Source organism: Thermoanaerobacterium sp. PSU-2, assembly GCF_002102475.1.
In the GTDB taxonomy this organism is placed as follows: Bacteria; Bacillota; Thermoanaerobacteria; order Thermoanaerobacterales; family Thermoanaerobacteraceae; genus Thermoanaerobacterium.
On the sequence record NZ_MSQD01000003.1, the window covers coordinates 57,672 to 115,342 of the forward strand.

At 34.9% G+C, this 57,671-nt stretch carries 60 protein-coding genes, 1 tRNA gene and 1 riboswitch (2 of these 62 cut by a window edge); of the genes, 11 read left to right on the forward strand and 50 right to left on the reverse strand.

Translation table 11 applies throughout. The features are described from left to right. The 4 genes from BVF91_RS03410 to amrA form a co-directional block, all read right to left on the reverse strand. On the reverse strand, positions 1–299 hold the 5' end (the start) of the coding sequence (locus tag BVF91_RS03410) for an ABC transporter permease (RefSeq protein WP_085112100.1). Its footprint begins 706 nt before the window's first position; the window shows 299 of its 1,005 coding nt (coding positions 1–299); the start codon lies at positions 297–299; its stop codon lies off the left edge, out of view. Between the two features lie 20 nt (positions 300–319). Continuing rightward, on the reverse strand, positions 320–2,125 hold the full coding sequence (locus BVF91_RS03415; protein ID WP_085112101.1) for an ABC transporter substrate-binding protein: 1,806 nt from the start codon (positions 2,123–2,125) through the stop codon (positions 320–322). Positions 2,126–2,690: 565 nt separating this feature from the next. Continuing rightward, a complete protein-coding gene (gene amrS, locus BVF91_RS03420) occupies positions 2,691–3,671 on the reverse strand; it encodes an AmmeMemoRadiSam system radical SAM enzyme (protein ID WP_085112102.1) in 981 nt (326 codons plus the stop codon). After that, positions 3,668–5,074 (reverse strand): AmmeMemoRadiSam system protein A, encoded by a 1,407-nt coding sequence (gene amrA / locus BVF91_RS03425; RefSeq protein WP_085112103.1) that lies wholly within the window; start codon positions 5,072–5,074, stop codon positions 3,668–3,670. Before amrA ends, amrS begins: the two co-directional genes overlap by 4 nt. Positions 5,075–5,233: 159 nt before the next feature. On the opposite strand from amrA, the gene BVF91_RS03430 reads away from it, so the two are divergent. Both BVF91_RS03430 and BVF91_RS03435 read left to right on the forward strand, forming a co-directional pair. Then, positions 5,234–5,656: a MerR family transcriptional regulator gene (locus BVF91_RS03430; protein ID WP_085112104.1), complete on the forward strand. Its 423-nt coding sequence runs from the start codon at positions 5,234–5,236 to the stop codon at positions 5,654–5,656. Then, the gene (locus BVF91_RS03435; protein WP_085112105.1) at positions 5,653–7,107 is read left to right on the forward strand and encodes an MFS transporter; all 1,455 of its coding nucleotides are present in this window, start codon (positions 5,653–5,655) and stop codon (positions 7,105–7,107) included. The genes BVF91_RS03430 and BVF91_RS03435 overlap by 4 nt, the downstream gene beginning before the upstream one ends. 31 nt (positions 7,108–7,138) lie before the next feature. On the opposite strand, the gene BVF91_RS03440 is transcribed toward BVF91_RS03435, so the two are convergent. Beyond that, the gene (locus BVF91_RS03440; protein WP_085112106.1) at positions 7,139–10,906 is read right to left on the reverse strand and encodes a phosphoribosylformylglycinamidine synthase; all 3,768 of its coding nucleotides are present in this window, start codon (positions 10,904–10,906) and stop codon (positions 7,139–7,141) included. 346 nt (positions 10,907–11,252) lie between these two features. On the opposite strand from BVF91_RS03440, the gene BVF91_RS03445 reads away from it, so the two are divergent. After that, the gene (locus BVF91_RS03445; RefSeq protein ID WP_085112107.1) at positions 11,253–12,740 is read left to right on the forward strand and encodes an aminotransferase class I/II-fold pyridoxal phosphate-dependent enzyme; all 1,488 of its coding nucleotides are present in this window, start codon (positions 11,253–11,255) and stop codon (positions 12,738–12,740) included. 35 nt (positions 12,741–12,775) lie between these two features. On the opposite strand, the gene BVF91_RS03450 is transcribed toward BVF91_RS03445, so the two are convergent. The 8 genes from BVF91_RS03450 to BVF91_RS03485 all read right to left on the reverse strand — a co-directional run bounded on the left by BVF91_RS03450 (position 12,776) and on the right by BVF91_RS03485 (position 18,915). Beyond that, the gene (locus tag BVF91_RS03450; protein WP_013787905.1) at positions 12,776–13,018 is read right to left on the reverse strand and encodes an SHOCT domain-containing protein; all 243 of its coding nucleotides are present in this window, start codon (positions 13,016–13,018) and stop codon (positions 12,776–12,778) included. Between the two features lie 56 nt (positions 13,019–13,074). After that, positions 13,075–14,424 carry a sensor histidine kinase gene (locus BVF91_RS03455; protein WP_240495803.1) on the reverse strand — a complete coding sequence of 450 codons (1,350 nt, stop codon included), beginning with the start codon at positions 14,422–14,424 and terminating at the stop codon, positions 13,075–13,077. Then, positions 14,417–15,106: a response regulator transcription factor gene (locus BVF91_RS03460; RefSeq protein WP_085112109.1), complete on the reverse strand. Its 690-nt coding sequence runs from the start codon at positions 15,104–15,106 to the stop codon at positions 14,417–14,419. The genes BVF91_RS03455 and BVF91_RS03460 overlap by 8 nt, the downstream gene beginning before the upstream one ends. Positions 15,107–15,211: 105 nt before the next feature. Further along, entirely contained in the window at positions 15,212–15,544 is a 333-nt protein-coding gene (trxA, locus tag BVF91_RS03465) for a thioredoxin (protein WP_085112110.1), read from the reverse strand. Between the two features lie 84 nt (positions 15,545–15,628). After that, complete coding sequence (locus BVF91_RS03470; RefSeq protein WP_143588966.1) at positions 15,629–16,177, reverse strand: peroxiredoxin family protein; 549 nt, start codon at positions 16,175–16,177, stop codon at positions 15,629–15,631. Positions 16,178–16,229: 52 nt separating this feature from the next. After that, a complete protein-coding gene (locus BVF91_RS03475; RefSeq protein ID WP_085112112.1) occupies positions 16,230–16,886 on the reverse strand; it encodes a cytochrome c biogenesis CcdA family protein in 657 nt (218 codons plus the stop codon). 90 nt (positions 16,887–16,976) lie between these two features. After that, the gene (gene nagB, locus BVF91_RS03480; protein ID WP_085112113.1) at positions 16,977–17,747 is read right to left on the reverse strand and encodes a glucosamine-6-phosphate deaminase; all 771 of its coding nucleotides are present in this window, start codon (positions 17,745–17,747) and stop codon (positions 16,977–16,979) included. Between the two features lie 19 nt (positions 17,748–17,766). Then, positions 17,767–18,915: an ROK family transcriptional regulator gene (locus BVF91_RS03485; RefSeq protein WP_085112114.1), complete on the reverse strand. Its 1,149-nt coding sequence runs from the start codon at positions 18,913–18,915 to the stop codon at positions 17,767–17,769. Positions 18,916–19,140: 225 nt separating this feature from the next. Here BVF91_RS03485 and BVF91_RS03490 point away from each other — a divergent pair, with 225 nt between their 5' ends. From BVF91_RS03490 to BVF91_RS03510, 5 genes are all read left to right on the forward strand, one after another. After that, entirely contained in the window at positions 19,141–19,521 is a 381-nt protein-coding gene (locus tag BVF91_RS03490; RefSeq protein ID WP_085112115.1) for a hypothetical protein, read from the forward strand. 16 nt (positions 19,522–19,537) lie between these two features. After that, positions 19,538–20,038, forward strand: coding sequence for a hypothetical protein (locus BVF91_RS03495; protein WP_168170179.1), 501 nt, complete (start codon positions 19,538–19,540; stop codon positions 20,036–20,038). A gap of 56 nt (positions 20,039–20,094) precedes the next feature. Next, positions 20,095–20,760, forward strand: a complete 666-nt coding sequence (locus BVF91_RS03500) for a hypothetical protein (RefSeq protein WP_085112117.1) — start codon at positions 20,095–20,097, stop codon at positions 20,758–20,760. 68 nt (positions 20,761–20,828) lie between these two features. Beyond that, entirely contained in the window at positions 20,829–21,146 is a 318-nt protein-coding gene (locus tag BVF91_RS03505) for a hypothetical protein (RefSeq protein WP_085112118.1), read from the forward strand. A gap of 237 nt (positions 21,147–21,383) precedes the next feature. Next, complete coding sequence (locus BVF91_RS03510; protein ID WP_085112119.1) at positions 21,384–21,947, forward strand: TMEM165/GDT1 family protein; 564 nt, start codon at positions 21,384–21,386, stop codon at positions 21,945–21,947. A gap of 64 nt (positions 21,948–22,011) precedes the next feature. Here BVF91_RS03510 and BVF91_RS03515 read toward each other — a convergent pair whose 3' ends face one another. The 17 genes from BVF91_RS03515 to BVF91_RS03590 form a co-directional block, all read right to left on the reverse strand. Next, positions 22,012–22,836, reverse strand: a complete 825-nt coding sequence (locus BVF91_RS03515; protein ID WP_085112120.1) for a cell wall hydrolase — start codon at positions 22,834–22,836, stop codon at positions 22,012–22,014. Beyond that, a riboswitch (cyclic di-AMP (ydaO/yuaA leader) is annotated at positions 22,836–22,964 on the reverse strand. (Overlaps the previous gene by 1 nt.) A gap of 57 nt (positions 22,965–23,021) precedes the next feature. Then, entirely contained in the window at positions 23,022–23,165 is a 144-nt protein-coding gene (locus tag BVF91_RS13260; RefSeq protein ID WP_168170180.1) for a hypothetical protein, read from the reverse strand. Between the two features lie 90 nt (positions 23,166–23,255). Further along, positions 23,256–24,626, reverse strand: coding sequence for a sensor histidine kinase (locus BVF91_RS03520; protein ID WP_085112121.1), 1,371 nt, complete (start codon positions 24,624–24,626; stop codon positions 23,256–23,258). Beyond that, positions 24,616–25,302, reverse strand: a complete 687-nt coding sequence (locus BVF91_RS03525; protein ID WP_085112122.1) for a response regulator transcription factor — start codon at positions 25,300–25,302, stop codon at positions 24,616–24,618. The genes BVF91_RS03520 and BVF91_RS03525 overlap by 11 nt, the downstream gene beginning before the upstream one ends. An 18-nt stretch (positions 25,303–25,320) precedes the next feature. Continuing rightward, positions 25,321–26,592, reverse strand: coding sequence for a 3-phosphoshikimate 1-carboxyvinyltransferase (gene aroA / locus BVF91_RS03530; RefSeq protein ID WP_085112123.1), 1,272 nt, complete (start codon positions 26,590–26,592; stop codon positions 25,321–25,323). Between the two features lie 23 nt (positions 26,593–26,615). Continuing rightward, a complete protein-coding gene (locus tag BVF91_RS03535) occupies positions 26,616–27,461 on the reverse strand; it encodes a prephenate dehydrogenase (RefSeq protein ID WP_085112124.1) in 846 nt (281 codons plus the stop codon). Next, positions 27,458–28,474: a 3-deoxy-7-phosphoheptulonate synthase gene (aroF, locus tag BVF91_RS03540; RefSeq protein ID WP_085112125.1), complete on the reverse strand. Its 1,017-nt coding sequence runs from the start codon at positions 28,472–28,474 to the stop codon at positions 27,458–27,460. The genes BVF91_RS03535 and aroF overlap by 4 nt, the downstream gene beginning before the upstream one ends. Positions 28,475–28,498: 24 nt before the next feature. After that, positions 28,499–29,323, reverse strand: a complete 825-nt coding sequence (gene pheA, locus BVF91_RS03545) for a prephenate dehydratase (RefSeq protein ID WP_085112126.1) — start codon at positions 29,321–29,323, stop codon at positions 28,499–28,501. A gap of 72 nt (positions 29,324–29,395) precedes the next feature. After that, on the reverse strand, positions 29,396–30,466 hold the full coding sequence (gene aroB / locus BVF91_RS03550; RefSeq protein WP_085112127.1) for a 3-dehydroquinate synthase: 1,071 nt from the start codon (positions 30,464–30,466) through the stop codon (positions 29,396–29,398). Between the two features lie 159 nt (positions 30,467–30,625). Beyond that, the gene (gene sdaAA, locus BVF91_RS03555) at positions 30,626–31,501 is read right to left on the reverse strand and encodes an L-serine ammonia-lyase, iron-sulfur-dependent, subunit alpha (protein ID WP_085112128.1); all 876 of its coding nucleotides are present in this window, start codon (positions 31,499–31,501) and stop codon (positions 30,626–30,628) included. A 20-nt stretch (positions 31,502–31,521) separates the two neighbouring features. Further along, the gene (gene sdaAB / locus BVF91_RS03560; protein WP_085112129.1) at positions 31,522–32,208 is read right to left on the reverse strand and encodes an L-serine ammonia-lyase, iron-sulfur-dependent subunit beta; all 687 of its coding nucleotides are present in this window, start codon (positions 32,206–32,208) and stop codon (positions 31,522–31,524) included. Continuing rightward, a complete protein-coding gene (gene pepF, locus BVF91_RS03565) occupies positions 32,208–34,007 on the reverse strand; it encodes an oligoendopeptidase F (RefSeq protein WP_085112130.1) in 1,800 nt (599 codons plus the stop codon). The genes sdaAB and pepF overlap by 1 nt, the downstream gene beginning before the upstream one ends. Before the next feature lie 13 nt (positions 34,008–34,020). Then, on the reverse strand, positions 34,021–34,248 hold the full coding sequence (locus BVF91_RS03570) for a hypothetical protein (RefSeq protein WP_085112131.1): 228 nt from the start codon (positions 34,246–34,248) through the stop codon (positions 34,021–34,023). After that, entirely contained in the window at positions 34,245–34,874 is a 630-nt protein-coding gene (locus tag BVF91_RS03575) for a cyclase family protein (protein ID WP_085112132.1), read from the reverse strand. The genes BVF91_RS03570 and BVF91_RS03575 overlap by 4 nt, the downstream gene beginning before the upstream one ends. Next, complete coding sequence (zwf, locus tag BVF91_RS03580; RefSeq protein WP_085112133.1) at positions 34,861–36,339, reverse strand: glucose-6-phosphate dehydrogenase; 1,479 nt, start codon at positions 36,337–36,339, stop codon at positions 34,861–34,863. The genes BVF91_RS03575 and zwf overlap by 14 nt, the downstream gene beginning before the upstream one ends. 228 nt (positions 36,340–36,567) lie before the next feature. After that, positions 36,568–36,879, reverse strand: coding sequence for a hypothetical protein (locus BVF91_RS03585; protein ID WP_085112134.1), 312 nt, complete (start codon positions 36,877–36,879; stop codon positions 36,568–36,570). A gap of 63 nt (positions 36,880–36,942) precedes the next feature. Beyond that, complete coding sequence (locus tag BVF91_RS03590) at positions 36,943–38,121, reverse strand: FprA family A-type flavoprotein (RefSeq protein WP_085112135.1); 1,179 nt, start codon at positions 38,119–38,121, stop codon at positions 36,943–36,945. 113 nt (positions 38,122–38,234) lie between these two features. Between BVF91_RS03590 and BVF91_RS03595 the strand changes: the two genes are divergently transcribed. Next, positions 38,235–39,590, forward strand: a complete 1,356-nt coding sequence (locus tag BVF91_RS03595) for a hypothetical protein (RefSeq protein ID WP_085112136.1) — start codon at positions 38,235–38,237, stop codon at positions 39,588–39,590. Positions 39,591–39,617: 27 nt separating this feature from the next. Here BVF91_RS03595 and sspI read toward each other — a convergent pair whose 3' ends face one another. Further along, positions 39,618–39,818, reverse strand: a complete 201-nt coding sequence (gene sspI / locus BVF91_RS03600; protein ID WP_085112137.1) for a small acid-soluble spore protein SspI — start codon at positions 39,816–39,818, stop codon at positions 39,618–39,620. 75 nt (positions 39,819–39,893) lie between these two features. Continuing rightward, positions 39,894–40,166 carry a pro-sigmaK processing inhibitor BofA family protein gene (locus BVF91_RS03605; RefSeq protein ID WP_085112138.1) on the reverse strand — a complete coding sequence of 91 codons (273 nt, stop codon included), beginning with the start codon at positions 40,164–40,166 and terminating at the stop codon, positions 39,894–39,896. Positions 40,167–40,309: 143 nt separating this feature from the next. On the opposite strand from BVF91_RS03605, the gene BVF91_RS03610 reads away from it, so the two are divergent. After that, positions 40,310–41,116, forward strand: coding sequence for an undecaprenyl-diphosphate phosphatase (locus tag BVF91_RS03610; RefSeq protein WP_085112139.1), 807 nt, complete (start codon positions 40,310–40,312; stop codon positions 41,114–41,116). Between the two features lie 38 nt (positions 41,117–41,154). Here BVF91_RS03610 and BVF91_RS03615 read toward each other — a convergent pair whose 3' ends face one another. From BVF91_RS03615 to BVF91_RS03630, 4 genes are all read right to left on the reverse strand, one after another. Beyond that, positions 41,155–41,676: an O-acetyl-ADP-ribose deacetylase gene (locus BVF91_RS03615; protein ID WP_085112140.1), complete on the reverse strand. Its 522-nt coding sequence runs from the start codon at positions 41,674–41,676 to the stop codon at positions 41,155–41,157. Positions 41,677–41,742: 66 nt separating this feature from the next. Further along, positions 41,743–42,393 (reverse strand): ABC transporter substrate-binding protein, encoded by a 651-nt coding sequence (locus tag BVF91_RS03620; RefSeq protein ID WP_085112141.1) that lies wholly within the window; start codon positions 42,391–42,393, stop codon positions 41,743–41,745. Between the two features lie 19 nt (positions 42,394–42,412). After that, positions 42,413–43,147: a glycerophosphodiester phosphodiesterase gene (locus BVF91_RS03625; protein ID WP_085112142.1), complete on the reverse strand. Its 735-nt coding sequence runs from the start codon at positions 43,145–43,147 to the stop codon at positions 42,413–42,415. Between the two features lie 11 nt (positions 43,148–43,158). Continuing rightward, positions 43,159–44,835 (reverse strand): B12-binding domain-containing radical SAM protein, encoded by a 1,677-nt coding sequence (locus tag BVF91_RS03630; protein WP_085112143.1) that lies wholly within the window; start codon positions 44,833–44,835, stop codon positions 43,159–43,161. Between the two features lie 135 nt (positions 44,836–44,970). Here BVF91_RS03630 and BVF91_RS03635 point away from each other — a divergent pair, with 135 nt between their 5' ends. Next, a complete protein-coding gene (locus tag BVF91_RS03635) occupies positions 44,971–46,197 on the forward strand; it encodes a M48 family metallopeptidase (protein WP_085112144.1) in 1,227 nt (408 codons plus the stop codon). A gap of 143 nt (positions 46,198–46,340) precedes the next feature. Here the strand turns inward: BVF91_RS03635 and BVF91_RS03640 are convergent. From BVF91_RS03640 to pstC, 14 genes are all read right to left on the reverse strand, one after another. After that, a tRNA-Pro gene (locus BVF91_RS03640) sits at positions 46,341–46,416 on the reverse strand. A gap of 47 nt (positions 46,417–46,463) precedes the next feature. Then, positions 46,464–47,942, reverse strand: a complete 1,479-nt coding sequence (spoIVA, locus tag BVF91_RS03645; protein WP_085112145.1) for a stage IV sporulation protein A — start codon at positions 47,940–47,942, stop codon at positions 46,464–46,466. Positions 47,943–48,043: 101 nt separating this feature from the next. After that, positions 48,044–49,036, reverse strand: coding sequence for an NAD(P)H-dependent glycerol-3-phosphate dehydrogenase (locus BVF91_RS03650; RefSeq protein WP_085112146.1), 993 nt, complete (start codon positions 49,034–49,036; stop codon positions 48,044–48,046). 14 nt (positions 49,037–49,050) lie between these two features. Further along, complete coding sequence (gene plsY / locus BVF91_RS03655) at positions 49,051–49,647, reverse strand: glycerol-3-phosphate 1-O-acyltransferase PlsY (RefSeq protein WP_085112147.1); 597 nt, start codon at positions 49,645–49,647, stop codon at positions 49,051–49,053. Positions 49,648–49,663: 16 nt separating this feature from the next. Beyond that, positions 49,664–50,983, reverse strand: a complete 1,320-nt coding sequence (der, locus tag BVF91_RS03660; RefSeq protein ID WP_085112148.1) for a ribosome biogenesis GTPase Der — start codon at positions 50,981–50,983, stop codon at positions 49,664–49,666. 4 nt (positions 50,984–50,987) lie between these two features. Continuing rightward, complete coding sequence (locus BVF91_RS03665) at positions 50,988–52,289, reverse strand: DUF512 domain-containing protein (protein WP_085112149.1); 1,302 nt, start codon at positions 52,287–52,289, stop codon at positions 50,988–50,990. 51 nt (positions 52,290–52,340) lie between these two features. Then, entirely contained in the window at positions 52,341–52,805 is a 465-nt protein-coding gene (locus BVF91_RS03670) for a DUF3189 family protein (protein ID WP_085112150.1), read from the reverse strand. Next, on the reverse strand, positions 52,802–53,263 hold the full coding sequence (locus BVF91_RS03675; protein WP_240495796.1) for a DUF3189 family protein: 462 nt from the start codon (positions 53,261–53,263) through the stop codon (positions 52,802–52,804). Before BVF91_RS03675 ends, BVF91_RS03670 begins: the two co-directional genes overlap by 4 nt. A 37-nt stretch (positions 53,264–53,300) precedes the next feature. After that, positions 53,301–54,434 carry a stage II sporulation protein P gene (gene spoIIP / locus BVF91_RS03680; RefSeq protein WP_464850152.1) on the reverse strand — a complete coding sequence of 378 codons (1,134 nt, stop codon included), beginning with the start codon at positions 54,432–54,434 and terminating at the stop codon, positions 53,301–53,303. Beyond that, positions 54,415–55,131 carry a DUF1614 domain-containing protein gene (locus tag BVF91_RS03685; RefSeq protein WP_085112151.1) on the reverse strand — a complete coding sequence of 239 codons (717 nt, stop codon included), beginning with the start codon at positions 55,129–55,131 and terminating at the stop codon, positions 54,415–54,417. Before BVF91_RS03685 ends, spoIIP begins: the two co-directional genes overlap by 20 nt. 81 nt (positions 55,132–55,212) lie before the next feature. Next, positions 55,213–55,869: a phosphate signaling complex protein PhoU gene (phoU, locus tag BVF91_RS03690; protein ID WP_085112152.1), complete on the reverse strand. Its 657-nt coding sequence runs from the start codon at positions 55,867–55,869 to the stop codon at positions 55,213–55,215. Between the two features lie 13 nt (positions 55,870–55,882). Then, complete coding sequence (pstB, locus tag BVF91_RS03695; protein ID WP_013787856.1) at positions 55,883–56,632, reverse strand: phosphate ABC transporter ATP-binding protein PstB; 750 nt, start codon at positions 56,630–56,632, stop codon at positions 55,883–55,885. A 37-nt stretch (positions 56,633–56,669) separates the two neighbouring features. Next, positions 56,670–57,557, reverse strand: a complete 888-nt coding sequence (pstA, locus tag BVF91_RS03700) for a phosphate ABC transporter permease PstA (protein ID WP_085112153.1) — start codon at positions 57,555–57,557, stop codon at positions 56,670–56,672. Then, on the reverse strand, positions 57,554–57,671 hold the 3' portion of the coding sequence (gene pstC / locus BVF91_RS03705; protein ID WP_085112154.1) for a phosphate ABC transporter permease subunit PstC. Its footprint extends 788 nt past the window's final position; 118 of the gene's 906 nt are visible here — the last part of the coding sequence; its start codon lies beyond the right edge, outside the window; it ends in the stop codon at positions 57,554–57,556. The genes pstA and pstC overlap by 4 nt, the downstream gene beginning before the upstream one ends.

Genomic DNA, 57,671 nt, shown 5'->3' on the forward strand with positions numbered 1-57,671 from the left:
GTAACTTTCCTCGGATACTGGCCAAAAGAAGTACCCATGTTGCCATGAAACAAGTTTGATACATATATCATAAATTGCTCCCAAATAGGTTTATTTAGTCCAAACTCTTTTTCAAATGTTTCATAAACCCGTTTAATTGAATTTGTGTCTGCCATACCGCTTGTAATTTTTGAGACAATGGTTGATACCGGATTACCCGGTATCAACCTTGGCAATAGAAAGTTCAGAAATACGGCTACTACAAAAGTTAGGACATACCACGCAATTTTGCTTGTCATATATTTTCTATAACTTTTCACCTTAAACTCTCCTCTATTTTTTATTTAGAAGAATGAATTTTGTAAAGAGCCGCTATTCCATAACCATCCATGCAGATATTTGGAGGAATATTCGTCCCATCCCCTTCAACAGGGAATCCACTCCATACAGAAGTATTAACGGTGTAGAAATCAGCCGGCCTGTACATTAAGCCAATCATCGGAACTTCTTTTAAGTAGATCTCATTAAGCTTTGTCCATGCATCCTTCAATTGATTTTCATCTGTTATAGTTGGAATCTGATTAAGCAATGTATCGACTTCGCTGTTTTTATACCGTCCATAGTTAAAATAAGCTGTCTGACCTATAGGAACATAACCATTTGAACTCATTGCTTGATATGCACGAGCCCATGGTGAAGATATGCCAATGCCTTGATATGAGTACATTCCCATATCAAAATTGCCAGTCTGCATATCATTGTTCCAGACAGATTGTTGTGGGAAATACGTCTGAACATCAATGCCGATCTCTTTGCAACTTTCTGCTACGATTTCCAATGCAGCATTCCAGTCAGACCATCCAGTCGGACATTCAACCTTAAAAGATAGTTTCTGACCATTTAACACCCTTATTCCATCAGGTCCTTTCTTTGCACCAATCGAATCAAGGAGTGCATTGGCTCCTGCGATATCATTTGATTTCCACTGCAAAGGTGCCAACTGGTTTTGATCTATAAGCTTCTGCTCTGAATCAAGTGGCAGCATCAGTGATGGCGACATCGTTCCTGAATAGCCACTCATGGCGTTCTTGGCAATTTTATCGTAATCAATGGCCATTGCTATTGCGCGCCGCACATTTGCATTGTCAAGTCCCGGTTTTGTAACATTGATTACAAGCCACGGGATCACTCCAGGCATATAGTATGGTGGTTTCGATAAGTATGTCTTTATATTTGGGCCAAATGTCTGTATGTTAGGCGTAAATTGCTGTGAAACGTCTACTTGATTTTGTCTTAAAGCAGTGTCTCCTGCTGCGTTGTCCTTAAATATATTGTGTACTATATATTTTGGTGCAGGCAATTTACCCCACATAGATGGTGATTTACCCCAGTAGTTGTCATCTCTTATCAAGACAACTTTAGAATTGTCATAATAGTAAACCTTGTATGGACCTGATGCTACAGGATTTTCGTTTACTTCACTTGATATTTTACTAAAATCATTATTGTCTTTTTCTTCTATCTTTGTCCAAACATGTTTAGGAAGAATGTAAACTGATTCTAATGCTTCTTCAACCATTAATGGATTTTTATTATCGCTTTTCAGCTTAAACTCTACTGTCGTTTCATCTTTTGCAGTTACACTGTCAAGGTAATTCCAGTTACTGGACCACGAAACGGGATATTTTTTGCCTAACTCAAAAGTATATGCGACATCGTCAGCCGTAACTTTCTCGCCGTCATTCCATTTTGCATCAGGATTTAAAGTTACAGTACAAACCGTATTATCTGGCGAAAACTGATATGTCTTTCCCAGAAGCGGATACATCTTCCCGTCAAGCTGATTGTACATAAACAATGTTTCATAAGTAAGCTCCCTTGCTATGCTGGTTGCAGATAGCGGAAGTGAAGTCTGACTGGGGCTTAAAGGATTAAACGTCGTAGGCGGTCCCCACTGTAAACCACTTATATACAATGTCTCATTTCGAGGCGTAGCCTCTCCGGGTTTTACAGCATTCTCACTTGTAGTGGTGGTCTTGTTATTTTCAGATGCCTTGTTAGAATTTGAATTACTACCGCATCCGACTATAAGCAATGATACCATTAAAAATACCAGTATCATGCTTATAAGTTTCCTGAATTTCATAAGATCCCCCTCTTTCTTTTTTTACCTTAGAGCCTGATCATAAATCTCATTCATGTGAAAAGGCCCCATGTTTCAACAGAATACAAAGACGGCACCTCCCTTTTAAAAATTTTTAATTAAATTATGAAAGCGATAAAACAATAATTTTTTTGTGCGGGCCGCTCTTTTGTAACTGTGATATTTTATATATTTTAAAACTTCTTTTGTAAATATGCGCATTAGGAAATATTGCTTAAAAGTCTTGATAAAACATTTACTACAATCATTAAAAAACGAAAGTTAAACATTTGTGTGTTGTTGCATTGTTATGATGATTACAAAGAATTAAACACTAGAAAATTTGTGTTTAAAAAATCATTATTTAACCTAAATATGTAACTAAAATCTTTGTTTAAACTTATTATATTTTATACAAAACATAAAGTCAATATTTATATTAAATTTTTATTTTAAATTTGTTTTTACGTTATTAATTCATTTTAATATCAAAAATAGGTTACAATTTGTTGTCTTTTTCGACAAAATAATGTAACCTATTTTTGATCTCTATCTAATTTTTGTATTTTTATGTCACACCATAAAACTTCATGCCACATCTTTCACATTCTTTATCATTGAGTCCAACAACATGAACATAACCTTTTCTTTTAATCAAGAGATGTCCGCAATTAGGACAATAAGTATTGTTGTCGAATCCAGATACATTGCCTAAATACACATAATTCAGATGCTTTTTTGCAATGGCATAAATATCTTCAAGCACATTTATTGGTGTTTCTGGATTTTTCATCTTATATCGAGGAAAATACTTAGAAAAATGTACAGGGATATCTTTGTTTATACTTGATATCCATTTGCAGAGTTCTTCAATTTCAGTATAATCGTCATTTTCTCGTGTCACCACTAATGTTGTTATCTCTACATGGCAGTATAATACAGCTTCTTCAACAACTTTCAAGACGCTTTTCAAATCTCCACGACATATTTTTTTATAATACTCATCAGAAAAAGCCTTTACGTCTATATTAACTGCATCAATATATTTCAAAAGCTCTCTTAAGGGATCGATATTTATATACCCGTTTGTCACAAGCACGTTTTTAAGGCCTTCTTTATGTGAAATTTTTGCGGAATCTAACACATATTCATACCAGATCGATGGTTCATTATAAGTGTACGCAATTCCTACATTACCTTGCTGTTTCTTTGCGATTTCTACCAATTTACTTGGCGATAGGTATTCCCCTTCCAGCCTTTGTTGAGATATCTCCCAATTTTGGCAAAACAGACATCTTAGGTTACAACCGTATGTTCCAACAGAAAGTATGTAGCTGCCAGGCATGAAATGATATAAAGGCTTTTTTTCTATTGGGTCCATAGCTATAGATGCAATTTTCCCATAATTTTCGGAGTATAACACTCCACCTTCATTTTTTCTAGCGCGACAAAAACCATATTTCCCATCGTTTATTATACAATTTTGCGGACACAATAAGCAGTGTACACTATCGTTATCTATCTTCTCATAATAGAGTGCTTCTTTCATTTATGCCTCACAACCTCAAATCTTTCGATAGTATACTTTTCATCCGTTGCAATGCCAGCTTTTCTAAGTGCGATAGATATCTGCTGATCAACTGTATCAACCCCATCAAGATCTGGCAATAAGAGCCCACTTTTATAACCGCTTCTTACGATTACGCCGTACTTTTTTGCATCCAGATCATCTTTTGATTTTACAACCTCAGGTTTTGTCAAAACATCAACTGAATACACTATGTCGTCAAGTTCATCTATCTCAACAGGATAGAACCTCGGATCTTCTGTACCAGCGCTAACTGCATTTCTTATGATTTCTTCTGCGATATTATTCTTTGAAGGATATATGGTGCCTATACACCCTCTTAATTCTCCATCTTTATGCAATGATACAAATACTCCTGCTTTATTTTTTGTCATTTCATCTGGCAGATTATCCGGTACATCCATTATACTGTTGTTTTTCAAATAATACTCAAGGCTTTCTCTTGCTAATTTCACATAAGCATCTTCTGATTTCCTTATATTATCTATTCTCTCTTTTTTTATTTTATACAGTTCTTCTAATAATCCCATTCCTGTGTAACTTTCGGGGATGAATTCGGCAACACCGTATCCAACGCCAAAAGGACCTTCATAAGATAAAATGTTAGACTTTACCTTGTAGCCATCCAATACACCCAACATGACGCAAACGGATCTAAACCCACATTCCGCAGCATCACTTATAAGTTCTTTATCCATATTGATTACTTCTTTCACTTTAAAATCTCTTAGCAAGTTCAACAATTTCTCATCAAAAACTTTTCCATTTGGTGTATATCCATTAGGACTGTCAGGTGTCAACTTATGAGACAAATCACCACTTGCAATAAATACAACATTTCTATCGCCTTCCCTTATGGACTTCCCTATTTGGACTCCAAAGTCGTATAACTTTTCAAATGGCAAAAAACCATATGACATTCTTATGAGATTAAAAGATTCGAAATGCTTTTTCACAAAATATAATGGAACGATGCATCCATGGTCAAGTTTTTTTGAAAGCTTAAATCTGCTTATCATTTTGTCATCTATTTTTGCTATAGGTATTTTTTTATTTTCTGTATTTTTTACTATGTCATTGGCTAATGATAAATCAGTCTTAAACTCCATTTTCACATTATAAGCGCCAAATTGTCCCAAATCACCTTCTATCGTTTGTCTCAAATCAATCGAAACAGCATCGCTGAAGACATACGCATGTGGTGAAATTATAATTATAGTATCTGGTCTCTGATTTTTTATATTTAGAGATGCTTTTTCAAAGGAATCTATCGTCTTTTGAATTTTATGTTCTTCCCCTCGTCCCACCTCATGAACAATTATAGGCGGGTGCGGCATTAGATATGCTGACATTAATTTACCCATAATCCTACCTCCACATTGGTTATAATTACCTTTCAAGTATATATTATACCTCAAATAACGTATTATAAAGTTTTTTCTTATGAAAATTATCAAATTATTTTACATTAACCTTGACGTTAATGTTAACTAGTAGTAAAATTATTCGTTGGAGGGTTTATGATGGAAAAAAAATATTACAAAATAGAAGATGTTTCAATAAAAACAGGTTTGACAAAAAGGGCCATTAGGTATTATGAAGATTTAAACCTTATTTCGCCTAAAAGGACAGATTCAGGATACAGGTTGTACACCGATGAAGACATAGAAAAAATTCAAAAGATAATATCTCTGAAAGATTCACTTGGCTTCAGCTTATCTGAAATCAAGGCAGCATTAGAACTTGACAAAAACGTCAAAAACATATTATCTGGTGAAACTGCAGATGCAGAAACAATCGATAATTACGCTAAATTAATTGAAAAGCAAATAGAATTGATTGAAGAAAAGAATAAAAAACTATTGATGGCAAAACAAAGATTTGAGGAGCTATTACTAAATTTGTCTAAGTTAAAGCAAAAATCAAAGGAGGCAAACACAATATGAAAAATATCAGTTACAAGTGGATAGCATTATCCTGTACCACTCTTGGAGCCCTTTTTTCCGTATTAAATGGCAGTATGCTTTTAATATCACTTCCTGACATTATGAAGGGATTAAACACCAACATGGGTATAATCATGTGGATCGTAATGGGATATATGCTTTCATTGACAATATTAGTACCAGCAATCGGTAGAATAGCCGATATGTTTGGAAGGAAAAAATTATACGTATCAGGTTTTGCCATATTTACTATTGGTTCGTTGCTATGTGGTATTTCAAATAGTGGAATGCAACTGCTTATATACAGAATAGTGCAGTCAGTTGGCGGTTCTTTAATGGTTGCAAATAGCACAGCAATTGTAGCAGATGCTTTCCCAAAAAACGAATTAGGAAAAGCTCTTGGCATAAACAGCATGGTAGTCAGTATAGCGTCAGTAATAGGTCCAATATTAGGAGGCTTTTTGACGAGTTTAGGATGGAGGTATATCTTCTATATAAATGTGCCATTTGGAATTATAGGTACTCTATGGGCATTGATTCAGCTAAAAGAGCTTGACAAAATACCTGAAGGCCAAAAATTTGATTTAAAAGGCACACTTCTTTTCACAGTTGGATTATTGCTGTTTTTAATCGCATTGTCTTTCGGTGGATTTGTAGGGTGGTACAACAAGTCAATCATAACTCTATTCATAATATCAATAGCATTGATTTTGGCATTTGTTTATGTTGAAAATACTACTGAACAGCCTATGCTGGATTTAAGATTGTTTAAATCGAGAATCTTGGCATTTGCTTTTGGAAGCACACTGCTTAACGGTATTGCAAGAGGCGCAGTAACATTTTTGCTCATATTCTATCTTCAAGGAATAAAAGCAATGGACCCATTAAAGGCAGGAATATTCTTAGCACCCTTTGCACTATCTATGATGATCGTATCGCCAATAAGTGGATATTTATCTGATAAATACGGTGCAAGAGCATTAAGTTCTATAGGTCTTTTTATTTCAGCTATCGGCTTATTGGGATTTGTGAGAATATCGCCTAAAACATCACTTACAGAGCTTATCGTTTGGATGCTTATTATGGGATTTGGGTCCGGCATGTTCTTCTCACCTAATACAAGCGAAATAATGGGCTCTGTCCCATCTGACAGAAGGGGTATTGCTGCCGGTACGAGAACAATGATGAACAACGCTGGACAAGTAATAAGCATAGCATTATCAATGGCAATCGTGTCATCAAGCATAACTCCTGAAGCGATGCAAGCTCTTTTCGTCGGCACGCAAGTCGGCTCAAAAGGCATTGCCATAGCACAATTTATATCTGGGCTAAGAGAAGCGTTTTTGATATCAATGATATTTAGCTTAATAGCATCGTTTATATCATACTTAAGAGGTCCAAAACCAGACTGGAACCAAAGCTCTCACAAGATAAAAACAGAAGAAACATAAAAGGTTACAGAATCGTAACCTTTTATGTTTCTTATTTAAAATATTCGACGCCAGCTTCAAATATCTTTTGATCTTTGTTGCCGTATATATTTTTAGCCACGTTCTTGCCAATTCTCTCAGAATGTCCCATCTTACCAAGTATCCTGCCATCAGGGCTTGTGATGCCTTCTATGGCCCAATAAGAACCATTAGGATTGTAAGGCATCTCCATTGTTGGATTTCCATTCACGTCTACATATTGTGTGGCAATTTGCCCATTCTTTTTTAACATATCTAAAACATCATCATTTGCAATAAATCTTCCTTCTCCATGTGATACAGGTATTACATGAATGTCGCCACATTTGACATTGTTAAACCATGGTGAAAGATTCGACGTTATCTTTGTCCTGACATAGCATGATACATGTCTACCGATCGTATTAAATGTCAGCGTCGGATCACTCGTATCAATATCGCGAATCTCTCCATAAGGAAGTAATCCAAGTTTTATAAGTGCTTGGAATCCGTTGCATATACCCAGCATCAAGCCATCACGATATTTCAAAAATTCCATAACAGCATCTTTGACTTTTGGATTTCTAAATACTGTTGCAATGAATTTTCCAGAACCATCTGGTTCATCACCAGCGCTGAATCCACCTGGCAACATGATTATCTGGGAATTCTCTATAAGTTTAACAAGCTCATCGATAGACTCATTTATATCAGCTCCCGTTAAATTCTTAAAAACAGGCATTTCAACCAAAGCACCGGCCTTTTCAAAAGCTTTTTTGCTATCATATTCGCAATTGGTACCAGGAAAAACTGGTATTAAAACTCTTGGTTTTGCTACTTTAAGGTTCGCCTTAAAGGAATTATTTTTATTGTACATAATATTCGGTATTTGTCTAATGTTTTCTTCCACAACCGTAGGAAAAATTTTTTCAAGTGGTTTCTCCCAGTGTTTTTTCGCTTCATCAAGATGGATTTTCGCATCTTCTAAAATTATATACGGCTCATCAATCGTCCTGCCTAAAATTTTATAATCAATTCCTTTTAAATATTTATCATCATCAAAATCACCATCTACTTCTATTATTAAAGAACCGTATTCAGAAACGAAAAAGTCCACATCCCTTATCTTCGCTTTCAATTGGAAACCTATCATATTCCCAAAAGCCATCTCAGTGATGCATTCAGCAATTCCACCGTATTTTACCGAAGATGCTGCTAATATTAAATCTTCATTTAATAGTTCATTGACCTTATCAAAATTTCTTTTTAGTTTTTCGAAATTTGGTAAATCTTGCTGATCTCTTTCCGCCTTAATAATTATTACTTTATCACCGCTTTTCTTAAATTCCGAAGATATCACTTTATTTGCATCAGCAGTTGCAACAGCAAATGCTACCAATGTAGGAGGCACGTCCATATCCATAAAAGTACCTGACATACTATCTTTACCGCCAATTGCAGGTATGCCTAAAGCTTTCTGTGCGTATAAAGCACCTAACAATGAGCTAAATGGTTTTCCCCACCTTTTAGGGGCTTTGCCTAATTTTTCAAAATACTCTTGAAGTGATAGCCTAATCTTTGTATAGTCACCACCCATTGCCACAATTTTAGATACCGCTTCAATAATTGCATAAACAGCACCATGGAAAGGACTCCATTTCGACAGTTTAGGATTGTATCCAAATGCCATCAATGTTGCCGTATCTGTATCTCCTTCTACGACAGGTAATTTTGAGGCCATGCCTTCTGAAGGCGTCATCTGATACAAACCGCCAAATGGCATCAAAACAGTTGAAGCACCAATTGTGGAATCAAACATCTCAGTCAATCCTTTTTGGCTACACACGTTCAGATCCTCAAGATTCCTAAGCCACAATTCCTTTATATTGTTCATTGATTGAGTAGATTTTAACCGTTCAAAATAGCTTTCAGAGCTAATGCTGTCCACTGTGACATCTGTAAATTGGGAAATTCCATTTGTATTTAAAAATTCTCTGCTTATATCCACAATGACCTTTCCATGCCAAACCATTCTTATTCTCATATCGTCTGTGACTTCTGCGACTTTAGTAGCTTCTAAATTTTCTTCTTTTGCAAGCTCTATAAACTTTTCAGCGTCTTCTGGTGCAACTAATACAGCCATTCTTTCTTGTGATTCAGATATAGCAAGTTCTGTTCCATCTAAACCTTCGTATTTCTTCGGTATTGCATCGAGGTCAATTAAAAGTCCATCACTTAATTCTCCAATTGCAACAGACACACCACCTGCTCCAAAATCATTGCACTTTTTTATCATTTTTAAAACATCAGGATTTCTAAAAAATCTTTGAATTTTTCTTTCTGTTATAGGATTGCCTTTTTGTACTTCTGCACCGCTTGTATAAATAGATTCTTGCGTGTGTTCTTTTGAAGAACCTGTAGCACCGCCACAACCGTCTCTTCCTGTCCTACCACCCAACAAAATCACTACATCGCCTGCTGCCGGCTTTCCCCTAAAAACATTTTTCTTAGGAACTGCACCTATTACCGCACCTATCTCCATTCGTTTAGCTACATATCCTTCGTCGTAAATCTCTGAAACTTGTCCTGTAGAAAGTCCTATCTGATTCCCATATGAACTGTAGCCGTGGGCTGCTTCCTTAGTAATCTTTCTTTGCGGCAATTTACCTTTTATAGTCATCTCAACTGGCGTTCTTGGGTCTCCGGAACCTGTAACACGCATCGCCTGATACACATAGGCCCGGCCTGATAAAGGATCTCTAATCGCTCCTCCAAGGCAAGTAGCTGCGCCTCCATAAGGCTCTATTTCTGTAGGATGATTATGTGTTTCATTTTTAAACATTACAAGCCATTTCTCGCTTTTACCATTTATGTCGGCATCGACTACGATACTACATGCATTGTTTTCATCAGATTCATCCAGATCGTCAAGCAGGCCCCTTTTTCTCAATTCTTTCATCCCTATTGTAGCTATGTCCATAAGGCACATTGGTTTCTTGCTTTCGCCATAGACAAATTCTCTGGAGTTTTTGTATTCATGAAAGGCTTTTAAGATAGGTTCATTGTATTTCCCATCACAAATTTTCACATCATTGATGTTTGTAAGAAATGTGGTGTGGCGGCAGTGATCGGACCAATAGGTATCTATAACTCTTATCTCTGTAATTGTAGGATTACGTTTTTCTACATCTTTAAAATAAGAATGACAGAATTTAAAATCTCCCAAGCTCATTGCCAAATTTAGCTTCTCATAGAGCTTTTCTATTGAAACATCATCAGATTCAATAAAGCCATCAAGAACTTCCACATCATCGGGACAATCAACTTCTAAATCAACAGTTTCTCTTTTCTCTAATGAAGCTTCTCTTGAATCTACTGGATTAATGCAATAGCATTTTATTTTATCAAATTCCTCATCTGTCAATTTACCACTTAAAACTATAACTTTTCCGCAAAATACTTTTGGTTTAAAGCCGTTTGTAAGTATTTGAATACATTGTTCAGCAGAATCAGCCCTTTGATCATACTGTCCTGGTAAAAATTCGATAGCAAACACTCTATCATCTTTCTCATATGGCAGATCTTCAATGTATACATCATCAAGATTTGGCTCTGAAAAGATCGTATTAACAGCCTTGAAAAAAATATCTTCAGATAATCCTAAAACATCATACCTATTTATTACCCTTACTCTTTCAAGTCCAGAAATATTGAGATTGTTTTTAAGATCATCAAAAAGCTTTTTTGCTTCAATATTGTATTGCGGCTTTTTTTCTACGTATATTCTTTTTACATCACTCACAAAATATCTCCCCCATTAGCCTAAATTACGAACTTTGTAATATTATAATATATAATACATCTTAAATCAATAAGTATTTTGACTAACAAAATCCGAACATTTAATGATAACTTTGTAATTAAGTTTGTTTATAACGTCTATATGTCATCTTAATCGGTTCTGCATATTATATAACAAAAAACTTAAAAAAGAAAAAAATTTATATTGAAATCTAAAAAAATATATCTTATAATAAATTGAAAACATAATAAAGTGTATTTTCGCTCTGCAAAGGCCCGAACCGATTGCAACGAGGTTCAGGCTTTTATTCTGGGAGCCAAACTTATGAAAGAGGGTGTTTATCAAGTTGGAAAAGCTAAATCATTTTGAAACTCCATTATTCGATGCATTAATGGAGTATGTCAACAACAACACCATACCATTTCATGTCCCAGGTCACAAAAAAGGCAATGGAATGGCTAAAAAGTTTTTTGATTTTGTAGGCAAAAATGTATTATCAATGGATGTTACTGTGTTTGAACAAGTTGACAGCCTTCACAAGCCTACCGGTCCCATTAAGAAAGCTCAGGAATTAGCTGCCGATGCTTTTGGTGCCGATGCTACATTTTTTTGCATCCATGGGACATCGGGAGCTATTCAGGCTATGATCCTAAGTGTTATGGGAGAAAATGAAAAAATAATTGTTCCAAGAAACATTCACAAATCTGTTACATCAGGTATTATCTTAAGTGGTGCTATCCCAGTTTATATGCAACCTGAAGTTGATAAAAATGTAGGCGTTGCTCTTAATGTGACTCCTGAAACTGTAGAGGAAGCATTAAGAAACAATCCTGATGCAAAGGCTGTTTTAATTATAAATCCGACTTACTATGGTGTTTCTGCAGACATTGTAAAAATTGCTGAAATAGTCCATGACTACGGAGCTGTACTGATGGTGGATGAGGCCCATGGACCACACCTAAAATTCAACGAAAAACTTCCTATTTCAGCTATGGAAGCAGGTGCTGACATCTGCGCACAAAGCACTCATAAGATAATAGGCTCTATGACGCAAAGCTCTATGTTGCACGTCAAGTCAAAAAGGATTGACGTAAATAGAGTGAAGCAAGTTATGAGCCTGTTACAGACCACAAGTCCCTCTTACATTTTATTAGCATCACTTGATGTAGCAAGAATGCAGATGGTAACAGAAGGAAAAGAATTGTTGGACAGGACAATTGAACTTGCAGAATACGCTCGTCGAGAGATCAACAATATAAACGGTCTTTATTGTTTCGGAAACGAAATTGTAGGGCGAGATGGAGCGTATGATTTTGACCCGACAAAAATCACTATTACTGCTAAAGGCCTTGGCATAACAGGTCATGAATTAGAAGATATACTGGCGAAAAAATACTACATTCAACCAGAATTAGCCGATATGTACAATACATTGTGTGTATTTTCCATAGGCGACACAAAAGAGAATGTAGATTACCTTATAAGGGCATTGAGGGAAATCAGTGAGACACTGTACAAGGACAATGTAGAAATGTCGAAAGCTTTAGATATACCAGAGATACCAGAAATGGTGTTATCCCCCAGATATGCGTTTGAATGTTCTAATATCGCCTTGCCTTTGGAAGAAAGCATTGGGCAGATTAGCTCGGAATTTCTAATGGCATATCCTCCCGGTATCCCAATATTATGTCCTGGAGAAAGGATAACCAGAGAAATCATAGAATATGTAATTGAAATGAAAAATGCCAAGCTAAGCATTCAAGGAACAGAAGATCCAAATGTGGAATATATAAAAGTAGTCAACGATTTGCAGATATTGAATATAACAGCATAAAGAGCCCTACAACAAGTAGAGCTCTTTTTTATAAATTATTTTTCTTCTAAGTTTCTTTTGCGCTCTTTATATTCTTCTTCGCTTATCTCTCCTCTTGCATATCTCTCTTTTAAGATTTCAAGCGCATCACTGCCTCTTTGTGAGCCTTTTTTGTTCTGAAACAGTGAAACAATGAAATATATAGCACCAACTACTATTACAACTTGAAGTATCATCCAGATGAGGCCAAAAATTATGCCTCCACCGTAACCCCATCCATTCATTAATCCCCACATCATAATATCATCCTCCTTCAAATCTATTATATGACAAAATTGTGAAGAATTCATGAATTTTAATTAATTATCGGCAATTTCACTGTGAATTTTGTCCCTTCATTTAAAATACTTTCAACATTTATAGTACCATTATGAGCTTTTATTATAGCCTTAGCAATTGATAACCCTAAGCCACTGCCACCATAATCCCTGCTTCGTGACTTTTCACTCCTGTAAAATCTTTCGTATATAAAAGGCAAATCTTCTTTCGGTATGCCTATGCCGTTGTCAGAAACTGTAATCACTGCAAATTGTCCTTCATTGTACAGTTTTACTTTTATGTTTCCACCTTCACCTGTGTATTTATTAGCATTTACAAGCAGATTAATCAGTACCTCTGATATTCTATCTTTGTCTGCAACCACAAAAATGTCATCTTCAATATTTTTCTCCAAATGCTGATTTTTATTGATAAAAATGCTTTCGTAATTTATCAATAAACTTTTAATCAATTCCGACAAATTGAATCTTGCTTTATTTATCTTTAGATTGTCAATTTCTATTTTATTCAATAATTCAATATCATTTATGAGATTAGACAATCTTACTACTTCTTCATAAAGGCTTACAATCCTTTCTTTAGATGGCTCCCAAACACCGTCAATTATAGCCTCTAAATGACTTTTAAGGGTTGATAAAGGCGTTCTCAATTCATGTGCTATATTTTGCGTCAACTGTGCTCTTAGCATCCCTTGACTTTTTAATGATGCGCCAAGATGATTTATGGCAGCAGTTAATGCAAGCAATTCCTCCTCTTTTGGTATTTCTTCTACTCTGACGTCGTAATCTCCACTTTCTAATTTACTTGCTACTTTTGCTATATTCAAAATAGGCTTTGTAAGATATTTTGCAACATATATGCTTATTATCAGCACCAATGCAATCGTCAATATTGTTATTAATGCGATATATTTATTTACATCGTACAAAAACTTATAATCCAGTTTGCTCATAGGCATAGTGCCGCTATACGTTATATCAACATAGGCAACCTTTTTGCCATCTACAACTATCGGGAGGGTTTGGGTTGACATTTTGCTACTACTTGCCATGCCCATCATTGAAAGCATTGATGGCGTCTTAATGATTATATTGCCTTTCAAATCCCTAACCACAATGTCATACCCACTCATCATTAGAGTATGTGCCATTCTGCTACCTGTCTCATTCCAACTGCCCGTCTCCTTGTACGTTTCAGCGATTGATGAAGCAATGTTGTCAAACTGCACATTTGCTGACTGTTTAATGTAAATTCCAAAATTATTTATTATTAAAATATTTATGGTAATGCTGAATACGACTATCGATAATAAAGCAATAGATATAAACGATACAGCAGTTTTAGTTCTTATATCATTTTTAATCATTTTCTTCACCAAATTTATAACCTGCCCCATACACAGTTTTTATATATGTTGGATTTTTAGGATCATCTTCTATCTTTTGCCTCAAGTTTTTTATATGAGCGTCTATCGTCCTATCGAAACCATCAAAATCGTAGCCAAAAGCCTTTTCAATAAGCTCGCTTCTCGTAAATACCTTGTTGGGATTTTGCGCCATCACAGTCAACAACTTGTACTCATTTGGCGTTAAATTGACGATCCTACCTTTCTTCTTCACTTCGTATGATCTTGTATCAATTACAAGATCGCCATCATTAAACATGAATATATCATTTAATGGCAAATCATTCTTTGTCCTTCTAAGTATAGCTTTGACTCTCATTGTCAACTCTCGAGGGCTAAATGGCTTCGTTAAGTAATCATCTGCACCAATTGTAAAACCATATACCTTATCATCTTCACTTACTTTAGCAGTAAGCATTAAAATTGGCACCTTTGATAAAGCTCTTATTTTTCTGCATATTTCTTCACCGGACATGCCTGGCAGCATTAAATCTAATATGACCAAATCTGGATTTACAGTTTTAAAAGTATTTAAAGCATTGGCACCATTGGTCTCAGTTAAAACGGTGTACCCTTCCTTTTCAAGATACGCTTTTATAACGTCCAAGATTTTCTCTTCATCATCTATTGCCAGTATTTTCATCACAAAACACCTCAGATATATTATACATTATAATTGTGAAGAATAAATGAAAAAAAAGATACCACAATCTAAATTATGGTATCTTTTTATAGATCTTTCACAAACTTATACCTGTGCATCTATATATCTTGCAAGTCTGTATTCTAATTGTTCTTTTGGCATAAATCCGATAACTTTGTCAACTAATTGTCCATTTTGAAAAACACCTAACGTAGGAATGCTCATTATCCTATATTGCGATGCAATCAAAGGATTCTCGTCAACATTTAACTTTACAACCTTTATTTTATCAGAATATTCCTCTGCAAATTCTTCCAATACAGGTGCCATCATTCTGCAAGGTCCACACCATGCAGCCCAAAAGTCAACTAAAACAGGCTTATCGGAATTATACACCTCAGTATCAAAGTTCATATCTGTAACGTTAATAGGTTTCATCAATATCCCTCCTTTATACTATACCCCCGGTATATGGGTTATCGCTAAATTAAATATACCACCTTTTTAACAAATTGTCAATAATTATTGAGATATGGTCTTAAAATATTGATCTACCTCATCGTATGTCATGGCACCATTGCTTATAGCCTTTATTATTCCATCTTTGTCAATGAAAAATGACATCGGTATAAATTGAACTTTATAATCCATGGCTACCTTTGCATCGCTGTCTAAAAGGACATCAAAACTATAACCCTTTCCTGAAAGGTAATTTTCAACAGTTGATTTATCCTCACCAATATCTATCGCCAATAAGACAACATCATTTTTGTTATTCTCATAAAACTTGTTTAATTCAGGCATCTCAATCTTACAATATGGACATGTTGTAGCCCAAAAATTTAATATGACCTTTTTCCCTCTTAGCTTTGATAATGTTACTGTTTTCCCATTTACATCTTTTAGCGTAAAATCCGGCGCTAAATCGCCTTTTTCAATACCTACTTGAGCATTGCTGGCACCATTATTCGCATTCTGGCTCTTTGTTTGACTTGACACTACGTAATTGTTCAAAAAGTAAATTGAAATTCCCAATATCAAAACTAAAACTATTGAAACAGTCAATATCATATTTTTGTTGCTGCTTTTTGACTTCTTCTTATTTGATTTCACTCAAATCACCTCAAATATTAATGTAACTTTCAAGCCTTATAATGAGATTAAAATACATCAAAATTCCGAAAATTATCAAAAATAAACCGCCAATTTTTTCAATATACGGCATAATAAAATTTATCTTTTTGTAAAATGCTTTAAATCTATCAATTAGTATAGCAGCTACTATAAATGGAATTCCAATTCCTAATGAGTAAGCAAACAGCAGAAGAACCCCAACATACACAGTGTTTTGTTCACCTGCATATAAAAGGATAGTCGCAAGTATAGGACCAACACATGGCGTCCAACCAGAGGCAAAAGCTATGCCAAAAATGAAACTGCTAAAATACCCCTCCTTTTTGTTAGAAACATTAAGTTTCACTTCTCTGCTCAGAAAAGCCGGCTTTATGATGCCCATCATATAAAGTCCAAATAATAATATTATTATGCCACTGGCTTTTCTAAATAGAACTTTGTATGAAACAAAAAATTTTCCCAATTGACTGGCCGTAGCTCCCATGAGAACAAAAACGATGCTAAAGCCCAACACAAATAAAAATAAATTGAAAAAATTTTTCTTCTTACCGCCGAAAATATACGTCACGTAAACAGGTATTAGCGGTAAAATGCATGGCGAAAAGAACGAAACAATACCACCTAAAAACGCTGCAAATAAAGACACTTAAATCCCCCTTACCCCCTATAGAGGGGTCGTTTACTTTAATTATACTACATCGAATTTTTAAAAACAAATAAAGCTATAAACGATTGTCTATAGCTTTGAGATAATATCGACATTTTCTTTTACTTTCTCTAAATCTATTAAAGATGCGGCATCACTGTCTATTACAATTGTGACATCAGGATGCAATGATAAAACAGTTGATGGAACATCTGTCGTAAGATAGCCGTTTAAAGTCTCTTTTATAGCTTTTGCTTTGTTTTTACCAGATGCCAATAATAAAATTTTCCTTGATTTCATTATCGTGCCTAGCCCCATTGTTACAGCTTTTCTCGGAACTTCATCAATGCTTTTGAAAAATCTCTTATTTGCATTTATAGTTTCTTCTGCCAGATCTACTATGTGTGTCTTTGTATTTATATAGTCATCAGGCTCATTAAAACCAATGTGCCCATTTACACCTAAACCTAATAATTGAAGATCAATTTCTCCAAACTTTTCTATCTCCTCATCGTACAATCTGCAGTCTCTATCAAAATCGTCTGAAACCCCTTTTGGTATGTGAATATTATCCTTTTTTATATTTATATGATTGAATAAATTTTCATACATGAAGTAGTGATAGCTTTGAGGATGGTCATCTGGCAGTCCTACATATTCATCAAGGTTAAAGGTTATGACGTAGGAAAAATCAATCTCTCCATTATTGTACATCCTGATTAACTCTCTATAAGTTCCAAGCGGTGTAGAACCTGTGGCAAGACCTAATACAGAATTCGCTTTTCTGTTTACCTGTTCTTTTATGATCTCCGCTGCAGTTCTGCTCATTTCATCATAGTTATTTGTTATTATTACTTTCACAAGAATCATCCTTTCGATTTTATATTAATATTAAGTAATTTGTCTTAAGAAGAACGTCAGCAGATGCGCCTATTGCGGCGGCATCTTCGTTTAACTTTGTATATATGATCTTTACATCAAACGGGACCATTTTATCAATTAGCTTTTTTATACTATCTACTATATCGATGCCTAAGTTTATCACATCGCCTGCTATGACTATAAGCTCTGGATTTAATATGCTAATGATGTTAGCAAAACCCATGCTTAAATTTTCTATGAATTCATCAAAAGCTCTGATACAAATCTCATCTTTTGCCAAATATCCATTAACAAAATCCTTTATCGTACCAAATTTTCCATTCGACATATTCTTTAATGTGGAGACAAGACCTAAAAGCGATGCTTTGCTTTCAAAATACCCATAATCTTCGTATAAATACTTTTTACCTAAAACATCTCTGCCTATAGCCATGTATCCAACTTCTCCTGCTGTGTATTTATGACCCCTCACTAATTTTCCGTTAATATATATTCCAGAACCAATGCCGTTTCCTATTGTTACAAGTACAAAATTGTTGACATCTTTGCATGAACCTATCCATCTTTCACCTAATGCTGCGTAATTAACGCTATTGTCTATAAATATGTCATAGTCAAACGCTTCTTTCAACTTAGAAAAAAGGTTAAAGTCAACCCATGAAAGTCCCGGCGCATACACTGTTCCTTTTTCTATATTTGTTATGCCAGGAGCTCCAACACCTATGCCTGCAATGTCATCTCGATATTCTAATAATTCCTTAATGATTTTGACTGTGTTTAAAAAAGCTTCCTCTTTTATTCCTGTAGGCCTTTTTATCTTTTTTATTATTTTTCCTTCCAAATTTGTAAGCACTCCAATTGTATTTGTCGATTCTATATCGATGCCTATGGAAAACTTCGCATTAGGATTAAAAGTAAGCTCTATAGGCTTTCTACCCGCTGATGTAGTATTGCCATACCCTTCTTCGCTCACAAGACCTTCCTTTATCAATTCATCTACTATTCCAGATACTGTCGACTTGCTCATATTAAGGACTTTAGAGATTTTAATGCGGGAGATAGGCTGCATTTTTTTAATGACATCTAAAACATTTGCCGTGTTCATATTTTTGATAAGATAATTAGTACCCTTCCTATACTGCGTCAATTTATCACCTCCCTAATTAGTTCACTCCCAGAACCAATTGCCTTTAAAAAATTAGTTCGAACATCGAACTTTTATCTAATAATATTATACCATCAAAAACATCCTTTTGTAAATAATTTTTACGTACGATTTAGGAGGAATTTCTAAATTTTTGTAGAATATATGTTTTATAATTATGCGAGAAAATTAGACAGACAAAAAGCGAAAGTAGGTTAGCATATAATTATGAATAAGAGAAAAAATTTTATAGTAAAAATTGTATCAATGGCAATATTAATATTTACATTGACTTTTACAGCAGGTTGCTCAAAAAACAACTCAAATTATCATGAAGAAAAAAGCTGGGCATTTTCTAAAATTATCATTTTAAATGGTGAGACTTATGTTGGCACATCTGATGATGTCACTTCTATTGACAAGAAAATTGGTACTATTAAATACTTTTCAACTGGGGAGGCAAATATAAATAATACGATTTTTTCAAACTATTATAAAGTTGGCACTAATTTATACTCTATTCCAAATGTTAACACAAAAGATGCAATTGCAGTAGAAATATCCAAAAATCATTATATTAAAGCAATTAACAAGCGTTTAATCAATTAAAAAATTTGAAAGGAGATTGAAAAAATTGCATGTTCGTAAGCTATATATCGTTATTAGTACATTTATAATGTTATGTATTTTAATTTTTTTAGTGATATCTGACGTGACTTCTGAAACAAATATGGTCATATCAAAAGTAAAATCTGGACTTAATGCTGGATTGAATGACTTTTTGCTTAATGCACCTCGTACCAAGGTAAATGCTAATGGAAGTTATGGTAATGATTATATACAAAATGAAAATAGCCAATCGTTTTATTATGTGCCAAATGGAAATAACCAATCACTATGGATAATAGTATATAAAGATCTTTTGATAAACTTAAATCAAGATGAAAGTTTTCCTTTATGCAAGGTTACCAGTGTAGTTTTAGATTCAGATTTAGATACTGTTTTAGATGCTACAGCAACTGTTAATTTTCAAATTCTATTGGGATTTTCTAAAACTATTTATGTTCATCAAGAAATCAGACCTCTACCTCATTTTAAGCATATGACTGGTATGGATAAAATATAAGATATTCATTTCTCTGCAAATAAATTTTAGACTAAATGGTCTGGAAAGGAGTATTTATGACAATCAAACATAAAAATTTATGGATTTTTATATTTATTGGCTTGATTGCATTATTATTGGTTTCGTCTATCTCTAATCTTTTATTATATTTAAAATCGGTAAATATAAACAATTACCTTTCAAGGAGAGTTTTTGAAGATACCTCTGGTTTCGCATCATCAGTCTTAAAAACTGATCAAATATTAAATGATTCTTTGCATAGTAAACAAATTACAATCGGTAATGCTAACATTCTGGGAAATGAATTTTTAAATCAGAGCAATGATATTTTTGATTTGGTAGATATATATGTACATAATGCAATGGAAGAAATACCTATGGGTAACATTATATCTTACATTCCAGAGGAATTTTCATTGTACATAAGCCGAATATTGAATAGACCTCCTCAATCATTTGACATTTATGCATACAACAAAGACGAAATTATTAAATTAAATAAAGAACAATTGGCTAAGTTTACTAAGATGAAAGACATAAATGATAAATTAGTGGAAATTGTAAAAAAAGATGTGAAGGGACTAAAAACATATGGGATAGAAAACAATGCTGATTTTACTCCTTCGAATGCTATTAAAAATCCGTTGTGGAAAAGACTAATTAACGATATTGTAGACTACAAAAATAAAATTCATTGGTCACCCGGCTTCATATTGAATTAATAAATTAAAGTTGTATAATAATTCTAAAGTTAGAATGTTTCAATACATTACATTAAGAGGTGTTATTTATGAAAGACAATGAGTCGAATAAAAAAAATGAATTTGAGAAGGAATTAGATAAACTAAAAGAGTGGGAAGAAAACCAGTACACCCCTGGCTATTATATTGGAACGGGACGAATTCCTGAACCCATAAAAGGGGTTGGCAAATATCCTTTTATACAAATAATTATTGGCTTGATAATATTATTACCCATGATAATTGCCGTAATCGATGAGACAGATGTGTTAAATATAATATCATTTATAATACCGGCCATAATTGGTCTTTCCCTCATTTATGGAGGCATAATAAAATTAATAAACATGAAAAAAATTAGAAAATGAAACAAATTGCATTGACATAATTTTTTGACTTATTATATAATGAAGTAGATGTCTTTTAAAAATATTATATAGTCTATGTAAAGGGGAGTAGTTCACATATATAAATATGTGGCAAAGTCAACATGCTGGTTTTAACCTGGCTTTGCCTTAAAGAATGAGACCTTTACGTAATATGTTGCACATATTATGTAATAGGTTTTATTTTTTTGGCATACTAATTACAAGGAGGCAGATTTGATGAATGCTTTAATATCGTCTTTTATTCTCGTCTTTGCATCTGAAATGGGCGACAAGTCACAGTTTATGGCTATGGCATTTGCCACATTTATAAAAGCCAGAACTGTCTTAATTAGCATATTAATCGCTGCCCTTTTAAATATGGGTATTGCAGTTTTGTTTGGCTCATTTATTACAGAGTACATACCGATAAAATACGTGAAGCTATTGGCTGCCATATCTTTTTTAATTTTTGGATTGATCACATTAAAAAATGGCCATGAAGGACATGAAAAAATCAGAAAATCCAAATACGGTCCAGTTTTCACCATAATAAGTACATATTTTATTTCGGAATTTGGAGATAAGACACAGCTTTCGACACTAGCGCTTACTGCCACATACAAAAATCCTGTATTTGTTTTATTAGGTGCTACTGCAGGAATTTTCATAGCTGATGTCATTGGAATCGTATTGGGAGTTTATTTAGGTAAGAAATTGCCAACAAAACTTTTGCATTACATATCAGCCATCATTTTTATAATATTTGGCTTTATCACTTTGTACGAAGCAAAAACTCTATAGAAAGCAAAATGGATACCTTTCGGTATCCATTTTGCTCCTCTTAGCCTCTCATTAACAATCATTTTTATCTCGCATAAGAAAATACCATATTGCCTACTTTTAGTGCAACTGGCAACGACCAAAGCCACTGATTGGTATTGCTGTTGTCAAAGTAATAAAGTGCACCGTTTGTAGGATCTACACCGTTTAAGGCATCCCTTGCAGCACTTATTGAGTCTGGTGTAGCAGGTAGATTTATCCATCCATTTTCAACAGGCGTAAATTGATAGTAACCGTTGCTATCGACTTGGTATATTACGCCTTGTATTGTGTTAGGAAATATACCACTTTTTACCCTATTCACTATCACGGCACCGACAGCAACTTTAGCTTGATATGGTTCACCACCAGCTTCCGCATTTATAAGCCTTGATAGAAGATCCAAATCAGCATTTGTGTATGAAATAACACCTCTTTGGATAGAACCTCTGTTTGCAGTTACATCGCTTCTTATACTTGAAGAAGTTGATGGTGTACCAGACGTCGATGTTGGTATGACAAAAACTTGCCCTGGATAAATCATATCGCCTGTTAAACCATTTACATTTTTTAAAGCATCTACAGTAGTACCATACTTCATGGCAATTAAGTATAAACTATCGCCTTTCTGGACTGTATATGTGTTGTCACTGCCAGGTACAACTAATACTTGCCCCGGATATATTACTGTATCACTGAGATTGTTAAGCTTCATTATTTGATTGTATGTTGTGCCATAATTTAAGCCTATCTTGTATAGGCTATCACCAGGTTTTACAGTATACGTTGCCGCAAATGCCGTCTGAGAAAATAAAAGAGCCGCTGCTAATGATGCAATGAGAGGCTTTACCTTAATACATTTTTTTAACATAAAAATCCCCCTTTTGCCTCCGAGGTTAGTTGACGGGTTCGGGCAAAGGGACGCCCTACCACCTAAGTGGATTCACCCCAAAAAAAGATCCCCCGTACCCCTTTTCGGGGATTCGGCATATTTTACTTTAATTATAAGGGGAATGATTGTATATGTCCATATTAAACTGATGGGAATATAGGCAATTAGTGGCATTCACTGTAACCGCAAAATGGACAGTAAATACATCCGCTTTCAGGAACTAACTGTGCACCACAGTCAGGGCATGTATATTCTTTAGAAGAATTTTTTACTTCCATCTGCTGATTTTTCGTCGCTTCTTTTTGCATTTTATACCCTCCAATATATAGTGAATTTATAAATATATTATACCATATATTGTGTAGTATGTCACTAAAAATAAATAACAATCCCATATATCAAATTTTCGGGATTGTTATTTTAAATTCAGATCCTTCATTTAATTTGCTTTTTACTTCAATACTCCCACCGTGCAGCTCAACAATAAGCTTTGCAATAGATAGTCCTAAGCCCATTCCACCAGTTTCTTTACTTCTTGCCTTGTCAACCCTATAAAATCTGTCAAATACATAAGGAATCTCTTCTTCAGGTATTCCAATGCCGTCGTCTTTAATTATTACGGCTACATTTTTATCTACTTCTTCTGCATAAATTTTTATATTGCCATCAATGTCTGTATATTTTAATGCATTATCAAGAATTATTCTTAATAGTTCCTTTATAAGGTTCCTATCTGCATTCACTTCCAAATTTTTATGGCAAAAAATTTCAATGCTTTTTTCATTGAAAATCACTTTAGCATCCCTGACTATTTCTGCAATCAATTCATAAACATTAAATAATTTCTTATTTATATTAAGCGTCTTGTTATCTCCTCTTGCCAGCATCAAAAGCCTTTCAATCAATATCTCCATTTCTTGCTCTTCTTTTTTTAAAGCGCCTATAGACTCTTCCAGTACATCTTTGTTGTCTTTCCCCCACCTGTCTATAAGTTCTATATATCCTTTCAAGATAGACAAAGGTGTCCTAAGCTCATGGGAAACATTTGATATAAATGCATTCTGCCTTTTAAAATAGTCTTCCAGCCTGTCCAGCATGTCATTAAACGTAGCAGCGAGCTTAGACAGTTCATCATTATTTCCGCTAATGCTCAATCTTTTATTTAATTTTTTCTCGTCGATTGCATGAACTTCTCTCACCATATAATCAACAGGCCTTAATGCTCTACCTGTTATAAAATATCCTGCAAAAAAAGACACCAAAACTCCAATGACATCGGAAACAGCCATCATCACAAACAAAAGCTTTAAGAAAAAATACTGATTTTTTAAATCTTCATAAACCTGAATGTAAAAAAACTTATTCCCGTAAGTATACTCTCTGTTTATATATGCTATATGCGTCTCATCTTTTTCTATTTTTGTAGGTGCATTTATATTTTTATCATATGGTATACCAATCAAATGCGGTGAAGACACGTACACAATTTTTCCATGCGAATCCACAATCTTTAAATACATATTTTCACCTATTGACGATCCGAAAAGCAAATCTTTGTCTACACTTGTTATTATGCCATCAACTTCTTTCAGCTTTTCGACTATGACATCTGATTGATTTTGTATATCGTCAAACGCTTGATATACAAGGTAATATTTGAGACCGTATAACACAGATGCATTAAGCACTATTAAAATAAATGAAAATATGATAGCATAAAGCAATGCAATTCTCAACTTTATTGATAATTTAAAGCTTTTAATCTTCATCTTTTTCTTTCTTTAAAGAATATCCTACACCTCTTATCGTCTGTATCAACTTATTATTAAACGGTTCATCAATTTTACTTCGCAAATACCTTATGTACACATCTACTATGTTAGTCTCACCAATATAATTGTAGCCCCATACATTCTCCAATATATTTTCCCTTGTAAGCACTATTTCAGAGTTTATAATCAAATATTTCAAAAGCTCAAACTCTTTTTTCGTCAACTCAACCTTTATTCCGTCTCTTTTTACTTCGTATGTAGACAAATCCATTGTTATGCCATCATATACCAATTTATTAGCATTTGACTTTGCATTTTTTCTAAGAGCGTTTCTTATTCTCGCCATAAGCTCTTCAATCGAAAACGGCTTAGTCAGATAATCATCAGCACCTATATCAAACCCAAATACCTTGTCTTTTACATCATCTTTTGCGCTTAAAATTATTACAGGCGTCGATGATTTCTTTCGCAGTTCTCTCAATACTGAAAAACCATCCAAACCGGGAAGCATCAAATCTAAGATTATCAAATCGTAATTTCCATCTAAAGCCTCTCTTAAGCCACTATTGCCGCTATATTCTAATGCCACACTATAACCTTCATGTTCAAGCTCTATCTGTAAAAACCTTGCAATTCTTTTCTCATCTTCAATTATGAGTATGCTTTCTTCCATTAAAATCACCAATTTTTATTATAGCACATTAAGTACGCTATAAAAATCAGGAAATGAAATATTCACACATTCTGCATTTTTTATCTTTGTACTGCCATCAGCTTTTAGAGCAGCAATGCTTAATGACATAGCAACTCTATGATCGTTGTAGCTGTCAACCGTAGCACCATACAGCTTTTCTTTCCCACGAATTACCATGCCATCGTTTGTAGCTTCTATGTCGGCGCCCATTTTCTTCAATTGACTTACCATGGTGTCTATGCGATTGCTTTCTTTTACTTTTAGTTCGTCAGCATCTTTTATAACTGTAGTACCATCAGCGTAAGCTGCTGCTACGGCAATAACCGGTATCTCATCAATCAACCTCGGTATAATCTCACCACCGATCACAATTCCCTTTAGATGCGAAGATCTTACTACTATGTCCGCTACAGGTTCATTGTTTACGACTTTCTCCTCTATTATTTCAACATTGCCACCCATTTTATTCAGCACATCTATTATTCCTGTTCGCGTGTTGTTTATATTTACATTTTTTATCAATACTTCTGAATCAGGCAATATGCTGGCTGCTACCATAAAATACGCAGCAGAAGATATGTCGCCAGGAACCAAGATTTCGCACCCATGCAGTTTTTCCACAGGATGGCATATCACCTTATTGTCATAAGACTCAAAATTTCCGCCAAAGTAATTAAGCATAAGTTCGCTGTGGTTTCTGGACAAATATGGTTCCTCAATTGTCGTAACGTCCTGTGCATACAAACTTGCCAGCATTATGCATGATTTTACTTGAGCACTGGAAACTTCTGTTTTGTAGTTAACCCCCTTAAGTGTATTGCCTTTTATGGTAAGAGGTGCATAATTGTCATAAACCGCTGTTATTTTCGCTCCCATCATTGATAGCGGCTGTATTATTCGTTTCATAGGCCTTTTTCTTAAAGACTCATCACCGGTTATAGTAGATGCAAATTTCTGACCAGCTAAAATACCTGATAAAAGGCGCATCGTTGTACCAGAGTTTCCAGCATCTAAAACATCAAGGCTTTCATTCAGATACATGCCATTTCCTTTAACATATACATCATCATTAACTATTTCTATCTCCACACCTAACTTTCTCATGCAATTTATCGTCGAAAAGCAATCTTCACTTTTTAAGAAACCTTTCACAACAGTATCGCCAACAGCAATAGAGCCAAACATTATGGCTCTATGAGATATAGATTTATCTCCAGGAACATTCACTACACCTTTTAGATGGCTTTTTTTAGAAATTTCTACCTCCATAAAATATTCATTCCTTTCCAAAGTCAAGAAGCTATGCTTTTTCTGATTTCTCTTGCTGTATCAAAAAATTCACACAGTGACTTTATATCGTCACAATCAAGGCTAAATAAAAATTCGTTTAAAAGATTTTCATAATCTATTATCAGCCTTTTTATAACATCTTTGTTATTCAAAATAATATCCTTCCACATCTCAGTCTGGGACATCGATATTCTCGTAGAGTCTTTAAAACCGCCAGCAGCGAATCTTATAGCATCTGCGTCTTCTCTATATGCAAAATTAGTCAGAGCCGCCGATAAAATATGTGGCACATGGCTTACAATGCCTACTATCCTATCATGTGAATAGCTATCAACAAGTATAGGATTAGCACCAATTTTTTTAATTATTTCATCGATGAAAATCTCTACCACACTGTCAGGTGTTTTTTCATCAGGAATTATAAAATAATTGCTTCCAAAAAAGAGTTCAGAACTGCTTGAAGAAAATCCACACTTTTCAGAGCCTGCCATAGGATGACCACCTATAAAGAATTTATCTTTCGGCAATATGCCCTTTACCGCATCCATTATCGTTTTTTTTGTGCTTCCAACATCAGTTATCACACAGCCGTCTTTTAAGTGGGGAAGCATTTCTTCTATGCAATTTATGACTATTCCAACAGGAGTGCATACAAATACTACGTCTGTGTCTATTGGTTTATCAATTTCTTTTAAGCCTTCATCAATTATTCCTTCCCTTAAAGCTTCATCGATATAATCATCTTTCACGTCTACACCTATTATACCTAAATTTGTATACTTTCTTATGGCTTTCGCCAAAGAGCCACCTATAAGCCCCAATCCTATGATCGCTACTTTTTCAATCATTTAAAATCACGTCCTACCGCATTTGCTATATCAGATATTTCTTCTGCCAAAACTCTAAATTCATCTGGCGTCAATGACTGCGCACCGTCTGATAAAGCATTTTTAGGATCAGGATGAACTTCAATTATAAGGCCATCTGCTCCGGCAGCTATTGCAGCTTTCGCCATTGGATTTACTAAAAAAGATTTTCCTGTTCCATGGCTCGGATCGACTATTATTGGCAAGTGGCTTAGTCTTTTTACAACAGGCACCGCACTTAAATCAAGGGTATTTCTCGTGTACTGCTCGAATGTCCTTATTCCTCTTTCACAAAGTATCACATTTTTGTTGCCTTCGCTTAAAATGTATTCAGCAGCATTAAGCCACTCTTCTATTGTGGCTGCAATGCCTCTCTTTAAAAGAACAGGCATATTAGACCTGCCCACTTCTTTAAGTAGCGAAAAGTTTTGCATGTTTCTCGCGCCGATTTGCAATACATCTGCATATTTGGCTACAATTTCTATAGAATAGACGTCCATAACCTCCGTAACTATTTTTAAACCTGTATGCTTTTTAGCTTCATATAACATCTCAAGTCCTTCTCTTTCAAGTCCTTGGAAAGAATATGGAGACGTGCGGGGCTTGTATGCACCACCTCGCAAAAATTTAGCTCCAAACATCTTGACTGCTTCTGCACTTTCAAAAAGCTGCTCTTTGCTTTCAACAGCACATGGACCAGCCATTATGACTACACTTTTACCACCAACTTGGACACCGTCTACATCTACAATTGTAGATACAGGATTAAATGTACGACTTGCAAGTTTGTAAGACTCAACTATAGGTATGACTTTCTCAACGCCTTCCATAAGCTCAACATTTTTATCTTTAAGTTTTTTCTTGTCGCCAATCACACCTATTACTACTCGTTCTTCTCCTTTAGAAATGTGGGGTTTTAAATCAAGAGATAATAAAAGATTTGACACATCAGAGATTTGCTTTTCTGTAGCACTTGGCTTCATAACAATTACCATTTAAAAATCCTCCATTCTACCGTTTTACATGTATTTAGGATATGAACCTAATACCTTTAAAAACTCCGTTTTACCCATCAACACACCTAATATTTTATTAATGCGATTATCGCATCTATGACCTTCAATGTCAACCCAAAACACGTATTCGCCCATCTTCCTTCTGGAAGGCCTTGATTCTATCTTTGTCATATTCACATTTTCTCTGGCAAACACCTCTAATATCTTGTAAAGACTTCCCGGCTCATTTGGAACAGAAAATATTAGAGATGTCTTGTCGTTTCCTGTGTATTCGCAATCACTTGAGGCAAGAACGACAAACCTCGTAAAATTGTTTTTCACATCTTGTATGTCTCTATCGATTATTTGCGCTCCGTAAATTTCTGCAGCCCTGGCATTACCTATTGCTGCAGCATGGGCTTTATTTTTTATTTCAGAAACAGCTTTTGCCGTACTATCTGCAGTTACAATTTCAGCATTTGGCAAGTTTCTCCTGATATAGTCTCTACACTGAGCAAGTGCCTGTGGATGAGAGATTACAAGCTTTATTTCATCAAAGTCCAGATTTTTGTCAGCGATAAGACAATGAGATATAGGAATGACTATCTCTCTTTTTATTTTAAGCCCATCAGCATCATTTATAAGCATATCCAATGTGACATTTACAGTGCCTTCTATAGAGTTTTCTATCGGAACTAATCCCTCATCATCTTCATTAATGCACAACATTGTAATGATATCTGGAATTGTCTTTAATTCCTTAACGCAGTATCCTCGTTTTTGATTAATATAAAAGATAAGAGCTTGTTCAGAAAATGTGCCTTTCGGTCCAAGGTAGTAAATGTTCATGCCACACCCCCTTTAACTGTTTTCTTGATATTTTAATACTCTATTCTGCTAAAGTCAAGAAAATTTCTTTTATTAGTTCAATACATTCAATATTTCATCTTCTAAAATATCGAAGACTTCAGCATTGCCATATCCTAACGGCAGGACAAACTTTATCTTGCCTTCTCTGTTTTTCTTATCATGCTTTATGCTCTCAACTATTTCATGCTTGTCTATATTGCCGTAATCAACAGGAAGACCGCATGAAACCAACAAATTTTTGATGCGCAAAAGATAACTTTCATCGATGTACTTTCTGTTTAAGGCGATTTTACCAGCATAATACATTCCAATTGCAACAGCTTCACCATGAATGTACTTTTTGTACCGCGTAATTGATTCTAAGGCGTGTCCTATAGTATGCCCATAGTTTAAAATGGCTCTTATATTATTTTCTTTTTCATCTTTTGATACAACATCGCTTTTTATTTCACATGATCTTTTAATCAGATATCTCATCATATCATCATCTAAATTTAATATTTTATCCATATTGGTTTCTAAAAAATTAAGCAATGATTCATCTTTAATTATGCCGTACTTTATTATCTCCGAAATTCCTCCTAAAACTTCCCTTCTATTTAGAGTTTTCAGTACGCTTGTATCAATGAAAACAGCCTTTGGCTGATAAAATGAGCCAACAATGTTTTTCCCCTCATCTAAATTTACTCCAACCTTGCCTCCCACACTGCTGTCAACTTGCGCCAATAAAGTTGTCGGAATCTGTATGAAGTCTATACCCCTCATGTACAGCGCAGCTACAAGTCCGGCTATATCACCTACAACTCCTCCACCTAATGCTATCACAGAACTATCCCTCAATAATCCAAAGTCGAAACACTCCTCCAACAAATGTTTTACTGTGTCTAAATTTTTACTTTCTTCACCAGCTTTTATAACTAAGTGACTTACGGCAAAACCATCTTTCGATAAAGCGTCTTCAACGTTTTGAAGATATATGTTTGACACATTTGAATCAGTGATTATGATTGCCCTTCCACTTCTCAAGTGGTTTCTCAAATATAGCCCAATATCACTTAAAATTCCATTTGAGATGTAAATAGGATATGAATAATTTTTTAAATTTACATTGACGATTTCCATTGGATCAACCCCCTTTAACTTTGTATCAAAATCATTATATATGCATATATTATAATAGAAAATTAAATAAATTTAAACAGTTCTACCTCTTATAGAGGTAATTACCGATTAAAAATCGGTTTTTAAAAAGGCTTTACGAATAACTCGTAAAGCCTTTCTCTATTCTCTCATATTCATTTTCAGCTTAATGCCGGTTGCAGTCTTTGCAAGCCCTCCTTCAGCCGTCTCTCTAAGTGCACAAGGCATAGCTTTCCCTACACTGTCCATTGCACTTACAACGTCATCAAAAGGAATGATGCTTTTCATGCCAGATAAAGCCAGATCAGCGCAAATCAAAGCATTTGCAGCACCAATTGCATTTCGCGTGACGCATGGAACCTCCACTAACCCTGCTACAGGATCACATACAAGTCCCAAAAGATTCATAATGGCAAAAGACGCTGCATTTAAGGCCTCGTCAGGGGAACCACCCATCAATTCAACTAAAGCAGCGGCAGCCATAGCCGACGCTGAGCCCACTTCAGCCTGACATCCTCCTTCTGCACCTGAAAGCGTAGCATTTTTTGCGATTATTATTCCAATTCCAGATGATGTAAACAAGGATTTTATCAATTCATCATCATTTTTGCCAAATTTCCTTGCAATAGTTATCAACGCTCCCGGAATGACGCCACTGGAACCAGCAGTAGGTGCTGCAACAATTTTGCCCATCGCTGCATTTACTTCTGATACTGCAATAGCCGATGCAACAGCTTTTGAAACTGTCTCACCGCTTATTGTAAAATTATTAATTATTTTATCGTACAATCTTTTAGCATCTCCGCCGATAAAACCACCTACAGATTTTACATCTTCTTTCAAGCCTCTTTCGATAGATTTTCTCATCACATCAAGATTTGATGACATCTTTTCTATTATTACATCTCTATCATCGCCAGTCATCTCGTGCTCATAATTTATCACGACTTCCGATATAGGAATATTATATTTTTTTGTAAGCTCCAGTAATTCAAATCCACTACTAAACTGATACAACTTCTTCACCTCAGTACGTTTTATTTATGCTTTATCACACTGTCTACAACTATAGCTTTCTCTATTCCATCAATATGTTCTATTCTTACTCGCACATCTTCTGGTATGGTTTGATCTGATTCAATCACCATAATAGCCATATCCCCCTTTAACTGCCTGTACACCCTCATAAAAGCTATATTTATCATATGCTCCGATAAGACCTTTGTCACCATTGCTATGATACCAGGTTTGTCAATATGCTTTGTAATAAGCGTCTCGTACTCTCCTGTAAACTCCACATTCATGCCGTTAATTTCTTTAAGCACAACATTGCCTCCGCCTATTGACGAACCCAATACTTCAATAACATCACCTAAATTGTTTTTTATAATCATTCTAACTGTATTAGGATGTGATGCATCCTTATCGCTTTTTACAAATGAAAATGAGATGTTTTGCTCTTTTGCCAATTCAAAAGAATTAGGCAGCCTTTCATCATCTGGGTCAAGTCCTATGATTCCGGCGACAAGCGCTTTGTCAGTGCCATGACCCTTATATGTGTTTGCAAAAGAATCATACAGTATAAACTGCACTTCTTTTACATCATCACCTGCTATTTGTCTGGCTATCTTTGCCAGCCGTGCAGCTCCTGCTGTATGTGAACTGCTGGGACCAATCATGACAGGTCCCATTATATCAAAAACGCTGTACTCTCTCAAATTCATCACCTGTCCAAAAGTCTTTCCATTTCATCTAATACATTCTCAAATACATTTAAAGCATCTAAAATCGGCTTCTTTGTTGTAAGATCTACACCAGCTTTTTTTAAGATATTAAGTGGATAATCTGAACCACCGCTTTTTAAAAATTCTATATATCTTTTTACCGCATCATCCCCTTCATTTAAAATCATCTGCGACAATGCAACAGCAGCGGAAAATCCTGTAGCATATTTGTAGACATAAAAGCTTGAATAAAAATGCGGTATCCTTTCCCATTCATAATCGATCTCATCGTCTACTATTATATCATTTCCGTAATAAAATTGATTAAGTTTATGATACTTTTGGCACAATTTTTCTGCAGTCAGCGCTTCACCTTTCTCAGCTTCTTCATGGGTATACTTTTCAAATTCAGCAAACATAACCTGCCTAAATATTGTTCCTTTAAACTGTTCAAGATAATGGTTTAATAGATACAACTTCTCGTTTTTGTCTCTTGCATTTTTTAAAAGGTAGTCTATTAAAATAGATTCATTGCAAGTAGATGCGACTTCTGCAACAAATATCTTATAGTGAGAATTGATGTATTTCTGAGCTTTGTCAGAATAATACGTATGAAGTGAATGCCCCATCTCATGAGCAATGGTGAAAACATCATCCAATTTACCTTGAAAGTTCAGAAGCACAAATGGATGCACGCCATAAGTTCCCCATGAATACGCTCCAGATGTCTTGCCTCTATTCTCATAGACATCTATCCAACGGCTATCAAAGCCTTCCTTTAAGATGCTTACATACTCATTACCCAATGGCTCTAAAGCTTTTAGCACTATGTCTTTGGCTTCTTCGTATTCATATTCTTTGTCAAAGTCAGCAACTAATGGCACATAAAGATCGTACATATGCAGCTCATCAAGTTTCAACATCTTTTTTCTAAGAGAAACATATCTGTGTAATAGATTAATCTTTTCATGTATAGCTTCTATCAAATTGTCGTAAACAGATACAGGGACATTGTCATCAAAAAGCGAAGCTTCCAAAGATGTACTATAATTTCTTATCTTTGAATAGAATACATCTTTCTTAACATTGGAATCTGTCATGGCTGCGTACGTATTGGCAAAATTTTTGTAGACGCTGTAAAGTGATTCAAAGGCCTTCTTTCTGACATTCCTATCTTTACTGCTTATGTATTTAATATAATTTCCATGCGTCAGCTCCACCAAATCCCCATCTTCATCTTCAATAGAAGGAAATCTGATGTCGGCATTATCCAGCATTTTGAATATATTCTCAGGAGAGTGTGCCATGACTTCACTTTCTGCCAATATCATCTCTTCTTTGTCTGAAAGGGTATGAGGCTTATACCTTAATAAATTCTCCAGAAAATGCCTATAATCTATGAAATCATCATTATCCTCAATACAGCTTTTCAAGACTTTTTCATCCATCGATAAAATCTCTGGAGCAATAAAAGAAGCTGCACTAGATGCCTCAATATTAATTCTCATAGCTTTATCTGTCAATGCTTGATATTTGCCATTGCCATTGTCTTCGTCTCTCTTCATCCTGGCATACACAAAAAGCTTCTCTATAATCATCTGCAAGGCATCATTTAGCTTAAGAACATTTAAAAGGGATTCTGCATCTTTAATCTTGCCTTTAAAGTCTGACAATTGCCTTATGATTTCCTTGGCTTTGTCAAAATCGTCATTCCACTCTTTATCGCTTTCATATATGTCTTCCAGTTTCCACTTGTACTTGTCGTCGATGTCTTTTCGATCTTTCAACTTCTTATCCATATTAACCTCCAAATTAGATACTTTCTTTAAATTTTAATTTTTTAATCATATGTTTTTTATTCAAAGCGTTTTTAAAAGCATCTGAATAATCTTGCCCCGCTTTGAAATTTTCAACGAATTCCAACATTGTACTTTCACCATATTTGTCTATAAGTATATTAGATATTTCCTGGATATTGTCCAAATCAACCTCAGAATTGCCAACAATACAATTGCCTATATTGTACATGTTGACTTTCATTTTTTATCGTCCTCTATCAAAAGCGCTCTGGTAGGTGCAGCTTCTGCACCATCTACTTTTAAAGGAGCAGCAATCAATGTATATTTTCCTTCTCTTACGTCTTTTAACCTTAATCCTTCAAGTATAGTTATTCCGTTTCCAAGTAAAGTCTTATGGGTTTCGTGGTTTGGCTGTGCTCTTTCTATTCCAAGTCCATCTGTTCCAACTCCTATTACTTTCTTTTCCTTCAAATACTCAGCTCCGCTTGCATCTAAGAAAATGAAATTAAAGTTGAAACTATCTTCATAAGAATTTTTCGTCTTTAAAAGTACAAATTCTCCGCTTTCTATTTCCTTCTCTTTCAAATCATCTGCAGTTATCTTATCATCTACGTTGGTAAAATCAAGAACTTTGCATTTTGAAACAGCTTTTGTTATATCAAAATGGTCGATCGTATCACCGCCTTCTATCATGTGAAGAGGCGCATCGAAATGAGTACCTGTGTGCATATCCATACATATCCTGGATTCATGCACGCTGTCATTGGGAAAATCGCTGGTTACAATCAATTCAGGTTTTTTCTCAGGTTTGTTTTTGTAAACCTGCATATTCTTATTGATATTCATCGAAACATCATATATTTTCATCGTAAAAACCTCCTATATTCCACCACTTAAAATTATCTCTAAGAAGTAATTCATCAGCATCATAAGGTCCCCATGTTCCTGGCTTGTAGTTAGGAAACTCTGGTTTATTGTTTTTCCAGACCTCAGCTATTTTGTCTACATACCTCCATGAATACTCAACTTCATCCCATCTCGTAAAAAGAGTAGAATCTCCTCGCAGCGCGTCATAAATCAATCTTTCATAAGCTTCTGGTGAATTCATGCCAACTTGGCAATTTTGACAAAAATCCATTCGTACCGGTATCACCTTATTTAAAGTACCAGGTCTTTTCGCATTAAACTGCAAAAAAACGCCTTCTTCAGGTTGTATCTTAATGACCAGCAGGTCTGGCATAAGTCCACCATACTCTTTAAAATACAAAACGCCTGGGAGAGGTTTAAACTGTATTATTATTTCAGTGGATTTTACTGGCAATTTTTTACCTGTTCTTATGTAGAAAGGTACACCGGCCCATCTAAAATTGTCTACAAAGACTTTAATTGCAGCAAATGTCTCTGTATCGGAATCAGGTGATACTCTATCCTCGTTCCTATAACCTTCATACTGACCTCTCACTGCATTTTTCAATACAAGATCCGGCGTTAACTCCTTAAGAGATTTTAACACCTTCACTTTTTCATCATGGATAGAATCAGTAGTAAGATCAATAGGCGGTTCCATGGCAGTCAGCGTCAAAAGCTGCAACATGTGATTTTGAATCATGTCTCTTAGCGCACCAGCTTTTTCATAGTATCCACCTCTATTTTCTACGCCAACCGTCTCACTGGAGGATATCTGCACATTGTCTATGTATTTGTTGTTCCAAACTGGCTCAAAAAACACATTGGCAAACCTGATTACCATTATGTTTTGCAACATTTCTTTGCCTAAATAGTGGTCTATGCGATACGTGTTTTTTTCAGTAAAAACATCAGTTATCTTTTTGTTTAAATAAACTGCAGAATTCAAATCCTTGCCAAATGGTTTTTCTATCATGACTCTTTGCCACGATTTTTCATTCTCTGCCATTCCATGTTGATGTAACTTTTCAACGATGAGTTCAAAATACTCAGGAGCTACCGCCAAGTAATAAATTCTATTTCCGTTTGTTTGATATTTGTCATCAAGCGCTCTCAAAAAATCTTTAAGTCTTGAGTATCCATCATCATCATGAAACTCAAACTTTTGATAGTATATTCTATCTCTTAAATTTTTCCAAAGCTCATCATCTATTTTAATTCTCGAAAATTTCTTAATAGATTCGTATACTTCATTGCGATAAATCTCATCCGTCTTATCACGCCTTCCAACCGAAACGACGCAAAAATTTTCTGGAAGGCTTTTTTCATAAAGCAAATTGTAAACAGCGGGCATCAACTTTCTATGAGTTAAGTCTCCTGTGCCACCAAAAATAACCATAACACTGGATATATTATCTGTTGCCATAATATCACCTTCTTTCATTTAATGTCTTAAATTTTAACCATTTCTATACATTATAATAACTCAGAAACAGCATTTTTTAAAATAACTTTCAAAAAATTTCTATCATTAATAATTATTATTTATTAATATATTTTTCTTAATAGATATTATACTACTTTTTTATAATTATTGAAATAAAGAAACGTCAATAATCATCTTAAAATGAAAAAATAGGAGCATTAAAGCTCCTTACCGTATAGTTAAATACACATTCAACAATCTTTTTATTTCATCACACACACCATCGTCAGCCTGTATCATTATGTTGTTGCCGTCTATCTTATATTCAAAACCAGTATATCCTTTGTTTAGTAAATACTCTTTTACTGCGTTAACACCACCATCGCCGTTTGCAACAAGCACTTTTTTACCCACAAAGTCACCATTAACGTACACATTTAATGCATCCTGTGATTTCTTTAAAAGTGAATCTTCTTCATAAGTTGTCATAGCGCTAATAATGCCTGGAGCTATGGTATTTTGTCCGTTTAAATTTATCATGAAATCACCTCACAGGATATTCTATACACAAATCTGCTATTATATTCTTCTATGATACATTAATTATTTAATGTTTGCTTCTTTATGTTTTTTAACTATATTATCTGCTAATTCATCTAAAAGCTTATAATCTTCTTCTTTTGGAAGACCTTTTATAAATACTGGCGGTATCACTTCAACTTTTAGGTTTGTAATCATGCTGGACAATTGGTCAATAGTTTTTCCGCCCCAACTGTATGACCCAACAATTGATAAAAATTTAGTTTTTGGCTTTAAGGCATTTGCGAGATATGTAGCATAAATCACCTGTGGGTGTGCCCCAGTCAAAACCGTCGGCGTGCCTACGACTATTGTGGCAGCGTCAACTAATGACATAGCAAGTTCACCTAAATCTGTCACTGTTAAATCATATGGTTTTACAACGACACCTTTTTGTGAAAGAACAGCAGTCAAATAATCTACCATTGCTTTTACAGAACCGTGCATTGTAACATACGGTATAACAACTATATTCTTCGGTTCGTCGTATACCCAGCTATTGTACGCATCAAAAATGAATTGTGGTCTATTGTAAACCGGACCATGGGATGGAGCTATGTAATCTATTTTTAAATCTTTTATCTTTTCAAGATTTTTTGCCACAAAGTTTCTAAAAGGCATCATTATTTCTGCATAGTATCGCTTTGCAGAATTATAAACATGGCATTCATCTTCTGCAAAAAGCTTCGATGTAGCCAAATGTGAACCTAAAAAATCACATGTAAACAGGATATTGTCTTCTTCAAGGTATGTAAACATGGTCTCAGGCCAATGTACCCATGGGGCATGAATAAACCTAAGAGTCTTTCCTCCAAGAGATACAGTTTCATTGTCTTCTACAGTTATTATCTTGTCTTCAGAAATATGTAGAAGATCCATTAAAAAGGCCTTTGCTTTCGGAGTGCATATAACTTTTGCATCAGGATACTTTTCTAAAACAAAAGGAATTCCACCAGAATGGTCCTGTTCGGAATGATTTGATACAATATAGTCTATCTTTTGTACATCTTTCAATTGATCCATAAGCACTTCTATTTTCATAGGATCAACTGTGTCTATCAAAGCTATCTTTTCACTGCCTTCTATGAGATAAGCATTATAGCTTGTCCCGTCAGGAAGTGGAATAAGAGAGTCAAACAATCTCCTTTCAAAATGGACTGCACCAATTTTTGTTACACCATCTTTAAGCTGCATTGGTTTCATTTTAACTACCTCCTTATCGAATATTTTATCATATTTTTAATAATTTTACCAAACTCAACGCAAAATATGTAATTGAAGCGAGTAAATAAAAACGTAAAAAATGAGGTGTTACAATGGTAAATATAACAACAACACATATTGTCTACTTAATTTCAATACTTGTAATATTTTTATTTATGGTCTTTCGAAAAGACATAATTTTGCCTTGTATTGTGGGCATATTTGCCGTAGCAATGTCACAGACTAAAAACGTATTGAAATCTATTGAAATTTTGTATTCTTCTGTATTTGTATCCGGAAAAGAGCTTTGGCAGGTAATACTTATCATTTCCCTGATTATTGCCATGTCACGTGCACTTGATGATATAGGCGCAGATGTTGTCATAACAAAGCCATTATTGAGATTTCTAAGCTCTCCAAGTAAAACATTTTGGATCGTGGGCATAGTGATGATGGTTTTATCTCTTTTCTTATGGCCGTCACCTGCTGTTGGTTTAATAGGTGCTGTCTTAATCGGGCCTGTTTTGAAATCAGGCTTTGATGAATTGAGTTTTGCATCCTTAGTAACCATATTCGGATTTGGAGCTGCTTTATCAGGAGATTTTTTTATACAAGGTGTTCCATCTGTAACAGCTAAAACATTAGGAATACCTACATCAAAATTAATTTTAAGTAGCATACCAGTATGGGGTGTAACATCTCTCATCACAATAGTTTTCTTTTATTTTGTTACAATGAAAAATTTAAAAGACAATAAGCAAAAAGAAAATAATTACAACAATAATTTAGATGGAAAGAAAATATACAAGGAAAGTTACATTATTTCATTTGTCGCTGTACTCTTTTTTGCCATCGATACTTTTTTAATGTACATTTTAAAAATCAAAGGAAATGCGGCAACGGCATTAATCGGCGGCACTGCAATAATCGTACTTTTAGCTTCAACAATCGTACAAAAAGATTTCTTAAACAAGACAAGAGACTACTTGAAAAATGGGTTTTTGTCTGGAATCAAAACATTTGCTCCAATCATAGTGATAAGTGCTTTTTTCTTTTTAGGAGAGTTGACAACTGCAAAAGAGGTCATAGGTCCAGATGCGAAAGGATATCTCATGGATCTCGGCATTTACCTTTCAAAGCACATTCCTTTAAATAAATACACTGTAGCATTGATGCAGCTTTTAATAGGAATACTGACAGGACTATCAGGCTCAGGATTTTCTGGGCTACCTTTGGTAGGTGCACTTTCTAAAACTTTTGCCCATACGCTTAATATAAATTCATCAATATTGGCTTCATTAGGTGAAATAACCTGTATATGGGTTGGTGGTGGCACCATAATCCCTTGGAGCGTAGTACCGGTAACTGCAGTCATTAAGGTGGACCCTGATGCGATAGTCAAAAGAAATCTGCTTTCGGTAATCGTAGGTTTGACTTGCGGTTACATAGTAACGGTATTGCTACTATAAAATAAAGGGTATCAACCAAGATACCCTTTATGATATTCCTCTCATTATGTAATCCATCACGTTGTTTTTCTCATTATCATTCATTTTCTCCCATGCTGCTTCAAAAATTATGCCAAGACCAGGTATGGCATTCTCCTCCTTTGCATCTACAGCTTCTTGTATAAATCCTTTAATATCGTCTTTTGAACGATTTTTTAAATTGTCAAGGATGATCTTTCTTATATCCATTTCAATACCTCCTTCGTACTTATTATTCCAAATCAAATCAACAATATTAGTCATAAAAAAATAACCCCAATAGGGTTAAAAAGAAATTTTAAATAGATACTTCAAAATCAGCAATACAATTATTCCTGGTATGCCAAAAACACCTGCAACAAAAGCATTTATTATGTTTAAATGCAATGTTAAGCCAAAAATCGAGCCAAAAAAATTAAAAATCAAAAGAAAAATATAGCCAATTATAGAATTTATGACAAATTTAAAAAGTATTTTTATAGACTTTCCAAAAAGCCAAACTATAAATGCAAGTATTATGATTCCTATTGCAAACGAAAAAAAGCCTGGCAAAAGCACAAAACCACCTCACAACATAATTATACACCTATTATATCATATTAAAAATAGATTAGAACACATAAAGACATGTTGAATTAAACTTAAAGTTAATATAAAATTAAATAGTGTTTAACAAATAAATAGTAAGGAGTCGGTATCTTATGATTCTTTTAATCAAAGCTTTTATACTTGGTATCGTAGAAGGCTTGACTGAATTTCTGCCTGTATCTTCAACAGGCCATCTGATCATCGTTGGGGATTTATTAAACTTTAAAGGTGCCTATGCCACAATGTTTGAAGTGGTCATACAACTAGGTGCTATACTTGCCATCGTATATTATTACAGAGAAAAAATATGGAATTCTCTTAAAAATCTAGCACCTAATAAATGGGGATTCAGATTATGGCTTAAGATCGTCATCGCTTTCATTCCATCAGCAATTTTAGGACTTCTGCTAAATGATTTTATCGATAAACATTTATTCTCACCTTTTACAGTATCAATAGCACTTGTGATAGGTGCAATAATGATGATTATTGTAGAAAACGCATTTTCCAACTATAAAATCGATGACATGGATAAAGTAACCCCAAAAAAGTCTTTTTGGATTGGAGTTGCACAATGTATGTCCCTATTCCCCGGTATGTCAAGATCGGCATCGACGATTATGGGTGGCATGATGGCAGGGCTATCAGTAAAGGCTGCTGCAGAGTTTTCATTTTTCTTGGCTATACCCACAATGTTTGGTGCTACAGTCGTATCACTTCATAAAGGAATAGCTACAATGACATCTATAGAATGGGAAGCTTTAGCAGTAGGTTTTATAATGTCATTTATAGTTGCCTTGATAGTTGTCGACAAATTTCTGTCGTACCTTAAAAGTCATCCATTAAGACCTTTCGCTTACTACAGATTGATAGTAGGAATAATCATGATAGGACTTGTGTTGACAAACATAGTAAAATAAGAATTTTTTAGCAGGCCAATATCTGGTCTGCTTTTAATTTATAATTCATCATAAGCCTTTGAATATACATCATAATCATTATCACTATAAAGGACAAATCTCACTTCTTTGATTTGACTTTTGTCAAGGTAATCAGACACTGCCCTTAAAGCAATTTTTGCAGCCCTTTCAACAGGAAATCCATAAGCGCCTGTGCTTATAGACGGAAAGGCAATTGTCTTTAAATTGTATTTATCAGCTATTTTCAAACTCTCTATGTATGCGCTGGCTAATAAGTTGTCCTCGTCATTATTCCCATCTTTCCAAATTGGGCCGACCGCATGTATAACGTAGCTTGCTTTTAGATTACCTCCGTGTGTTATTACAGCTTTTCCGGTTGGACAACCACCTTCTCTATCTCTTATTTCTCTGCATTCTTCATCTATGACTTTCCCGCCAGCTCTATGTATAGCACCATCTACACCGCCACCACCTAAAAGACCAGAATTGGCAGCATTTACAATTGCATCAACCTCTTGCTCTGTTATATCACCTTTAAGAAGCTTTATTTTTTCTTTCACACTATCACCTCGTCAATATTCACAATAAGCAAGTTTTGAAAATACATTCATAGTATACATGAAAAACTACTTTATATCAAGAAGCCATTTAAGGAATTTTACTGACAAGTCTTTGTTTTTAGAATTAGATAGCACAGCAACTATCTTGTCATGATAATCATATCCAATCCCATCTAAATATTTATTATCTTTGTTGAGATAAATGCCATATGTGCCAGCTTTGACATCTTTTGAAGCAGGAAGTTTCTCTGTGTCCAATCCACTTAAATCAAGATTTTTTACAGTGTCAAGATTTAAAAACGCTCCTTGATTTCCTAATGCATAAAAATTATCCTTGTCAAGCGCTATGACATCCACTTCTTCAGCAGAAATTTTGACCATAAGTTTTTGTACAGATGTGGGATCAAGCTGAAATTTTCCGTCACTGCCTTTTGTCAACATGTAAAATTCAACCAATGCTTGATTTTTCCCCTTATCAGTTCCTAAAAGTTCTTTTGTGATGGTATTCTGAAAATTCATTTCCTTATCAAAATTTATCGATGTTCCTATCATTGAGAAGTCAAATACGTAATTTTTGTTTGTCAAAATTGAATTGACAAATGATGCAACTATAGCTACAACGATAATCCCTACTATTATGTGTATCTTATAATAATCCCAAATGTACTCTACCTTTTCTTTAAATGTCATATCTTTCATCCACTTGTTTGATTTCATACCATATCCTCCTGTAAAACTAATGTAGTTTTTTCTCTAAATCAATCAGTTTTAATGGATCATTAGTGATTATTCCATCAACGCCCAATCGAATCATGTTTTTCAAAAGTTCTTCATCATCAATGGTCCATGGAAACAATTTGACATTATTCGATTTGCAGCCTTTCACAACCTCAGGTATTATATTTACATAAAATGGATGAAGCGAATATGCGTGCATCCTATTTGCAATATGCCACGGTTCTACAAGTCCACACTCATACAAAAGTCCAATGTTAAGCCTTGGCTCAATCTCCTTCACTGTCTTTAAGCTATAATGATTAAATGATGATATTAAAACCAAATCCTCAAAATTATAATCAAATACGCAGTTGACCAGTTTCTCTTCTATCCCCGGATATGATATCAAGCCACTTTTTATCTCTATGTTTACCAATATGCTCTTATTTCCTAATAGCTCAAAAACCTCTGCTAAAGTAGGTATTTTCTCATTCATATAACTTCTGCCAAATTTTATTCCTGCGCTTAGCCTTTTAAGCTCTTTCAACGTATAGTCCTTAACATATCCTATTCCGTCAGTTGTCCTATCTACTCGTTCATCGTGTATTACCACAAGATATCCGTCTTTGCTAAGCTGTACATCCAATTCTATTCCGTCTGAGCCTGCATCAACAGCTCTCTTAAATGACGACAGCGTATTTTCCGGAGCGTTTTTAGAATCACCGCGGTGTGCTATGACAAGCGTCTTTGACATACTACCCCACCTTAAACATTTATTTTTGCACAATATGTTTTATCATCACAGTGAAAGAAGGCTATGTACACATTTCCTCCTTCTATATTTAAAACATCATGCTTAAAAAAGCCTATAGAGAGATTCTTATTTTTTTCAGAATTAGACATGCCAACTGCTGCCGGCAGATTGCGCTTTAACCATTCATCATTCCGCAACAATGATTTTACTTCATCTGGTACTTTTTTATCCTCTTTAAGGCAATCAGGATATGCCTTATTATTAGTAGAGTACAAATAGTCAAACCTTAAATAATCTTTAAAATAATCAGTATCTACACCTTCCGAAAAGGCAAATCTATAAATAATATCAAATAAATCATTTAAAGAATGCTTTTTTCCATAAAATCCGTTTTCTTCCCAAAAACAATTCAAACGGCTATACAATTCAAACGGATCTTTAAAAAAATCAAGCAAAAATCTTAATGACATTTTAAATTTCCCAGAATTGTAATACTTATCTACTAAGAAAGCGATATTTTTAAGCTCATACAGCTCCATGTAAGATATTGTATTGGTCATCAGAACTTCATACGGAGGATCACTTTTATATTTGATGCCATAGATATCTTTGTTTTTTCTAATTCTGGTCCCTTTTAGAAGCTTTAAAAAGCCCAACTGAATTTCATCAGGATTTAACTTATACACGTCGTTAAAAGATTTTACAATCGAATCAAAGTCATCGCCAGGCAATCCAGCGATTAGATCTACATGCACCTTTACACCTGCATTGATGATAAGTTTTATGCCATTTAACGCACCACTAACGTCTGGATTTCTCGACACGTTCTTTAAAGTTTCCTTGTTAGTCGTCTGTATGCCTACTTCAAATTGAATTCTGTCTTCTATGCCTTTTAAGCTATCTATAAACTCTTGATTGACTAATTCAGGATTAACTTCACAATGAAATACTGTGTCGCTCCTCATACCCCTTATTATGTCTAATATTTCTACTGCTCTTTTTATATTGCTGTCAAAAGATCTGTCTATAAGTTTTACAATTTTTGCGCCCATGTTTGTCAGTTTCTCTAAATCATCTCTGACTTTTTCAATGCTGGCATATCTCAACTTATTATCAAGAGATGATAAGCAATAAGAACATCTAAAAGGGCACCCTCTGGATGTCTCATAATACACAAGCTTATTGGAAATATCCTCCCCACCATAAGGAAATGGAATATCGTCCAGACAAACATAATCAGTATTTTCTCTTAATATTACTTTTCCATCCTTCATATAACTTATGCCATTTAAGTCATACACATTTTCGCCATTATGGATTTTTTGTAGAAGATTTTTAAAAGTTGCTTCCCCTTCGCCTAACACAATAAAATCTGCAACACCAATTTTCAATAAATCATCTGAATCAAAAGATATTTCAGGTCCTCCAAGAACTATTAAAATATCTTTATTGACCTTTTTTATGTATTCACAAAGCTTCAGCACTTTATCTATATTCCATATATAGCAAGAGAATCCAATGACATCAGGCCTTTTGTTTAGGATATTATGTAGAATTAAATCCAAATCATCATTTATGGTCATTTCCAAAAGCTGGATGTCAATGGGTTTACAATACAGCTTAATATTTCTTATGGCTAAATTTGTATGGTAATATTTAGCGTTTAATGCTACCAGCAGTGTCTTCATTATTGCACCTTCCAATGATAAATCTATATTAATTATAGCACATACATACAAAAATAAAGTAAAATAATTTTAAATCCATCTTTGCATATAATATAATATATTCATGGTAATAATCCGTAGAAAGAGGTGATTAGATTGTACGTAAAGTTTAATAAAATATGGTTTTTGCTGACATTTGTTGCATTGTTATTTTCATCTTTGTACATATATTACACGCTTACACCTAATATCGTATCTCAAGACGTATATAAATTTTTTTCACACTATACAGTAGAAAAATCTATCCCATACCACAAAGAAAATAGATTATTGTATATTTCTTCTTTTTTAGTTCAATTGATTTTTTTGCTTTGGTTTGTTTTCGGTGGACTCTCAATTAAATTATCAAAAATATGTGAAAGAATCAGTGGAAAGCATTATTATCTAAGTGTATTCATCTTTTTTCTATTATTGTGGATAATTTTAAAGTTGTTATCACTGCCATTTAGTTTCTATTCATACAGACTACAAGTAAAATGGGGATTCTCCGTGCAGACAATTCAATCATGGTGGTTAGATTACATTAAAAACTCGCTAATAGATATTGTTCTATCCAGCGTAGGAATAGTTTTGCTATTCTTTGCTATAAATAAATTTCAAAAAACTTGGTGGGTATATGCATCCATATTTCTTACTGCTATGTTATTTTTGCAAAACTTTATTTGGCCGTCTTTTATAGCACCTATGTTCAATAAATTTACACCTATTACAGATCCAGCCATCCTTAGCATGGTAAATGACATATCAAAAAACGCAGGAATAAAAATTGACAGAGTCGAAGAAATGGATGCCAGCAAGCGAACGACACTTGCAAATGCGTATTTCTATGGTTTTGGCAACACAAGTAAAATAGTCCTTTACGACACGCTGCTAAAAAAATATCCGCAGGACGAAATAAAAGCTGTAATTGCCCACGAAGCCGCCCATTGGAAAGAAAATCACGTTTTAAAGAGCATAATAATTGGTTCATTTGGGATCTTTATAATATTCTTTATATTTAATATTCTTTTAAAGACGAGTATCATCAAAGCGCAAAGCCTCAGATATAGTCCCTATATAATCTCAGTGTTTTATCTTTTTATGTTGCTTGTCAATTTTGATACAAATCCAATTCAAAATTTTATATCAAGGCAAATGGAAAGACAAGCTGATTTGCTTTCCGTACAATACCTCCATGATAAAAATGCAGTGATCAAGTTGCAGGTAGATTTAGCAGAAAAAAGCTTATCCGATGTAGAACCTCCAAAATTCATCGAGTGGTTTTCTTATACGCACCCCAGTGCCATGAATAGAATTAGAGCCGTTGAAAAATCTAAGATATAAAAACAAATTGCGAATTAAGCAACAAAATAACCACTCCTTTAGTCGAGTGGTTAAGTAATTTCAAATATGTTTTTGTATTTTATATTGACCATTTTATTTTTTGTCCTGTGGATAACTCTTAAAACCCGCATGACTGTAAGTAATGGTCTGAGTGACTGGATTTGAACCAGCGACCTCCAGAACCCCATTCTGGCGCGCTACCAACTGCGCCACACCCAGACATCTTACAATAGTATTATAAAACGTAATGTCTAAAAAATCAAGTATCACAATATGATGCAGATTATGCCGCCACCTCCATCATTGACGATTCGCTCAAGCGTATCCCTTAGCCTCATGCTTACATTGTCTGGAATCTTGCCAAGCTTGTTCTGCATCCCTTCTTTTACAAGATCGCTTAGAGATTTCCCGAATATATTTGATTCCCAGATTTTATCCGGATCATTTTCAAACTGTTCTGTAATGTATTTGACGAAATCTTCGCTTTGCTTTTCTGTGCCAACAATTGGCGATACTTCAGTTGTAACATCCGTTCTAAATATGTGAAGGGAAGGTGCAGATGCTTTAAGCCTTACAGCGAAGCTGCCACCTTGTCTTACTATTTCTGGCTTTTCAAATTCCATGTTATCTATGCTGGCAGGAACAACACCTACGCCTTTTTTCTTAGCATCTTCAATGGCATCCTTTAATTTATCGTACTCAGCCTTTGCATACGATAACTCTTTCATCATTTTCATAAGATCTCTGTCACCGCGTATTTCAAGGCCGCATTCATCACTTAATATTTTAAAGAAAAGGCCTTCCTTTGTCTTTGCTTCTATGTCTGCAATGCCTTCACCTGGATCTATCTTTTTAATCACTACATCAGCCATGTGTTCATTGGACTTTATGGCATCAACTGTCTTTTTTATATCCCTCAATCTAAATAAGTCATCTATACTTTGTTTAACTGTACTCATTATGCTTTGTTTTAACCAGTGCTCATTTTCAAGCACATCCACCCATCTTGGCAGATCAATGTTAAGCTCTGTAATTGGAAATTCATAAAGCACTTTTTCAAGTATATTTTTAATATCAGCCATGCTCATCTTAAGCACATTGACTACAACCACTGGTACGTCGTACTTCATTTCCATATCTTTCGCTAATTTAACTGTGTCGGCGTCATCTGGATGTGTGGAATTCAATAATATTATAAATGGTTTATGTATTTCCTTTAACTCTTTTACAACTCTTTCTTCCGATTCTACGTAGTTATCTCTTGGTATCTCTGTAATACTTCCGTCTGTCGTCACAACCAATCCGATTGTTGAATGGTCATTTATTACTTTTTTTGTTCCTATTTCAGCAGCTTCTTCAAATGGAATTTCATAGTCATACCATGGAGTTGTAACCATCCTCGGTTTATCGCCTTCTAGATATCCCATTGCACCTTTAACCATGTATCCTACGCAATCCACCAATCTTACACTGAAACTGGTGTTTTCGTTTAGTGAAATTTCTACCGCTTTCTCCGGTACAAATTTAGGCTCCGTAGTCATTATTGTCTTACCTGCTGCGCTCTGAGGCAACTCATCCTGGACTCTCTCTTTAAGGTTTAAATTGTCGATATTCGGCAATACCAATATATCCATAAATCTCTTTATAAATGTTGATTTCCCAGTACGAACAGGACCTACGACGCCTATATATATATCGCCTTCTGTTCTTTCTGCTATATCCTTATAAATATCGTAATTTTCCACATCATTTCCCTCCTTCTTATAGATAAATATAGTTTTTATACTTTAACACTACATATATATGAGGGAAATAGACAATTATGAATAAAAAAGAGGACACAATTTTATATGCCCTCCATCTCATGCTTCTTATTGCGTGTCATCAATGAATATACAGCTTCTCTGGGATTTTTACCTTCAAATAGTATTGAATAAATTTCATTAGTTATTGGCATCTCAATGTTATGAATTTTAGAAAGTTCGTAAGCTGATTTCGTCGTATTAACGCCCTCTACAACCATTCCGATTTCATTTAGCGCTTCGTCTAATGATTTGCCTTGCCCTATTTTTATGCCAGCCTTTCTGTTGCGGGAATACATGCTGGTACATGTTACAATAAGATCTCCCATGCCTGTCAATCCCAAGAATGTAAGTGGATCGGAACCTAATGCAACACCTAAACGAGTGATTTCAGCAAGTCCTCTTGTCATAAGTGCAGCCTTAGTATTATCCCCAAAACCAAGCCCGTCTGATATACCAGCACCTAATGCAATGATATTTTTAAGAGATCCACCTAATTCAACGCCTATCAAGTCTTTATTTATATACAACCTGAAATTTTCATCCATCATTACATCTTGCACATATTCACATGCATTTATATCGCTTGATGAAATAACACATGCTGTAGGTATGTGCCTACAGACTTCCTCAGCATGGCTTGGTCCAGAAAGCACCACAACAGGATTATCCACTATCTCTTGTATAACCTGAGACATCCTTTTTAAACTGGAAGTTTCAAGACCCTTTGCTAAATTTACAATTATTGCCGACTTGTCAATTAACCCTTTTATCATTTCTACCACATATCTTACTGCGTGTGAGGGAACTGCTAAAACTATTATTTTCTTGTTTTTAACTACATGACTCATGTCAGTAGTTATATCAATGCTTTTTGGCAATTTTGCATCAAGGTACTTTTTATTATAGCCCGTTTTTTTGATTTCTTCCATCTGGTTTTGATCTCTCGTCCACATGCAAACATTGTGGCTCATAGAATCCAAATGAATAGCCATTGCTGTTCCCCAACTGCCTGCACCTAATACTGCAACGTCCATTTGTAAATCCCTCTTTACTTTATATTTGTTTTTTGTCCAAATTTCGATTCGGTTCCATTGAGTAATCGTTTTATATTCGCTCTGTGCTGGAACACAGCCATTGATGTAATCAGTATTGCAAACACCAGCATATTAGATGATTTGTAATAGATAATATTAAAAATGAGAAATGAAACTGCTCCTATTATAGAACCAAGCGAAACATACTTGCTGATAGTGATAATAGCAATTCCTATTATAAGCGACAAAACCGCAATAACAGGACTTATGGTCACAATAGCTCCAAAGCTTGTAGCTACTCCTTTACCACCTTTAAATCCCAAGAAAACAGGCCAATTGTGCCCCATTACTACTGCTATTCCTGCAACATAACCACCTATATTCCCAGCAATAAACCTACCAAGAAGTACAGCTAAAACTCCTTTTAATACATCAGACAAAAACACAAAAAAAGCGACTTTAAATCCAAGAACCCTCATGACGTTTGTAGCCCCAGCATTTCCACTGCCGTACTTTCTTATATCGGTTTTTTTGATAAAATTAGTAAAAAAATAAGCACTGTTAAACGACCCAATTAAATAGGCAAGTATAGCGACTAATGCTATCTTCACCGTAGATTCACCTCCTTTACTTTTCGCCTTTTTTTCTAACTTCAATTTTTAATGGCACGCCTTCAAATCCAAAATTATCTCTCAGTGTATTCTCTATAAACCTCACATACGAAAAATGCATTATCTCCGGATCATTTACAAATACCGCAAACGATGGTGGCTTTATGCCAAATTGCGTCATGTAGTACACTTTTAATACGCGGCCTTTTTCTGCAGGTGGCGGATTTATAAGCAATGCTTCACTTATCACATTGTTTAACGTACCAGTAGAAATCCTCTTATTGTACTCTCCCCAAACGCTATTTATTAGTTCAAAAAGCTTATTCAATCTTTGCCCGGTTTTGGCTGATATAAACGTTATTGGCGCAAAACTCATAAAAGAAAACTTCTCCCTTATAAGCTTTGTATATTCATTTACGGTGCTGTTGTCTTTTTCAATGAGATCCCATTTGTTCACCGCAATTATCATTGCTTTATTCTGTTCAAAAGCATAACCGGCAATTTTTGTATCTTGCTCAGTAGGACCTTCAGTAGCATCTATTACAAGAATGCATATGTCAGATCTATCAATTGCAGATAAAGCCCTCAAAACGCTATATCTTTCAATCTTATCTTCTATTCTTCCTCTTTTCCTCATTCCTGCTGTATCGATTATGACGTATTTTCTGTCATCTTTTTCAAAGTACGTGTCAAGAGCATCTCTTGTAGTACCAGGTATGTCGCTGACGATGGCCCTTTCTTCGCCCAATATCTTATTGACAAGAGAAGACTTCCCTACGTTTGGCTTCCCTATAAAACATATTTTAATAGTTTCTTCATTGTATTCATCTATATGATCAGGTATATTTTCAATGACTTCATCCAACAAATCTCCTATGCCTAATCCATTAGATGCTGATATTGCTATTGGCTCTCCAAAACCAAGTCGCATCGAATCATAATAGCTAATAGGCATTTCTTTAAAGTTGTCAACTTTATTCAATACAAGCAAAACTTTTTTGCGAGATTTCCTCAACATAGTTGCTATGTCCTCATCAACAGGACTTACGCCTTCTTTTCCATCAATTACAAATAAAATCAAGTCAATCGTTTTTAAAGCAGCTTCAACTTGCATCTTTATTTTCGAAAAAAACTCATCTTCCGAATCTGGCTCAAGCCCTCCTGTGTCAACCAATATAAACCTTTTATCCATCCATTCCGTCTCATAGTAAATTCTATCTCTGGTTACACCAGGTTGATCTTCAACTATCGAAATGCGCTGTCCAGTTATCTTATTAAAAAGCGTCGATTTCCCAACATTTGGTCTACCTACAATTCCTACCATAGGATATGCCATCGTATCACCTTCCAATTATCTTTTGTATAAATTTTTTACCATCTACTTCGGAAACTAATACTTTTGTATTAAGCTCCTTTTCAACATCATCTATTGTCACATCATCTAAAAATGAATCAGTACCTTCTTTTATCATGGAATCAGGTATTATTAAAGTTTCACCATTTATTTTACCTTTCAACTGATTTATAATATCGCTGCCTGTTATAAGACCTGAAACAGTTATCTTTTTGCCAAAGAAATTATTAATTATTGGAACGACTTTAATATCTACACCTTTTTTATCCAGCATATAAACAAGTTCCTCAATAAATTTATATGCTGACACTCCCGTTATAACACAAAAACTATCTTTAGACTTCACATCTCCAATTTTTTTGTAGTAATCTACAAACTGCTTTTTAAACATGGCCATAAGGCCTACACCATTTTCAATCTGCGGAAAATTCTCATACGCATTATAATCAGGTATGTCTACGTCTGCTAAAACGTAAAATTCATCCGCTGCAAATACAAATGATGTTTTTATATCACTTTTCAATCTTTTCTGCCACTTAGATATTTTATTTAATACATCTTGTGCTCCTTCTTTATCAAATGTTTTAAGCTCAAAAAGCCCTTCTCTATGGTCCGTAAGTCCAACCGGCACCACCGCAACTGATTTTACTCCCGGAAAAAGCTTTGACAGATCCTCAATAGTCTTATCGAGGATTTGCCCGTCGTTGAGCCCAGGACACAAGACTACTTGGCAGTGCACCTCAATGCCGTTTTTAATAAGCTCCTTTATCTTGTCTAAAATCCCTCCGGCATTTGGGTTTCTCATCATCCTTTTGCGGATTTCATCATCTGTAGCGTGAACAGACAAGTATATTGGAGACATCTTATACCTTATAATCCTGGAAAACTCTTCATCGCTTACATTAGTAAGCGTCACAAAATTGCCTTGCAAAAAAGACAAACGATAATCATCATCTTTGAAGGCCAAACTATGCCTTACATTCTTAGGCAACTGATCGACAAAACAAAAAACACACTTATTCCTGCAGTGTTTTAGCTTATCTATGATCCCTGTCTCAAAAATAAGACCCAAGTCATCATCGTAATCTTTCTCAATCTCGTAAATATATTCCTCTCCATCTTCCTTCTTTATTAAAAGCTCTATATTTTCATTAGCTATTTGAAACTTATAATCTATTAAATCTGTTATTTCACTGCCATTTATCGATATAAGCGTATCACCTGGCTCAATCCCCAATTCATCAGCAATGCTATCTTTTAGTACATCTTTTATTTTATGGTATGCCATTTAATATCCTCCTACTAATCATCCAATAATATTATGAATTAATAGAAGGACTTAGTCAAGCTCTTTTAATTTTGACTTCACACTGTTTACTATGTCTAAAAAGTTTTTGTACTTTTTTATTATTCCATAGACAGTAAAAGGTCTGCCAATAGATATCATTTTAAATCTCCTGGATGTCATGCCACCAAACTTCGTCATAAGTCCAATAGCTGGCAATGTATCAATAAGCATTATTTCTTCTTCATGTATGCCAGATTCCCTTAAAAAACTTTTTACAGCCTTCATCATGATCTTTCTCCCGCTTTTGGCTCCAATTGCGTACACATCATTGTTAAATTCATCAACACCCATGTAAAATGGAATACCTATCTGATTACCTTCTGTCATATCATAATGAGGTAAAGACAGGAATTCTTCAAAAGCAGGAATCCTATCATTAGGAAGAAATCCAACGTGTATCGCTGCCGCTACAATGGATGAATGAGCACTTCCATAACAAACATAAGCTATAATCATGCTTTCTCCTCAATACCATCTTTTTTAAATTCTTCAACCAAATTTTTAATTCCATCAAAACGCTTAATTAACCAATTATATAAAATTTCATCAGAAATCTTTTTTAAAAGCACAATCTTTCTTATTGGAAAAATAAATTTAAGATATTTTGGTTCATACATACTTGTATCTATAAATATTAATCTGTCATACTCCAAATTGTAAATCTTTCTAAGCCCTTCTAATGTCTTTTTTATGTTATCGCTAAAACTTTTCATGCCTATGACATAAACCTCATGTAAGTTTTCATCAAACCCTATGTATTTTAGTTCACCGTAGTCTAAGTCAAGCATTTCTGGCAAAGAAAATATAGTATCTTTTGATACTTTATCTTTTAAATATCCTATATGAATATACGCTGCAATGACAGATGAAAAACATCCGTAATAGCTGTAGTATACTATTTTCAGTTTTATCACCACACTATAAAAATGGTGCTTTTTAGCACCAATCAGATTACTTTTTATCTTTATTGAAAATTCCTAAAAAACTGCTGAATTCTTTCTTTGTATAATCTTTTATCTTTGACATCATCTCTCGTCCACCTGTACTTAAAAACATAAATCCTACAATCGAAAAAACGGCTACACCTATAAGGATCCAAATGCCCCAGCCTGCAGAATTGTTTTGTGACGCCGTTCCTTTCTGTGTATTAGTCAAAGTCCCAACTTGTTTCTTCTCATCTGCACCATATACAGCTTTGGTGAGAACGTCAGCCATAAATTTGGCTGATTCCTCTGCTCTTTGCCTTGTATGCGTATCTGTGCCAAATTCCAACAATAACGAATTAGGAGTTAAATCTTGATTGTAATCACCGCTTCCGTAAAAAATATCTTTTATCAAATTAGGATATTCCTTGTCTGCTATTGCTTTTATCCGAAAAGCCAAGTCTTGGTTTGCTTTTAAATTTGCGTTTGTTCTACCTAAAACAAGTCTAACACCTGTCGCATTTGTACCTGCTATTTTTCGTATATAATCTTGGTACGGTGCAGCATCTCTGTGTATATCAAGTAGCAAGTCAGGCCTATCGTTTTTTAAGATTTTTAATGCACCAACTCGAGAGCGCCTGTATGCCATTGCATCATGCGGTAAATAAAGTGTCTCATCGACAAATGTTTTAATACCCTTCTTTGACAGCGCATTGCTTAACGACGCATCAACTTTATATATGCCTCCATGTCCATAAATGCTGGCAGTTCCATCTGTGGGTATATACGATTCATCGCTGTGTGTGGAGTACATTGCAATTTTTCTCTCGCCAGTTTTTTGAGCCATTGCTTGAGAAACTTCTTCTATGTTGACATCAGGAAGCTTTACCGTCTTTAAATACGTCGCATAAGCTTTGTCATTTTTTTTATCGACTTTTATTATCTTATACATTTTATTGTCATGTGATAAATACATATCATTTACCTTTAAGTCCCAAGAAATCCTAAAAAGCACATCATTCGTCTTGTTTAGATATACCGTATAATATCCACCGTCTTTACCGCTCCAATCATCAGCGTTTATCTTTACAAATGAAAAAGATGTAACCAATACTGTAAATAATATAAACACAATCGCTTTTTTATTTCTCATCTGAATCATCACTGTCCTTTTTGCGATATTTTTCTCTAATAGCTTCAATATCATCTTCGCTTAAAAGGCTGCTGGTTAAATGCGGTTCTGTACCCTTTTTTGATGTACCTCCTTGTATTTTTTCCCTTGTTTCACCAAGTATCTCAGAGAAAAATACGGCCACTATCATTGATATGACTACAGTATCAAATGCACCTGCCCCTCCTACAGAAATCGTACCTGGTCTTGCCAAAATTATATTTGTAAGACCTTCTGCCAAGTCGCTTAAAATGACTCCCATAACACCGGCGATAAAAGCACACCTTCTTGATCTGCCAAACAAATAAGCGATCAAACCACTGATAATACCGTAGACATAGTTAGGCTCTATAAACATAGCTTCTGGTTCACTGGGCAGCAACTTTCCAGCCAGGTAAACAGCAGTTCCCGCCAATATAGATGCCACTACAGCATTTATTCTTTCAATGCCTCTTTCCGCTCTAATGAACAAATATACTGCAACGGCCGCTGGTATCACAGCACCTCCTATGTTTATAGATATCTTTCTCCCTAACGGTATATCTGGCAAAAATGTACCAACTATCATACCCATTATGATTATAAGAGCCCATGTATCTGTCATTTTCATCCTGTCTAAGGCTCTATGGGCGAATCCAAAAAGAACAAATAGACCTGTTATGGACAATATTATGTAAGCAAGTGGCATTTAACATCACCTCGATTTATATCTTTTGCAGTATTAAAAAAAGTATACAAAAAAAACACCTAAAAAGGTGTTTTTAATTTTTTATTCATTTAGGTCTATATGCTGCCCACTATCAAGATATATTACCCATTCGCATATATTCGTCGCATGATCTGCTATTCTCTCCAAGTATCTAGCCACAAATAAGAATTGTGCAGCTTGATCGATGTTTTTGGGATCTTCTATCATATACGTAAGAAGCTCCCTAAAGATCTGCTTGTATAGGCTATCGACAATATCATCTTTTTGATTGATGGTCTTTGCTAATTCTGTATCTTGATTCACGTAAGAGTCGAGAGACAGCTTAACCATCTCTCTCACGATGTCGCTCATCCTTGGTATGTCAATAAGAGGCTTAATATACGTCTGATGTGCTATCCTGAGCGTGGTTTTTGCTATGTCTACCGCATGATCTGCCATTCTCTCCAAATCAGTGTTTATCTTTAGACCTGTAAGGACAATCCTAAGATCTCTTGCCAACGGTTGCTGTGTCAGAATTATCCTGGAGCATCTATCGTCAATTTCCACTTCTTTTTCATCTATCCTGTCATCTTGATCGATTACCTTCTGAGCCATTTCTACATCGTGGTTTATTAAAGATAATATGGAATTTCCGATAGCTTCTTCAACCATTGCACCCATCTTTAAGATGTCGTAATGCAAATCTTCTAACTCTTTTTCAAAGTGTGTCCTATTCACAATAGCACCTCCTTTAACCAAATCTTCCTGTTATATAATCCTCTGTACGCTTGTCACGGGGATTATAAAATATATCCTCGGTTTTCCCCGTCTCGATTATCTCGCCGTTTAAGAAAAATGACGTTGAGTCAGACACCCTTCCAGCCTGCTGCATATTGTGTGTCACGATAACTATAGTATATTTATTCTTCAATTGGTCGATTAATTCTTCTATCTTCATGGTTGAAATCGGATCGAGAGCAGATGTCGGCTCATCCATCAATATTATCTCTGGCTCAATAGCTAATGTCCTTGCTATGCACAATCTCTGCTGCTGACCGCCTGATAAGCCTAATGCAGAATCATTAAGCCTATCCTTTACTTCATCCCAAAGGGCTGCATCTTTTAAACTTTTTTCGACTATCTCATTTAATATTTTCTTATTTTTCTGTCCGTGTATTCGCGGACCATATGCGATATTATCGTATATGGTCATTGGAAAAGGATTTGGCTTCTGAAACACCATCCCTACCCTTTTTCTAAGCTCTATCGCATCAACATCTTTGTATATATTTTGATTGTCTATCATGACAGTTCCTTTAATAGTCACACCATCTATAAGGTCATTCATCCTGTTCAATGTCCTTAAAAAAGTAGACTTCCCACAGCCAGATGGACCAATTAAAGCCATAACGCTATTTTCTTCTACATCGATATTTATTTTTTTAAGCGCCTGCATCTGACCATAAAATAAATCAAGATCCCTTACTTCAATTTTTTTCATGAAAAAGGTTTCCCCTTTCTATAATAATTATATTGCATTATTTTCCGCCTGTCATCTTTTTATATAAAACATTACCAAGCCAACGAGCTAAAATGTTAAACACCAACACTATTATGAGAAGAACTGCCGCTGAACCATCAGCAATTTGTCTGGCATCTGGTGCAAGCCCTTCACTGTTGACTTTCCAAATATAAACAGCCAAAGTCTCAGCAGCTCTAAATGGATAAAATGGAGAACCTGGCACTAAAGGATTTAAAACTTTAAAATTAAGCATAGGTGTACTCATGCCAGCCGTGTATAAAAGCGCAGCAGCTTCTCCAAAAATCCTACCAGAAGTAAGTATTATGCCTGTCACAAGTCCTGGCAAAGCAGATGGAACCAACACTTTTACTATCGTTTGCCACTTAGTAGCGCCTAATGCAAAACTTGCTTCCTTTAATGAAGATGAAACGCTTTTTATGGCGTCCTCACTGACTCTGGCCATAACAGGCAAATTTAATACAGTAAGGGCCAATGCACCTGACATCAAGGAATACCCCCAATGAAGCATATTCACAAAAATTAAAAGGCCAAATAATCCTACCACAATCGATGGTAGCGAAGACAATGTCTCTGTCGACAATCTGATTAACTCAGTTACTTTGCTGGGTCTTGCATACTCTGCCATGTAAAGTCCTGCACCAACTCCAATTGGAACTGAAATAATGAGAGTTATCACTAAAAGCAACAGTGAATTAAATATCTGTGGAGCTATACCTCCACCTTTCTCCATGAATTTTGGAGGCGTCAATATAAAATGCAAATTTAACTCACTTCTGCCTTGATACAATATATAGCTTATAAGAGATAAAAGAAAAAGCACTATGACTCCTGCCACAACGTAAAAATATATAGTAGCCAGCTTATCGTAAAATTTTGATTTCATTTGTACATGCTCCTCCTGCCAACAAGCCTTATTATGAGAATAAATCCAAACGATATTAGCAGCAACAATAATGCCAAGGACCAAAGGGCATTATTCCAAGTTGAACCTGTCACC

Bases quoted from the DNA above. Each gene is read 5' to 3' on its own strand.
- BVF91_RS03415 (WP_085112101.1), bottom strand. From the start codon at position 2,125: ATGAAATTCAGGAAACTTATAAGCATGATACTGGTATTTTTAATGGTA.
- amrS (WP_085112102.1), bottom strand. From the start codon at position 3,671: ATGAAAGAAGCACTCTATTATGAGAAGATAGATAACGATAGTGTACAC.
- amrA (WP_085112103.1), bottom strand. From the start codon at position 5,074: ATGGGTAAATTAATGTCAGCATATCTAATGCCGCACCCGCCTATAATT.
- BVF91_RS03430 (WP_085112104.1), top strand. From the start codon at position 5,234: ATGGAAAAAAAATATTACAAAATAGAAGATGTTTCAATAAAAACAGGT.
- BVF91_RS03435 (WP_085112105.1), top strand. From the start codon at position 5,653: ATGAAAAATATCAGTTACAAGTGGATAGCATTATCCTGTACCACTCTT.
- BVF91_RS03450 (WP_013787905.1), bottom strand. From the start codon at position 13,018: ATGATGTGGGGATTAATGAATGGATGGGGTTACGGTGGAGGCATAATT.
- BVF91_RS03455 (WP_240495803.1), bottom strand. From the start codon at position 14,424: ATGATTAAAAATGATATAAGAACTAAAACTGCTGTATCGTTTATATCT.
- BVF91_RS03460 (WP_085112109.1), bottom strand. From the start codon at position 15,106: ATGAAAATACTGGCAATAGATGATGAAGAGAAAATCTTGGACGTTATA.
- trxA (WP_085112110.1), bottom strand. From the start codon at position 15,544: ATGAAACCTATTAACGTTACAGATATGAACTTTGATACTGAGGTGTAT.
- BVF91_RS03470 (WP_143588966.1), bottom strand. From the start codon at position 16,177: ATGATATTGACTGTTTCAATAGTTTTAGTTTTGATATTGGGAATTTCA.
- BVF91_RS03490 (WP_085112115.1), top strand. From the start codon at position 19,141: ATGAATAAGAGAAAAAATTTTATAGTAAAAATTGTATCAATGGCAATA.
- BVF91_RS03500 (WP_085112117.1), top strand. From the start codon at position 20,095: ATGACAATCAAACATAAAAATTTATGGATTTTTATATTTATTGGCTTG.
- BVF91_RS03505 (WP_085112118.1), top strand. From the start codon at position 20,829: ATGAAAGACAATGAGTCGAATAAAAAAAATGAATTTGAGAAGGAATTA.
- BVF91_RS03510 (WP_085112119.1), top strand. From the start codon at position 21,384: ATGAATGCTTTAATATCGTCTTTTATTCTCGTCTTTGCATCTGAAATG.
- BVF91_RS03515 (WP_085112120.1), bottom strand. From the start codon at position 22,836: ATGTTAAAAAAATGTATTAAGGTAAAGCCTCTCATTGCATCATTAGCA.
- BVF91_RS13260 (WP_168170180.1), bottom strand. From the start codon at position 23,165: ATGCAAAAAGAAGCGACGAAAAATCAGCAGATGGAAGTAAAAAATTCT.
- BVF91_RS03520 (WP_085112121.1), bottom strand. From the start codon at position 24,626: ATGAAGATTAAAAGCTTTAAATTATCAATAAAGTTGAGAATTGCATTG.
- BVF91_RS03525 (WP_085112122.1), bottom strand. From the start codon at position 25,302: ATGGAAGAAAGCATACTCATAATTGAAGATGAGAAAAGAATTGCAAGG.
- aroA (WP_085112123.1), bottom strand. From the start codon at position 26,592: ATGGAGGTAGAAATTTCTAAAAAAAGCCATCTAAAAGGTGTAGTGAAT.
- BVF91_RS03535 (WP_085112124.1), bottom strand. From the start codon at position 27,461: ATGATTGAAAAAGTAGCGATCATAGGATTGGGGCTTATAGGTGGCTCT.
- aroF (WP_085112125.1), bottom strand. From the start codon at position 28,474: ATGGTAATTGTTATGAAGCCAAGTGCTACAGAAAAGCAAATCTCTGAT.
- pheA (WP_085112126.1), bottom strand. From the start codon at position 29,323: ATGAACATTTACTACCTTGGACCGAAAGGCACATTTTCTGAACAAGCT.
- aroB (WP_085112127.1), bottom strand. From the start codon at position 30,466: ATGGAAATCGTCAATGTAAATTTAAAAAATTATTCATATCCTATTTAC.
- sdaAB (WP_085112129.1), bottom strand. From the start codon at position 32,208: ATGAATTTGAGAGAGTACAGCGTTTTTGATATAATGGGACCTGTCATG.
- pepF (WP_085112130.1), bottom strand. From the start codon at position 34,007: ATGGATAAGAAGTTGAAAGATCGAAAAGACATCGACGACAAGTACAAG.
- BVF91_RS03570 (WP_085112131.1), bottom strand. From the start codon at position 34,248: ATGAAAGTCAACATGTACAATATAGGCAATTGTATTGTTGGCAATTCT.
- BVF91_RS03575 (WP_085112132.1), bottom strand. From the start codon at position 34,874: ATGAAAATATATGATGTTTCGATGAATATCAATAAGAATATGCAGGTT.
- zwf (WP_085112133.1), bottom strand. From the start codon at position 36,339: ATGGCAACAGATAATATATCCAGTGTTATGGTTATTTTTGGTGGCACA.
- BVF91_RS03585 (WP_085112134.1), bottom strand. From the start codon at position 36,879: ATGATAAATTTAAACGGACAAAATACCATAGCTCCAGGCATTATTAGC.
- BVF91_RS03590 (WP_085112135.1), bottom strand. From the start codon at position 38,121: ATGAAACCAATGCAGCTTAAAGATGGTGTAACAAAAATTGGTGCAGTC.
- BVF91_RS03595 (WP_085112136.1), top strand. From the start codon at position 38,235: ATGGTAAATATAACAACAACACATATTGTCTACTTAATTTCAATACTT.
- sspI (WP_085112137.1), bottom strand. From the start codon at position 39,818: ATGGATATAAGAAAGATCATCCTTGACAATTTAAAAAATCGTTCAAAA.
- BVF91_RS03610 (WP_085112139.1), top strand. From the start codon at position 40,310: ATGATTCTTTTAATCAAAGCTTTTATACTTGGTATCGTAGAAGGCTTG.
- BVF91_RS03620 (WP_085112141.1), bottom strand. From the start codon at position 42,393: ATGAAATCAAACAAGTGGATGAAAGATATGACATTTAAAGAAAAGGTA.
- BVF91_RS03625 (WP_085112142.1), bottom strand. From the start codon at position 43,147: ATGTCAAAGACGCTTGTCATAGCACACCGCGGTGATTCTAAAAACGCT.
- BVF91_RS03630 (WP_085112143.1), bottom strand. From the start codon at position 44,835: ATGAAGACACTGCTGGTAGCATTAAACGCTAAATATTACCATACAAAT.
- BVF91_RS03650 (WP_085112146.1), bottom strand. From the start codon at position 49,036: ATGGACGTTGCAGTATTAGGTGCAGGCAGTTGGGGAACAGCAATGGCT.
- der (WP_085112148.1), bottom strand. From the start codon at position 50,983: ATGGCATATCCTATGGTAGGAATTGTAGGTAGACCAAATGTTGGGAAA.
- BVF91_RS03665 (WP_085112149.1), bottom strand. From the start codon at position 52,289: ATGGCATACCATAAAATAAAAGATGTACTAAAAGATAGCATTGCTGAT.
- BVF91_RS03670 (WP_085112150.1), bottom strand. From the start codon at position 52,805: ATGATTATAGCTTATGTTTGTTATGGAAGTGCTCATTCATCCATTGTA.
- spoIIP (WP_464850152.1), bottom strand. From the start codon at position 54,434: ATGATTCAGATGAGAAATAAAAAAGCGATTGTGTTTATATTATTTACA.
- BVF91_RS03685 (WP_085112151.1), bottom strand. From the start codon at position 55,131: ATGCCACTTGCTTACATAATATTGTCCATAACAGGTCTATTTGTTCTT.
- pstB (WP_013787856.1), bottom strand. From the start codon at position 56,632: ATGAAAAAAATTGAAGTAAGGGATCTTGATTTATTTTATGGTCAGATG.
- pstA (WP_085112153.1), bottom strand. From the start codon at position 57,557: ATGAAATCAAAATTTTACGATAAGCTGGCTACTATATATTTTTACGTT.